Origin of the sequence: Rhizobium deserti (assembly GCF_004358025.1) — a bacterium.
Taxonomy (GTDB): Bacteria; Pseudomonadota; Alphaproteobacteria; order Rhizobiales; family Rhizobiaceae; genus Neorhizobium; species Neorhizobium deserti.
The window spans coordinates 169,930-220,106 of sequence record NZ_SMTL01000007.1 but is presented as its reverse complement, the minus strand read 5'-3'; the positions used below and the strand labels follow the sequence as shown (position 1 = coordinate 220,106).

The 50,177-nt window shown below is 59.8% G+C and carries 50 protein-coding genes (1 of these 50 running past the window's edge); 22 read left to right on the top strand and 28 right to left on the bottom strand.

What is annotated here, in order from left to right:
* The first annotated feature begins 235 nt into the window (after positions 1-235).
* On the top strand, positions 236-562 hold the full coding sequence (locus E2F50_RS20795) for a hypothetical protein (RefSeq protein ID WP_133318089.1): 327 nt from the start codon (positions 236-238) through the stop codon (positions 560-562).
* Positions 563-834: 272 nt separating this feature from the next.
* Here the strand turns inward: E2F50_RS20795 and E2F50_RS20790 are convergent, their stop codons facing one another.
* Positions 835-1,470, bottom strand: coding sequence for a 2'-5' RNA ligase family protein (locus E2F50_RS20790; RefSeq protein WP_133318088.1), 636 nt, complete (start codon positions 1,468-1,470; stop codon positions 835-837).
* Positions 1,471-1,650: 180 nt separating this feature from the next.
* Here E2F50_RS20790 and E2F50_RS20785 point away from each other — a divergent pair, with 180 nt between their 5' ends.
* The 4 genes from E2F50_RS20785 to E2F50_RS20770 all read left to right on the top strand — a co-directional run bounded on the left by E2F50_RS20785 (position 1,651) and on the right by E2F50_RS20770 (position 4,888).
* Positions 1,651-1,842, top strand: coding sequence for a hypothetical protein (locus E2F50_RS20785; RefSeq protein ID WP_133318087.1), 192 nt, complete (start codon positions 1,651-1,653; stop codon positions 1,840-1,842).
* 125 nt (positions 1,843-1,967) lie between these two features.
* A complete protein-coding gene (locus tag E2F50_RS20780; RefSeq protein ID WP_245515518.1) occupies positions 1,968-3,434 on the top strand; it encodes a DUF7125 family protein in 1,467 nt (488 codons plus the stop codon).
* A 9-nt stretch (positions 3,435-3,443) separates the two neighbouring features.
* Positions 3,444-3,803, top strand: a complete 360-nt coding sequence (locus E2F50_RS20775) for a response regulator (protein WP_133318086.1) — start codon at positions 3,444-3,446, stop codon at positions 3,801-3,803.
* A 191-nt stretch (positions 3,804-3,994) separates the two neighbouring features.
* Positions 3,995-4,888 (top strand): c-type cytochrome, encoded by an 894-nt coding sequence (locus tag E2F50_RS20770; protein ID WP_133318109.1) that lies wholly within the window; start codon positions 3,995-3,997, stop codon positions 4,886-4,888.
* A gap of 6 nt (positions 4,889-4,894) precedes the next feature.
* Here the strand turns inward: E2F50_RS20770 and E2F50_RS20765 are convergent, their stop codons facing one another.
* The 12 genes from E2F50_RS20765 to E2F50_RS20710 all read right to left on the bottom strand — a co-directional run bounded on the left by E2F50_RS20765 (position 4,895) and on the right by E2F50_RS20710 (position 17,138).
* Positions 4,895-5,308: a c-type cytochrome gene (locus E2F50_RS20765; RefSeq protein WP_133318085.1), complete on the bottom strand. Its 414-nt coding sequence runs from the start codon at positions 5,306-5,308 to the stop codon at positions 4,895-4,897.
* Positions 5,283-6,179: a cytochrome c oxidase assembly protein gene (locus E2F50_RS20760; RefSeq protein ID WP_133318084.1), complete on the bottom strand. Its 897-nt coding sequence runs from the start codon at positions 6,177-6,179 to the stop codon at positions 5,283-5,285. Before E2F50_RS20760 ends, E2F50_RS20765 begins: the two co-directional genes overlap by 26 nt.
* The gene (locus E2F50_RS20755) at positions 6,167-6,400 is read right to left on the bottom strand and encodes a hypothetical protein (RefSeq protein ID WP_245515516.1); all 234 of its coding nucleotides are present in this window, start codon (positions 6,398-6,400) and stop codon (positions 6,167-6,169) included. Before E2F50_RS20755 ends, E2F50_RS20760 begins: the two co-directional genes overlap by 13 nt.
* A 74-nt stretch (positions 6,401-6,474) precedes the next feature.
* Complete coding sequence (locus tag E2F50_RS20750) at positions 6,475-7,077, bottom strand: cytochrome c oxidase subunit 3 (RefSeq protein WP_133318083.1); 603 nt, start codon at positions 7,075-7,077, stop codon at positions 6,475-6,477.
* Positions 7,074-8,957: a cytochrome c oxidase subunit I gene (gene ctaD / locus E2F50_RS20745; protein ID WP_425375411.1), complete on the bottom strand. Its 1,884-nt coding sequence runs from the start codon at positions 8,955-8,957 to the stop codon at positions 7,074-7,076. The genes E2F50_RS20750 and ctaD overlap by 4 nt, the downstream gene beginning before the upstream one ends.
* Before the next feature lie 26 nt (positions 8,958-8,983).
* Positions 8,984-9,973, bottom strand: a complete 990-nt coding sequence (gene coxB, locus E2F50_RS20740) for a cytochrome c oxidase subunit II (protein ID WP_133318081.1) — start codon at positions 9,971-9,973, stop codon at positions 8,984-8,986.
* Positions 9,970-10,575, bottom strand: a complete 606-nt coding sequence (locus E2F50_RS20735) for a c-type cytochrome (RefSeq protein ID WP_133318080.1) — start codon at positions 10,573-10,575, stop codon at positions 9,970-9,972. Before E2F50_RS20735 ends, coxB begins: the two co-directional genes overlap by 4 nt.
* Positions 10,576-10,775: 200 nt before the next feature.
* Entirely contained in the window at positions 10,776-11,849 is a 1,074-nt protein-coding gene (locus tag E2F50_RS20730) for a lipocalin-like domain-containing protein (RefSeq protein ID WP_133318079.1), read from the bottom strand.
* A complete protein-coding gene (locus tag E2F50_RS20725) occupies positions 11,839-14,247 on the bottom strand; it encodes an ABC transporter permease (protein WP_133318078.1) in 2,409 nt (802 codons plus the stop codon). Before E2F50_RS20725 ends, E2F50_RS20730 begins: the two co-directional genes overlap by 11 nt.
* Entirely contained in the window at positions 14,247-14,903 is a 657-nt protein-coding gene (locus tag E2F50_RS20720; RefSeq protein WP_133318077.1) for an ABC transporter ATP-binding protein, read from the bottom strand. The genes E2F50_RS20725 and E2F50_RS20720 overlap by 1 nt, the downstream gene beginning before the upstream one ends.
* Before the next feature lie 89 nt (positions 14,904-14,992).
* Positions 14,993-16,111 carry a mandelate racemase/muconate lactonizing enzyme family protein gene (locus E2F50_RS20715; RefSeq protein ID WP_133318076.1) on the bottom strand — a complete coding sequence of 373 codons (1,119 nt, stop codon included), beginning with the start codon at positions 16,109-16,111 and terminating at the stop codon, positions 14,993-14,995.
* Between the two features lie 19 nt (positions 16,112-16,130).
* Entirely contained in the window at positions 16,131-17,138 is a 1,008-nt protein-coding gene (locus E2F50_RS20710) for a GntR family transcriptional regulator (RefSeq protein ID WP_133318075.1), read from the bottom strand.
* A 116-nt stretch (positions 17,139-17,254) separates the two neighbouring features.
* Between E2F50_RS20710 and E2F50_RS20705 the strand changes: the two genes are divergently transcribed.
* The 10 genes from E2F50_RS20705 to E2F50_RS20660 all read left to right on the top strand — a co-directional run bounded on the left by E2F50_RS20705 (position 17,255) and on the right by E2F50_RS20660 (position 28,554).
* Positions 17,255-18,319 carry an Ldh family oxidoreductase gene (locus tag E2F50_RS20705; RefSeq protein WP_161974288.1) on the top strand — a complete coding sequence of 355 codons (1,065 nt, stop codon included), beginning with the start codon at positions 17,255-17,257 and terminating at the stop codon, positions 18,317-18,319.
* Positions 18,320-18,444: 125 nt separating this feature from the next.
* The gene (locus E2F50_RS20700) at positions 18,445-19,158 is read left to right on the top strand and encodes a FadR/GntR family transcriptional regulator (RefSeq protein WP_133318074.1); all 714 of its coding nucleotides are present in this window, start codon (positions 18,445-18,447) and stop codon (positions 19,156-19,158) included.
* A 59-nt stretch (positions 19,159-19,217) separates the two neighbouring features.
* Positions 19,218-20,192, top strand: coding sequence for a sialic acid TRAP transporter substrate-binding protein SiaP (locus tag E2F50_RS20695; RefSeq protein WP_133318073.1), 975 nt, complete (start codon positions 19,218-19,220; stop codon positions 20,190-20,192).
* Between the two features lie 63 nt (positions 20,193-20,255).
* Positions 20,256-20,828: a TRAP transporter small permease gene (locus tag E2F50_RS20690; protein ID WP_133318072.1), complete on the top strand. Its 573-nt coding sequence runs from the start codon at positions 20,256-20,258 to the stop codon at positions 20,826-20,828.
* A gap of 4 nt (positions 20,829-20,832) precedes the next feature.
* On the top strand, positions 20,833-22,242 hold the full coding sequence (locus E2F50_RS20685) for a TRAP transporter large permease (RefSeq protein WP_133318071.1): 1,410 nt from the start codon (positions 20,833-20,835) through the stop codon (positions 22,240-22,242).
* A gap of 63 nt (positions 22,243-22,305) precedes the next feature.
* Positions 22,306-23,367 (top strand): L-idonate 5-dehydrogenase, encoded by a 1,062-nt coding sequence (locus E2F50_RS20680; protein WP_133318070.1) that lies wholly within the window; start codon positions 22,306-22,308, stop codon positions 23,365-23,367.
* 4 nt (positions 23,368-23,371) lie between these two features.
* The gene (gene uxuA, locus E2F50_RS20675) at positions 23,372-24,571 is read left to right on the top strand and encodes a mannonate dehydratase (protein WP_133318069.1); all 1,200 of its coding nucleotides are present in this window, start codon (positions 23,372-23,374) and stop codon (positions 24,569-24,571) included.
* Positions 24,568-26,016, top strand: coding sequence for a mannitol dehydrogenase family protein (locus E2F50_RS20670; RefSeq protein ID WP_133318068.1), 1,449 nt, complete (start codon positions 24,568-24,570; stop codon positions 26,014-26,016). The genes uxuA and E2F50_RS20670 overlap by 4 nt, the downstream gene beginning before the upstream one ends.
* A complete protein-coding gene (locus tag E2F50_RS20665; RefSeq protein WP_133318067.1) occupies positions 26,013-27,023 on the top strand; it encodes a zinc-binding alcohol dehydrogenase family protein in 1,011 nt (336 codons plus the stop codon). The genes E2F50_RS20670 and E2F50_RS20665 overlap by 4 nt, the downstream gene beginning before the upstream one ends.
* Before the next feature lies 1 nt (position 27,024).
* Positions 27,025-28,554, top strand: a complete 1,530-nt coding sequence (locus E2F50_RS20660; protein WP_133318066.1) for a UxaA family hydrolase — start codon at positions 27,025-27,027, stop codon at positions 28,552-28,554.
* Positions 28,555-28,598: 44 nt separating this feature from the next.
* On the opposite strand, the gene E2F50_RS20655 is transcribed toward E2F50_RS20660, so the two are convergent.
* From E2F50_RS20655 to E2F50_RS20615, 9 genes are all read right to left on the bottom strand, one after another.
* Complete coding sequence (locus tag E2F50_RS20655) at positions 28,599-29,888, bottom strand: L-fuconate dehydratase (protein ID WP_133318065.1); 1,290 nt, start codon at positions 29,886-29,888, stop codon at positions 28,599-28,601.
* Positions 29,889-29,920: 32 nt separating this feature from the next.
* Positions 29,921-30,766 carry a fumarylacetoacetate hydrolase family protein gene (locus E2F50_RS20650; protein WP_133318064.1) on the bottom strand — a complete coding sequence of 282 codons (846 nt, stop codon included), beginning with the start codon at positions 30,764-30,766 and terminating at the stop codon, positions 29,921-29,923.
* A 31-nt stretch (positions 30,767-30,797) separates the two neighbouring features.
* Positions 30,798-31,532, bottom strand: a complete 735-nt coding sequence (locus tag E2F50_RS20645) for an SDR family oxidoreductase (protein ID WP_133318063.1) — start codon at positions 31,530-31,532, stop codon at positions 30,798-30,800.
* 14 nt (positions 31,533-31,546) lie between these two features.
* Positions 31,547-31,876, bottom strand: coding sequence for an L-rhamnose mutarotase (locus E2F50_RS20640; protein ID WP_133318062.1), 330 nt, complete (start codon positions 31,874-31,876; stop codon positions 31,547-31,549).
* Between the two features lie 9 nt (positions 31,877-31,885).
* On the bottom strand, positions 31,886-32,698 hold the full coding sequence (locus E2F50_RS20635; protein WP_133318061.1) for an amidohydrolase family protein: 813 nt from the start codon (positions 32,696-32,698) through the stop codon (positions 31,886-31,888).
* A 4-nt stretch (positions 32,699-32,702) separates the two neighbouring features.
* Positions 32,703-33,710: an aldo/keto reductase gene (locus E2F50_RS20630; RefSeq protein ID WP_133318060.1), complete on the bottom strand. Its 1,008-nt coding sequence runs from the start codon at positions 33,708-33,710 to the stop codon at positions 32,703-32,705.
* A 63-nt stretch (positions 33,711-33,773) separates the two neighbouring features.
* Positions 33,774-34,718, bottom strand: a complete 945-nt coding sequence (locus tag E2F50_RS20625; protein WP_133318059.1) for an ABC transporter substrate-binding protein — start codon at positions 34,716-34,718, stop codon at positions 33,774-33,776.
* Between the two features lie 100 nt (positions 34,719-34,818).
* Positions 34,819-35,868 carry an ABC transporter permease gene (locus E2F50_RS20620; RefSeq protein ID WP_133318058.1) on the bottom strand — a complete coding sequence of 350 codons (1,050 nt, stop codon included), beginning with the start codon at positions 35,866-35,868 and terminating at the stop codon, positions 34,819-34,821.
* Positions 35,869-35,872: 4 nt separating this feature from the next.
* Positions 35,873-37,420, bottom strand: a complete 1,548-nt coding sequence (locus tag E2F50_RS20615) for a sugar ABC transporter ATP-binding protein (RefSeq protein ID WP_133318057.1) — start codon at positions 37,418-37,420, stop codon at positions 35,873-35,875.
* A gap of 167 nt (positions 37,421-37,587) precedes the next feature.
* On the opposite strand from E2F50_RS20615, the gene E2F50_RS20610 reads away from it, so the two are divergent.
* Positions 37,588-38,259, top strand: a complete 672-nt coding sequence (locus tag E2F50_RS20610; RefSeq protein ID WP_133318106.1) for a FadR/GntR family transcriptional regulator — start codon at positions 37,588-37,590, stop codon at positions 38,257-38,259.
* Positions 38,260-38,276: 17 nt separating this feature from the next.
* Here E2F50_RS20610 and E2F50_RS20605 read toward each other — a convergent pair whose 3' ends face one another.
* The 6 genes from E2F50_RS20605 to denD all read right to left on the bottom strand — a co-directional run bounded on the left by E2F50_RS20605 (position 38,277) and on the right by denD (position 43,819).
* Positions 38,277-38,459, bottom strand: coding sequence for a hypothetical protein (locus E2F50_RS20605; RefSeq protein ID WP_133318056.1), 183 nt, complete (start codon positions 38,457-38,459; stop codon positions 38,277-38,279).
* Positions 38,460-38,530: 71 nt separating this feature from the next.
* Entirely contained in the window at positions 38,531-38,812 is a 282-nt protein-coding gene (locus tag E2F50_RS20600) for a DUF2934 domain-containing protein (RefSeq protein ID WP_133318055.1), read from the bottom strand.
* A gap of 131 nt (positions 38,813-38,943) precedes the next feature.
* Complete coding sequence (locus E2F50_RS20595; protein WP_133318054.1) at positions 38,944-39,819, bottom strand: SMP-30/gluconolactonase/LRE family protein; 876 nt, start codon at positions 39,817-39,819, stop codon at positions 38,944-38,946.
* Positions 39,820-39,925: 106 nt separating this feature from the next.
* On the bottom strand, positions 39,926-41,713 hold the full coding sequence (locus tag E2F50_RS20590; RefSeq protein ID WP_133318053.1) for a glycoside hydrolase family 15 protein: 1,788 nt from the start codon (positions 41,711-41,713) through the stop codon (positions 39,926-39,928).
* Between the two features lie 223 nt (positions 41,714-41,936).
* Positions 41,937-42,839: an NAD(P)-dependent oxidoreductase gene (locus tag E2F50_RS20585; RefSeq protein WP_133318052.1), complete on the bottom strand. Its 903-nt coding sequence runs from the start codon at positions 42,837-42,839 to the stop codon at positions 41,937-41,939.
* Positions 42,836-43,819: a D-erythronate dehydrogenase gene (gene denD / locus E2F50_RS20580; protein ID WP_133318051.1), complete on the bottom strand. Its 984-nt coding sequence runs from the start codon at positions 43,817-43,819 to the stop codon at positions 42,836-42,838. The genes E2F50_RS20585 and denD overlap by 4 nt, the downstream gene beginning before the upstream one ends.
* A 171-nt stretch (positions 43,820-43,990) precedes the next feature.
* On the opposite strand from denD, the gene E2F50_RS20575 reads away from it, so the two are divergent.
* From E2F50_RS20575 to E2F50_RS20550, 6 genes are all read left to right on the top strand, one after another.
* Complete coding sequence (locus E2F50_RS20575) at positions 43,991-45,433, top strand: FAD-binding oxidoreductase (RefSeq protein ID WP_133318050.1); 1,443 nt, start codon at positions 43,991-43,993, stop codon at positions 45,431-45,433.
* 27 nt (positions 45,434-45,460) lie between these two features.
* On the top strand, positions 45,461-46,180 hold the full coding sequence (locus E2F50_RS20570) for a FadR/GntR family transcriptional regulator (RefSeq protein ID WP_133318049.1): 720 nt from the start codon (positions 45,461-45,463) through the stop codon (positions 46,178-46,180).
* A gap of 128 nt (positions 46,181-46,308) precedes the next feature.
* The gene (locus E2F50_RS20565; RefSeq protein WP_133318048.1) at positions 46,309-47,517 is read left to right on the top strand and encodes a fumarylacetoacetate hydrolase family protein; all 1,209 of its coding nucleotides are present in this window, start codon (positions 46,309-46,311) and stop codon (positions 47,515-47,517) included.
* A gap of 17 nt (positions 47,518-47,534) precedes the next feature.
* Positions 47,535-48,068, top strand: a complete 534-nt coding sequence (locus E2F50_RS20560; protein ID WP_133318047.1) for a TRAP transporter small permease — start codon at positions 47,535-47,537, stop codon at positions 48,066-48,068.
* Positions 48,068-49,345 carry a TRAP transporter large permease gene (locus E2F50_RS20555; RefSeq protein WP_133318046.1) on the top strand — a complete coding sequence of 426 codons (1,278 nt, stop codon included), beginning with the start codon at positions 48,068-48,070 and terminating at the stop codon, positions 49,343-49,345. The genes E2F50_RS20560 and E2F50_RS20555 overlap by 1 nt, the downstream gene beginning before the upstream one ends.
* A 30-nt stretch (positions 49,346-49,375) precedes the next feature.
* Positions 49,376-50,177, top strand: partial view of a TRAP transporter substrate-binding protein gene (locus tag E2F50_RS20550; protein WP_133318045.1) — the 5' portion only. The gene runs 203 nt beyond the window's last position; 802 of the gene's 1,005 nt are visible here — the first part of the coding sequence; the start codon lies at positions 49,376-49,378; its stop codon lies off the right edge, out of view.

The following is a 50,177-nucleotide window of genomic DNA, read 5'->3' as shown; positions in this document are numbered from 1 at the left end:
ACCCGCCCCGATCTGATCTTGCAACCGGGATCAGCCGCTCAGATCGGGGCTGATCCTCGAGCCGTAGAGCGCTGAAAGTGACATTTCTACTTTGCACCACGGCGGACAATTCAACCTTGCAGCCACACTGGTTGGCTTCGGGCAGTCGCAAGGATGAGATGCGCTTGTCGAGCCTGCTGCATAATGGAACTTCTCGGGCAACTAGGGATTTCTCGTAGGAACCGGAGAACAAGCCATGCCTGATAATCCTTCCATCTCACCCGCAGTTGAATCTATGAAACTCGAGCAGGCCCGCCAACGAAAAAAGGCGGACAAAGGTGATCTCGATAAGGGTTTGAAAGATACTTTCCCCGCATCCGATCCGGTCTCCATGACCATCACCAGCATTCCATCGGGCCACGCCGGTCCCAACCAGGGTGGGCAGGATCCAAGCAGAGCCGAATTTGGCGACGATACTCGATCCACGATGGACCAGATCAAAAGCGCCATTAAGGAAAGGCCGCTTGCCGCTGTGGGTCTCGCAGCGGGTCTTGGCTATCTATGGGGCCTAACGAGGTCATAAAGAAAGCACCGGAGGTCATTGCTTCATTCTGACATCCGCCTCTGACACCAACGAAGCTGGCATCCGAGGCGGAACCAATTCTAGGGCTGGCCGTTTGGTCAGCGTCGCGAGGGCCGTCCCCGTCCCCGATCAGAGTTTGTCCCCCCTGAACTCTTGCCCTCGCGACCGTCCCTTCTTGAGATATTTACGCCAGCTACGCCATGAGCTGCCTGGCGCTGGGTGTAAGGTGTCGGTGTCGACACATGGTACCCCAGCCTGCACATGAACGCCAATCAAGCAAGCACCACCTCTCCCACGATCTGATGCTGAAGCGTGGGGTAAACGCTTTCCTTGATCAACCGCATTCGGGGAACCGGCATATCGAAAGGCAAGCTGCCGGAGCTTCTGATCGCCGGAATAGGACCTTCCGCGGCATATCGAAAAAGCGTGATATGGGCGATATCCGGTGGATTTGGATGCCACCCTTTGTAGTCCACCGCGTTTGCTAACTTTTCCCTCAACATCTGCAGAACTGGTAGCTCGGGCGCAGTAACGATAATGGCCATTTCAGAGCAGATGATCCTGTCGAACGTGAGTTCGAAACTGAATGTGTCGGCGACCACGTCCAAGAAAGCCGCCGTCCATCTTTCCGCGTATTCGTTCCAGATATCGAATTTTCCCCGGTCAAACTGAGCAGTCGGATGCAGCAGTGTCAGGATGGTGCAATGAAGCGCTTCAGCCGGTATGCGGCGCAGTTCCAATTGCGCCGTCGCCTCGATCTCATCCTGGATTGCAACGAGACTGGCAAGATTGTCGGAACTCGGAAGCGCTTGAAGTTGAACAGCTTCGCAGTCCTGTCCCCATAGCGGATCGATCTTCGTGAGCACTCCTGATTTACCTGCTGTCACAGCGAGCTGAGGGATCAGCATGCCCCTCACTCTGATGCGTGGAACTAGCGCGCAGAATGCGAAAATCGAACGTACCTTTTCCTGCCAAAGCCGCGTCTTAGGCAGATTTAAGTATTGTAAAACCAAAGTTGGGAAAGTAATAGTATGGTACAAATAAAACTATCGTGGCCTAGGGTGTAAATTCTTCGGTGTCGAGAAAAAATGATGCATAAGAAGGAATTCGCCGAAAAACTTGTGCATGTGCGTCTTTCTCGGCTTTCCCAAGAACCGGATCTCGGCATCTTGATCTTGACAACAGATACTGGGGTCAGAAAATTCTCCGTTGACGCCATGCGGGCAGAACTCCTGCTGGACGAACTGCTTGCGTATTTTGATGCCCCCTGCCCTCGGTAGGTTGGTTCGGGTTGTGACGGAAAAGCCGCGCGAAGACTGTATCGCAGCAGTTAACTGTTAGGGGCAGCTTGAAAATCCATCCCCGCAGCTTACGGTGAACCCGATACAATTAACAGGGCAGATCCGTGACGCACTCACTTCCACGACTGACGACCGGGATTCCGGGACTTGATCCAATTCTCGGCGGTGGCCTTGTAGAGGGTGCGTCTTACATTGTTCAGGGCCAGCCAGGTGCTGGCAAGACGATCTTGTCCAATCAGGTTGCGTTTGCCAATGTGAGTACAGGCCGCAAGGTGCTTTACGTGACGCTGCTGGCGGAAACCCATGAACGGCTGTTCCAGGCGCTTGGGACGCTTTCCTTCTTCGACCGCACCAAGCTCGGATCCGGCATCACCTATGTCAGCGTCTTTCAGATCCTGCGAGACCAAGGACTTTCCGCGGTGGTGTCGTTGATCCGAAAGGAAATATCGAGACAGGGTGCGAGCCTGCTCGTGTTCGATGGACTCCTCAATGCGCGGGACCGGGCAGACACGGATCTCGATGCCAAAACCTTTGTTGCCGAAATACAGAGCCAGGCCGCATTCGTCGGCTGCACCGTCCTGTTCCTGGCCAGTACCCGCGCAGCCGACGATAGTCCCGAACATACCATGGTCGATGGTGTCATCGAGCTTCACGACGAGCTTTCAGGTGTACGCTCGGTTCGGCGCCTCCAGGTCAAGAAGTCGAGAGGAGCGCCGGCCTTAGGCGGGTTCCATCAGTTTGAAATCGGGTCCGACGGTGTTAGCGTGTTTCCACGGCTTGAAGCTGCCCTTGGTCGGCCTTCTACGGAAAACAAACCGTCTTCGTCACCCGTCCCGTCCGGCGTCCAAGGTTTGGATGCGGTGATCGGAGGCGGGCTCACGACAAGCTCGGTCACGCTTGTCTTCGGTCCCTCAGGCTGTGGAAAGACCTCACTTGGCTTGAGCTTCCTCAATTGCTCCACCGCCCAAGAGCCGGGATTGCATTTCGGCTTCTACGAGACGCCGGCGCGGCTTCTGCTAAAAGCACGGGATATAGGTCTAGAGCTTGATCCGCTTCTTGCATCTGGCGCGCTGGAGATGATCTGGACTCCGATGACGGAGAACCTTCTGGACAAGCTCGGTCACAACCTAATTGACGCCGTGAAGGCGCGAGGCGTCAAGCGGCTTGTCATTGATGGGTTGGGTGGTTTCGAGCGCGCTGCCGTTCATCCGCCGCGGCTGGTGGAGTTCTTTGCCAGCCTCAGCAACGAGCTGCGGGCTCTTGATGTGACGACGATCGCTACTTGGGAATTGCGCGATCTCTTCGGCCCGACGGTTTCGGCGCCGGGATCGGAAGTCTCGAGTCTCCTCGATAATCTGGTGATGCTGCGCCAGGTAGAGGTCAATTCGCGATACAAAAAGACCCTGTCTGTGCTGAAGATGAGGGATAGTGCGTTTGAACCTGTCATTCATGAAGTCAGCATCGGGAACAACGGCCTCAGGGTAGAGGTTCCGTTGCAGCCGGTAACGGGCGCAGCGACTGGAGTCGCGAAGCCTTTGGAGAGCACAGCAAGTGACAGCGTTAAAGCATGAGCCTGCGACATGGCGCTGATCGTCATAGCCGAAGATGAATTTCTGATCGCGGACGTGCTGGCCATGATGCTGGAGGATGCCGGCTATGAAGTGGCTTCGGCGCCGCATGGCCTGGGAGCACTTCAACTCGCCAAGGAAAAGCGCCCTTCGCTGGTGATCACCGATTTCATGATGCCGTTGATGACGGGGCTGGAACTGGCACAGGCCATGCGGGCCGATATGTCTCTCAAGGACATTCCCATTATCCTGATGAGCGGCGCGCAGGGGGATATCGGCCGGGCCAATCCAGGCATGTTCGATGCTGTTCTGGACAAGCCTTATCAGGAGGAGCGTCTCATCAAGGCGATCGCCGCGCTGCTTCCACAGTAGTTCCAGCACGTCTAGCTGGGTGATCTGTCGAAGAATCACGAACCGTGTGGGAACTTCATGAGGCTGCCAGGATTTGTCAGGTCGAGCATCAGCGAAGTATCCCGATGAACAGCGTGCCCTCCCCGCAATCCAGCATCGTCTCCGGTCATCGTCGCTGGAAGCCGTTGCGATCCATCAGTCTGAGCTGGATGATGGCATTTGGCTTGATCGTTCTGGTGGCGGCGGCCCTGGTCGCTTTGCGTCTGACAAATCCCGTGCCTCGTTTCGACAAGCCGGACCGGGTCTTGGAAGCAGGCGATCCGGTGAAGGGTGAACTCATCTTTACGGCAGCAGATTGTTCCTCGTGCCATACCACGCCGGGTCAGACCGACCGATTGAAGCTGGGCGGAGGGCTTGCCCTCGCATCGCCATTTGGAACATTCAGGGTTCCGAACATCTCGCCCGATCCGGTTGACGGGATCGGCTCATGGTCGGCGTTCGACCTAGGAAACGCCTTGATCAGCGGCGTATCTCCGAAAGGCCAGCACTATTATCCGGCTTTCCCGTATCCAAGCTACACGGGCATGAAGCTGGATGACGTCCGGGATCTCTACGCCTATCTGCGCACACTCCCGCCGGTGGCGGGCCGACCGCCTTCGCACGATCTGCCACTGCTGTTCCGCATCCGCCGCGGGATAGGGTTCTGGAAGCTGCTTTTCTTCGAGCAAGGTGGGTCGGAGGCGGTCATGAACGGTGAAGCGGTTCACGACCGTGGTGGTTATCTTGTGGAAACGCTGGGCCACTGCGCCGAGTGCCATTCCACCCGCAACATGCTCGGAGCGATAAAGCCGGAAAGCCGCTTTGCAGGCGGTCCTGATCCCGAAGGGACTGGCTTCGTGCCGAATATCACACCCGATCGCATCGGCCATTGGTCGGAGCAGGATATCGCCGAGATGCTGAAGACCGGCGTGACTCCCGAACATGGACGCGTCGGCTCATCCATGGCGGATGTCGTCTCCAATGCGGCGCTCCTGCCGCAGAGCGATCGCGATGCCATTGCGCGCTATATCAAATCACTCCCGGCGCGGCTGACGCCGGCACCTTGACTGCGGCTATTTAGCGTAAAGATAGGCGGCCAGATGCTTTGCTTCGGATTCCGATATGCCGGTGGCCGGCATGGCCGAATTAGCTGAGAAGCTTTGCGGTTCGACAATCCAGCGGACGAGGTTTTCCGGTGTATTGGTAGCGACCCCGCCGACATAGACGCGCTGGCGCAGATCCGTGAGCGGACCTGCTACCTTGCCGTCTGCCCCAGCGATGCCGGGGATGACATGACAGCCGCCGCATCCGTAGCGCCGAAACAAAGCGGGAGCCTGTGCGGGGTCGCCGCCGGTCATGGCAATGGCAACTGATTGCCGTTGCGCTCGATCCTTTGCCAGGTTCACGCCTATCGCAACAAGCGGAATAGCCAGCGCTGCGGCAGACCAGCCGAGATAGGTGCTAAAGTGGGTGGTAGCGGTGTTCATGCACCCCTCCCCTGCTGGCGCCATGGATCCACACGGCAAGCATCCACAGCGCCGCCGCCGCATAGATAATCCCGCCCGGAACCCACATGATGATGCCAGCCAATTGCTGGTCCTCCAGCGGTGTCAAACCCCATTCCGGTGCCATCCTCGTTTGCGCCCGATAAACAGGGTTTGGCGCAAGGGCGATCAATGCGCCGAGCACGCTTGTATGCAGCATGGTCACGAACAGGTGCCATGCCCCAAGTCCCCGGCTACAGCGCCAGATCACGGACCACCAGAAGACGATTGCCGTCAGAAAGAAGCTCAGATGTTGCAGTCGGTGAACGGCAATATTGGTCACCGTCGCGTCGAACAGGACGGGAGCATGCCATGCCCAGATCGCCAGGCCGTGCAGCCCCGTGGCGCTTGATCCGCGGCTGGCCATGTCCCAAGTGTTCCGTACTAGCCTACTTTTCAAGGCCTGCGCAAAAAGACGGCGTATTCGTCTCGGAAGCCCCCAAAGCAGCACGCCGATCGGTCGCGCGAGCACAAGAAGAGGGGCGGCCACCGCCATGACGATCTCGTGCTCGATCATATGGAAGGTGAACAGGTGCTCTCCCATGAAATGCAGGGGCGAAGCCAGGGCTAGAAAGAGGGTCAGCAAACCGATCCAAAAAAACAGGGACGAGCGAAGCATAATCTTTGCCGGTTTCTGCGATCGCTGCCAGAGCCGTAAGGAACCCATGGCATAAAGAGCTCCGGTTACGACAATGGGAAGCACGATCCAGGCGTCGAAGGTCCAGGGCAGACGGGAACCGTGCGGTTCATTGCCATGTGCGCTTGCTGCATGGACCTGTAAGAAAAGCAGTATGAAAGCGGTCAGCGTTCGCATTCGTTCAGCAGCAGGCTTGCCGCTCCCTGCAAGAGCAAAGCAAAACCGATCGCACAGCCGAAGAAAATGCCGAAGCCGCTGACGAAACGAGCGGTCCGAGACGCTGCCGCGCTATAACTCTTCCATCCCAGCAAACCGCCAGCCGCTGCCAGGAAAACAGCCGCGAAGGCGGTGAAGGCGGTCCAGTGGGTTTTTTCCAGACAATCGACATAGGGAAGCATCTGCCCCAACTGCGTCGTCATCAACCAGGCGCCGGGCGGCAGGATCAGACTGGTATATCTTGCTGTTTCGGAACTCATAGGCGCGGCACCCAATAAAGACAGCCATAGAGTGGAAGCCAGGCAATGACGACAAAGTTCCAATACAGGCAGTTGTCTTCGACGTCGCCATAGCGTCGGGTATTGTCGCCGTGTCGGGAAAACATCAGGGCCGTCAGCACGAGCGTGTCGACAAGATCGGTGAGGATATGCGTCGTGTGCAGTCCGAGGATGGTCCAGACGATCGAGCCGTAGGCATTGTCATCCCAACTCACGTTCAAAGCCGGAAACTCAAAAATGCGGAAGACCAGTGGCACGATCCCGAAGAAGGACATGATCAACAGCCCGATCTTCACCTTCTTGAGTTCCCGCCGGCGGGCCCAGCGCGACACGAGGATGTTCGGGATGATGCTGGCGACGAGAAGGACCGTGAGGCAGGCGCCGGCGAAAAGATCGGGCGGCGGTGCACCGATCGGCCATTGGGGCGCCAGGCTCATGAGGTAGAAGTAAACAGCGATCGCCAATCCGAAGCCCATGCCCTCGATCAGCATAAAAGTGCAGGTGGCCCACCAGGTCGGGCTGGCCATGCCCGTGCCATGCAAGGGCAGTTTCGAGACGTCGAGGACGACGAGATCCTTCACGATTCATCCTCCGCTTCGCCTTTGGGCCAGAACCACCCGATGAGAGCCACGGCAATTGGGATGGAACCCCACACGACCGCCCAAGGAGAGAAGATCGACCAGATCAGCATGATCGACGTGGCAATTGCCGCCCAGAAAGGCCAGACAGAATCCGTTGCAGATGACTCGCGTGCCTCCGGGAGGGCTTCGACAATGGTGGTCACCAGCACCTCGCGCCGATCAGTCCTCAATCCCGTCGCCACGGTTAGCTCATCATTGCCGGGTGAGAAGGGATCGCGGGCGGAAACCACGGGTATCCGCCGGAAATTGTAGGGCGGCGGCGGCGAGGACGTGGCCCATTCCAGCGTCGATGCATTCCAGGGATTGGCACCGGCCGGCGGGCCGCTCCGCCAGCTTTTGATCGCATCAATGAAAAAGATCAGGAAGCCCGATGCCAAGATGAGCGAGCTGAGGCTGACGAACAGGTTCAAGGACGCCCAGGGCAGTTCCGGCTGATAGGTGTAGACACGGCGCGGCATGCCCCAAAGACCAAGGATGTGCATGGGGAAGAATGTCAGGTGGAAGCCGATGAAGATCAGCCAGAATGACCATCGCCCCAGCCGCTCGCTCATCATCCGTCCGGTCATCTTCGGAAACCAATAGTAGATGGCGGCAATCAGCGGGAAGACAGCGCCGCCGATCAAGACGTAGTGGAAATGCGCGACCACGAAATAAGTGTCATGCACCTGCGTGTCGAAAGGCACCGAGGCCACCATGACGCCGGTCATTCCACCCATGACGAAGGTAAAGATGAAGCCGAGGATGAACAGCAGCGGCGTCTTGTAGACCGGCTTACCGGCCCAAAGCGTCGCCAGCCAACAGAAGATCTGGATGCCGGCCGGTACGGCGATTGCCATGCTGGAGGCGGTAAAGAAGCTTTCGCCTAAACGCGGCAGTCCAACGGTGAACATGTGATGCACCCAGAGCCCGAATGACAGGATACCCGTTGTGATCAGAGCCATAACCAGCAGCATGTAGCCGTAAAGGGGCCGACCGACGAAGGCCGGCAATATAGTGGAAACCATGCCGACCGCCGGCAGAAAGACGATGTACACTTCCGGGTGCCCGAAGAACCAGAAAAGGTGCTGCCACAGCAGCGCATCGCCGCCTTCCGCCGGATTGTAGAACTGCGTTCCCACAAGCCGATCGAGAATAAGCGTCGAGCTTCCAAACATGATCGCCGGCATGGCCAGGATCACCAGAAAGGACATGACGAGCATGGCCCAGACTAGAACAGGGATTCGATCGAGCGACATGCCCGGTGCGCGCTGCTTGAAGACGGTGACCACCACTTCCACGGCGACGGCAAGCGCCGACAGCTCGGTGAAGGTGATCATCTGCGCCCAAAGATCCGTCCGCTTGCCTGGGCTGTATTGCGGTCCGGACAAGGGAACATAGGCAAACCAGCCGACATCGGGAGCAGCGTCGAGCGCAAATGCAAGCCAGAGCAGCAGGCCGCCGATCAGGAATATCCAGTAGGAAAAGGCGTTGAGCCGCGGGAAGGCGATATTGCGGGTGCCAACCATCAGGGGAACGAGATAGGCAGCCATCGCCTCCATCACTGGCACGGCGAACAGGAACATCATGTTCGTGCCGTGCATGGTGAAGATCTGGTTATATCGATCGGGACTGATGAAACGCGCTTCGGGCTGAGACAATTGCAGGCGCATCGCCAGCGACAGCAGGCCGCCGAGCATCAGGAAGACGAAGGCGGTAAAGATATAGCGCCGCGCCACGACCTTGTGGTCGACGCAGGCGATCTTCCCCCAGAAGCCCGGACGCGTGCTCCAGGTCTTGGCCAACCGGCTTTCGAGCTCGCGGTCGTCAAGATCCGTGTCCATGGGCGGGCCGGACTGCTCCTCCTGCATCACTTCAGGCCCTCCATATAGGCGGAGATCTGCCGCAACTCGTCGCTGGTCAGCGGCACGATCGGCATGTTGTTTCCAGGTTTCAGCGTCTGCGGGTCGGCGATCCACGCTGCAAGCGAGCCGCGCGTGGTCTCGAGCAATCCGGCGGCAATCGTGCTGCGGCTTCCCACATGCGTTAAATCGGGGCCACTGGTGCCGGATGCTTGGGTGCCGCGGACCGTGTGGCAGGCGGCGCAGGGTTTGGACATGAACACGTCCCTGCCCGCGGCAGCCTCGGCGCTCACCGGCTGGACAGCGGCCTGCCGCTGTTGCGCCGCCCAGCGCTGATAATCGGCCTCTTCCTCGGCCACCACCAGGAAGGCCATATGGCTATGCTGCAGGCCGCAGAACTCCGCGCACTGGCCGCGATAGACCCCCGGTTTGTCCGCCCGCAGAGTCAGGACATTCTCGCGGCCGGGAATATTATCCTGCTTGCCGGCTAGGCTCGGGACCCAGAAGGAGTGGATGACGTCCACCGCTTCGAGCTGCAGGCGGACGTCCTTGCCGACTGGAATGTGAAACTCATTGGCCGTCTGGAAGGCGATCGACGGGTCGGCATTGTCGTAGATGAACTGCCACCACCACTGCTGCGCCCGCACCCGGATCGTCACGGTCGCGTCCGTCCCGCTGTAAAGGCTTCGGGTGGTCAGGAAACTCGCGAAGGTCAGCACGCCGACGATCAGGACGGTCATAACGATTGCGACTGAGACGGCGATCGTCATCTTTCGCTCGGCCGCCTCCCCTTCCTGCCGCTTATGGCGGCGCATCAGCGCCCAGGCCATGACGAGGACGACAGCCAGCCAGACGGCGGTACAGACCAGCACGATGAAGATGATTAGATCCTTCAGCGCAACGGCCGAATGCCCTTGAGCATTGAGCGCCGACTGAACGCCGCCGCTGCATCCCGAAAGCAATACCAGGAGCGGGAACAGGAAGCGGCTTGTCTTCAAGGTGAGGGTCCTTGGTCAGGATGAACGGGATTGGGACCTTCTTCGAACAGTGTCGCAGCCGGCGCCCGATTTTCGGCGGGACGTGTATTTCGGTCGTCGTTGCGGCTAGGGGCCGAGACGCTGGCTTTGTAGGCGCCGATCGACTTGATGTATCCGGATAGCTGCCAGATTTCGTCGATCGTCATCTTGTTCTTGAAGGCGGGCATGCCATGCGGCCGGCCGTCGCGAATGGACGAAACAATCGATACCATGGAGGGGCCGTAAAGCCACCATCCGTCCATAAAGGAAGGCCCGGATCCACCCCTGCCGTCGCCGTGACAGGAGGCGCAGCCGAACCACGTATAAAAACGCTTACCCTGGCTGAGGTCGAAGCCGCCCGTCTCGTAGGTTTGGTTGAGCGCAAAATAGACTTCCGGCGGCGCGCCACTGATCGTATTAGGCATCAGGCGGATTTGTTCCAGCGCAGCGGATATGGGCGGATCGACGCGGTATTCTCTTGGCTGCCTGACCCAGCCGATGGCTGCGGCCATACCCAGGGCTGCAAAAAGCGCCCCGATCTTGAAGAGCCACGCAGGGCCATGTCGGAAGCTCAGCGCGGCCATTTTATCTCCTCAGTTCCTCCATCCGGCAGGTCTTGCTTCAACACTGACAAGCACATCCAAGGACAATTTCCATAGGGTCATCATTGGCTCGCAGCGGGATATCTGCAAGGCTTCTGTTGCAGGTTCGGAGGCGTCTAACCGATTTTCGTCTCCGCAGTTCCACAGGTGGAGAAAACGATTTGAGGATGGAACGAGTGCGTTCAATAGCCAGTCATTTCCAGGTAGCCTCGTCCCGAAGCAGTGCCCTGAAAGCTGATCGGGCCTTCCCAATAAGGCGTCCTTGTCGGCATCCACGCCTGCTCGTTGAGCGCCGTCGTAGTAACATCGAAGCTGCGCTGCGGGATCCTCACACGCCAAGCGACGGGCACATCCCGTCCACCAACCGAAACACTACTGAGCGGCGTTAGCTCCAGGGATCCGGGAGGCAAGGCGCTGGGTTGGCCATCCGCGGAAATCCAGTTCCCGGACGTATAGCCGCCCTTCTCGTCGCGCAGCCGGAATGCCATGATTTTTTCCCCCGTATCGAGATGCAGCGAAAACCAGTCCCATCCTGTCTGATTTGCCGCCAGCGGCTGTGAGGACCATTCCCGATCAAGCCAGGCCTTTCCCTTGACGGGAACTGCCCTGCCCGCGACGTCGACAATACCGGAGACATCGTAGAAAGGCTGGGAATAATAAAAGCTCGCCTGCCCACCTGCAGACTTGACCGAAAAACCCTGATCTCCCTGCCGCACCAGCGGCCCCTTCGCCGAAAGAGAGAGTTGGTAGCCAAAGTCTTTTCCGCTGGCAGTCAAGTCAAGGTTGTTGAGAGGACCGCTGCTGCCTTGCACGCCCTTCATCTGCCAACTGTCGATCCAGGCGGAAAAGGGTTCGGGAACCACGCCTGCCTGGCCGACGCCGCCACGCGCCAGCCTTTCGGAAGAATAATGGCGGTCCTTGGTGGTCAGGGCGGCATGCCCCATCCAGATCTGCGGGTCGGCCCAGCCCGCCTCGGTCTTGGGCGCGAGCGCCGAACGGAACAGCGTCCACTGGACGCCGAACTGCGCCCCGTCAGCGGATTGGAGATTGGCCGTCACATACCACCACTCGATGCGGAAGTCCGGGTGCGGCCCATGATCGGCGGGAAAGCGAAAGGCCTGGCCCGGCCTCGGAACGGAAAAACCTTCCGCATTGGTGCCGAGCCCGGCAAAGCCCTGAGAGCGACTGCCGCCCGTCAGGGCCAGCAGAAACATGAGGGCGACCAGCCAGACAGACGAACCCGATCTAGCGTTCATTGGCGAATGTCCTCAGGAGCTCGGATGGACCGACCGCCATCAGGCGCCGGAGCGGGATCAGGATCGATAAGCCTGCTGCCGCCAAGGCCACCAGCCCGAGCTGAAGCCAGTCGGCGGGAAAGACATGCATGGGCAGGCGCCAGCCGAAGGCTTCCACATTGACGATCGACAGCAGCACCCAAGCGAGCGCTAGGCCGACCGGCAGTGCGGCAATGAATGTCGCCAGCCACAGAGCGAGCGTCCGGGCGATTTCGAAGGCAACCAGGTCGCGGCGGGTGACGCCCATCGACCATACCGGCGCAAGCTGGGGCAAACGGATGCCCGACAGGGTCAACAGGCTGGCAAACATAGCAAAGCCGGCAACCGCCAGCGTGAAAATGTTCAATGCGCCCGTTACGGCAAAGGTCTGCTCGAAGACTCCGCGCGATTGCTGTTTCAGGGAAGCTTGATCCACGACATTTTCGGAAGGCAGCCTGAACTCACCCGTCAGCTGCTCCTTAAGGGCTGGAACCGCCTTAGGCGAAGCGCGGATGCCATATCGCAGCCGTGACACGTCGGGATAATGCTCGGCCAGCTTGTCGATGCCGATGATGACCTGGCCCTTGGGATTGCCGTAATCGGAATAAATGCCGACGATCGAAACGCTCCACCCGCCGGGCAAAGGCAGCTGATCACCGATCTCTACGCCCTTCTTACGCCAGAGCTGTTCGTTCACCAGAGCGCCCCGCCCCGTTGCGATCTGATCCCAGACATCCTTTTCTCCCCGCAGGAGCGGCCAGTGATCGCGGTAGGTGGGATCGTTGGCAACGCCATAAATCTGCAGGGTTTCGCCGAGAACCTCTCCCTCCACATTCCAGATCGGCAGCACGGTCGTGGCGCGGTCCATAAGCCAAATTCGCAGCCTCGACGCTTCGTCCTCATCCCGTGCCGTCACGTAAAGCTCGGCCGCCAGCCGCTGATCAAGCCAGCCGACAAAGGTCAGCCGGAAACTCGATACCATGGTACCGACGCCGACATTGGCTGCCAACGCCAGAAGAAGCGCCATCAAGGCGAGCGACAATCCCGGAAGCTGCTGCCGAGTGTCGGCCCAAAACCAGGCTGCAAGTGGATGAGAGGATCTGCCCTGCATGATCGACAGAAACCCGGAGAGTATGGCGGGAAGCAGGAGCGCTGCTCCTAGCAGAAGGCAGGCAAGTACGCCAAAGCCTGCGGCCAGGCCCTTGCCGGTGAAGCTGAGGGTGAGAGCCACGGCAATGAGCAGCAGTCCGGCCACGAGCTGAAATCGGGCGCTTCGTGCCGATGCGCGTGCCCAGGCGCGTGGTTGTGCCGTGGCCAGCAGCGGCATATTGCGCACTCGCCACAGGCTCTGCGCGGAAGAGATCATCGTCCCGGCAATCGCCATGCCCAAGCCCGTAGCCCACCATTCGGGGCGCAGCGACAGTGTGCCGGGTACGTCTGCTCCATAAAGACCTCGAAGGGTTGCCGCGACGCCCGGCAGGAGCAGCGAGGCCATGCCATAGCCGATCACGACGCCCGTCAGCCCAGCGACAAGAGCGAGAACAAGGATCTCCACCATCAGCGTGACGGTTACGGCACTCAGCGACAGCCCGAGCGCGCGCAAGGTCCGCAGCGTGCTTCGTCTTTGCTCAAAGGCAAGGCCAATCGCGGCATAAACGATGAACAAGCCAACGGCGAAGGCGAGGAAGCCGAAGGCCGTCAGGTTGAGGTGAAAGCTGTCAGTCAATTGCGCCACATCCGGACGGTCGCCCGCCTGGCGAACCGTGAGGCCTGGTGCCAGTTGATCGAGACGGCCAAGATCCAGCGCCTGTTCCGGCGCGACCACCAGCCGGCTCAGCCCGCCGTTGCGGGCAAGCAGACGGTCGGCAATGCTGATATCGGCAAACGCCGCGCCATCCGGCATCTGCCCGGAAATCTTGAGCTTCATTGCCGTTTGGCCCTCCAGCCTTTCCGCTGTGGCAGGCGAAACGATCAGAAGGCCCGACGGCGACAGGAAGTCGAACAGATCCTGCGCCTCCGCTGTTTCGACCGATTGGCCTTCGGGCGGCATTGTCAGAGGGTCGATGCCGATCAGCCGGATCCTCTCTCGTCCAAACCGCACATCGCCCTCGATGACCGGCGAAACATTCCAGCCGTCTCTTCTCAACAGGGCGTAACGATCAGCCGAGATGAGATCACCATCCCGCTCTACCAGTTGTGCCAGCCTATTCTGGTCGAGGACTGACGCCGCGCGCCCATAGCTGGCCCTCGCCTCGGCGTTGATGGCCTGGACGCCTGACCAGAGTGCCGTGGCAAGCGCCAGGCCCAGCAGGAGCGTCGCAAGCTGAACGGGGTGGCGCCGCCAGTGAGACAGCAAAGCCGTCGCTGCGGCCCAGTACATCAGGCGATCCTTCCGCTGCGCAGCAGGACACTGCCGTCAAGCATAAGGGCAAGCCTCGGTGAATGGGTGACCATCAGCAGCGCCGCGCCGCTGCTCTTTGTCAGCGACAGCATCAGGCCGAGCACCGTGTCGCCCGTCGTCTCGTCGAGATTGCCGGTCGGTTCGTCGGCCAGGACCAGAGCCGGGCGCGCGGCCAACGTTCTGGCGATTGCGACCCTCTGCTGCTGGCCACCGGAAAGCTGCTCCGGATAGCGCCTCATGAGCGACGTGAGCCCCAGCGTTTCGATGAGTTGCGTTTCCCAGGTCGTGTCTTGCCGTCCGGCCAGCCGTGCGTGGAACGAAATATTGGCTGCGACATCCAGCGACGGGATGAGATTGAACTGCTGGAAGATCAAACCCACGTCCGATCGGCGATAAGCGGCCCGGCCACGGTCGCCAAGGCCGGCGATATCACGGCCCGCAACCAGAATCTGACCACTGTCCGGCTGATCGAGACCCGCAACAAGGTGAAGAAGCGTGCTCTTGCCGCTCCCCGATTCCCCGGTCAAAGCGACGCTTTGCGCAGCTGGCAGGTCGAAATCGATGCCTTTCAGGACCTCGATCTTTCCCTCGGGCGTGGCATAGGTCTTGCTGACGTTGCGCAGGGAAAGAAGCATTGGTGCCTGATCTGTTGTGACAACAGCCTATGTAGGCGCCGGCTGCCACTTGGTAAGGGCAGCCGTGCTTCATCACCTGTATACGACAATCAGTTCAAGCTCTTGCCGTAGCGCTCGAAGCTTTCGGCGAGGATGGTGGTGCTGGCGCCGGGCTGTTCGGGGCGCCGGAATATCCCGTCACGGACATTAGCCGGCTCGGCGAAATGATCCTTGATCCACGGAATGTATTCGAGAACGGTTGAGGCCGGATGCCAATAGCTTAGATGCACATGCACCTGGCTCATCTCACCGGCATGGGGAACGACCGGCAGCCGATGCGCCAAGGCCAGATCCGCCACCTGAATATACTCAGTCACTCCACCGAGCCGTGTAACATCCGGCTGCACATAGGCAACCGCGCCAGCGGCAATGAAGGACCGGAAGGCGTCGACGCTGTAAAGCTGTTCGCCAAGCGCGATCGGGATTGGTGTGTTGCGAGCAAGGGCCGCATGGCTGGCAATATCGTCATACCAGAGGGGCTCCTCGAACCAGTAGATGTCGAGATCACGGGCACGGGCGCAGAACCGCTGGCATGTCGGCAAGTCCCATTTGCCATTGCCGTCGATGGCGACCCGAATCGTTTCCCCCAGTCGCTTTCGAACAGCCTCGAGCCGCTTGATATCGAAGTTTGGGTCGTCATGGCCGACCTTGACCTTGATGCGTGTGAAACCGTCTTCTTCCACGGCCCGCGCTGCGCCGGCCAGCAGTTCGTCCAGCGAGAAGGAAAGCCAGCCGATATCGGTGTTATAGGCTTCCAGTCTTTCAGTACGGGCGCCGCCAAGATAGCTCCAAAGCGGCACTTGCGCTTTTTTCGCCTTGAGATCCCAGAGCGCGACATCGACGGCGGCCAGAGCCAGATGGGTGATACCGGCGCGTCCCACCCATTGCAGTGCCGGATGACGGGCAAGCCTCGTCCAGAGGCGCGTGGTGTCTGATGCGTCCTCGCCGATCAGCAAAGGAGCATAGCAATCGCGGATACAGGCGGTGATCAGCCGATCCGATGCCAGATGCGCATGCGTGCCGGTAAAGCCATAGCCCTTCAGCCCGTCCGTCGTGGTGACGACGGCGCCGACGACGCCCCAATGGGTAATGCTGTGGGTGGAATCGGATATGGAGTCGGAGGTCAGTGGAAGATGCAGGATGAATGGTTCGACGGATTGGATTTTCATGGATGGTCTCCTCCCTATCCTATGTTTGATCTGGCTTCGATGGGCTGGCTGGTTCGAGATAGGGCAGGTCGCGCGGCGACAGGGTGCTGGCCACGGAGTGGATCCGCATCATCGCTCGTTCGCGAGAAATCTTCAGGTGACGGATGAGCGCCGCCTTGGCAGCCCGGATGTTGCCTGCCGCCAGATGGTCGAGAACGTCCAAGTGCTCGGGAAGGAATGGTTCGGTTTCAAACAAGGCTGACGTTGCCTGGTAAAGAAAATGATGCGCGACAAGCAGGCCCTGCGGCAGGCTGAGTGCCTGCATAAGCGCTTCATTACCGCAATAACTGAGCAGCTCGACATGCAATTCCTGCTCTAGCGCGTCGAGCTTTTCCCCCGCTACGGTTCCGAATGCCGAATGAGCCGCCTGGACATTGGCGCTAAGCCGCGAGGCAAGTCCAGGTGGCAGCTGGGGGAATGCCTTTTCGAGAGCCAGGGGCTCCAAGACCCAGCGCAGTTCGTAAAGGTCGTCTATTCGCTTCGTCGTCAGAGCCGGAGCCTGCCAGCGGCCCTTCTCATCCTTTTGTACGATGCCGCGCTGCTGCAGCCTTGCCATCACTTCGCGCGCCACCGTGCGGCTGACATCATAAGCCTTGGCAAGCGCGACTTCGTTGATACGCCAACTGGTCAAGGACGTCCGTGACACAACCTCCAGTTCGATCTCGGGATAGATCAGCTCCCAGCTTGGAAGAAATTGAAGCCTTGCCGTGAACTGCTGATCCGCGCCGATCCGGTCAGACGTCGTGGCTTCGAAAGCGGGTCCACCAGAAAGCGCTAGGACTTCGTAGCCGCGCACCGCGGATTTGCGAACGAGGCCGCGACTTTCGAGCTCTGACAAGGCCAGGCGCGCGGGCGCACGGCTGATGCCGAAGCGGTTTGCAAGGCCGGATTCAGTTAGCCGGCTTCCAGATGTCAGATTTCCTGCGCTGATTTCCCCCGCCAAGACGTCAAAAGCTCGCCGATACAGTTTCGGAGAAATGTTCTGCACCTGTCTCTTCCTCGACTGTTTTCCGGCAGAAGTATCGGCCAAGGCATGGATTGCACCTCACGCAAATAATGTCTAGTGTGTGCATAAGACATTATTCACCTGAGGACATCGGCATAGTGCAGAACGAAACAAAATCGATTGTGCCGCTTGCCGAACTCGACCGCTTTTGCCGCGAGGTTTTCCTCGCCTGTGGAGCCGACCAGGCCACGGCCGATGCGGCGACGCGTGCGATGATGCACGGCACCCGCCACGGCGTCGACAGTCACGGCGTACGTCTGCTGGCGCATTATGTGACGGCCTTGTCGGGAGGGCGGATCAACAAAAAACCGAAGCTGACCAAAGCAGGCGGCTTTGGCGCGGTGGAAACACTGGACGCCGATAATGCGCACGGCGCTCTCGCGACCTATCACGCTATGGATCGGGCAATGGCGCTCGCACGGCAGTTCGGCATCGGCGCCGTTGCCATTCGCAACAGCTCGCATTTTGGACCGGCCGGCGCCTATGCGATGGAAGCCGCAAGGCAGGGCTTGATTGGCCTCGCCTTCTGTAATTCCGACAGCTTTGTGCGCTTGCACGGCGGTGCGTCACGGTTCCATGGCACCAATCCGATCTCCATGGCAGTTCCAGCCGCGGGACAAAACCCCTGGCTTCTTGACATGGCAACCAGTGCCGTTCCCTTCAACCGGGTCCTGCTTTACCGCAGCACCGGAACGCCGCTTCCCGAAGGAGTTGCCTCAGATGGAGTCGGTCGCGACACGCGCGATCCCGAAGCAGTCGAAATGCTGGCGCCTCTCGGCGGCGAGTTCGGGTTCAAGGGAGCGGGCTTGGCCGGTCTGGCGGAAATCTTCAGCGCCGTGCTGACAGGCATGCGGTTGAGCTTCGATATTGCTCCGATGATGGGGCCGGATTTTGCGTCCCCGCGCGGACTCGGTGCCTTTGTTTTGGCTATTTTGCCCGAAGCCTTCGGCGAGCGCCAGACATTCGAGGCGGGCATGACCCGGTATCTCGAAATTCTCAGGACTTCGCCGGCTCGAGAAGACTGCACGCTCATGGCGCCCGGTGACCGCGAATGGCAGGTGGCAGCAGAGCGAGAGGCTCATGGCGTTCACATCGATCCGGCGACCAGACAAGCCTTTGAGGTGCTTGCAGCGCAGTTCCATGTCGAATGGCCGCGGGACTAAGAAGGGTGTCTGACGTCCCTACTTTGAGTTCGGACAGAAAAATTGGGTGCGACTATTGACGAAAGGGAATTGGTAAGACAACCTGACAAGAGGCGCCTGGGAGGAACTGGCGCCGGGAGGATTTCATGTTTGTGGCTATGGAGCCGCGCCGCCTTTACAGGCAGGTCGCGGAACAGATCCGCATGCTCATCGATAGCGGCGAGCTTCCGGCAGGGGAGCGTCTGCCGGCCGAGCGTGAGTTGGCGGAACGTTTCGGGGTCTCGCGGCCGACCGTGCGCGAGGCGCTGATCGTCCTTGAGGTCGAGGGTCGTGTCCAGATACGCATGGGGTCGGGCGTCTATATCTCCGGCAAGTCCCGGCTGCCCACGGCCATTTTGCCGGACGAGGATAGCGACGGACCTTTTGAAATCCTGCAGGCGCGTTGCATTGTTGAAAGTGCCATTGCCGAAGAGGCCGCCCGCTGCGCGACGCCGGCGGGTGTGGCTCGGCTTGATGTCATTCTTGCTCAGATGGAAGCAGCCCTTACCATTCCGGCCCGGGCGCTTGCCTGCGACAGGGCCTTCCATACCGCAATCACAGACATTATCGGCAATAGCGCGCTGAACCGTTTCACCGGCCTGATCTATGACAGCCGCATCTCGCCTTATTTCGAGAAGTTGGCGAGCTATTTTGAAGGTCCGCATACATGGCGGCTGGCGCTGCAGGAGCACGAGGCAATCCGCGATGCCATCCGGGCCAAAGACCCCGCCGGCGCGCGCGAAGCCATGCGGCTGCACCTGACGCAGTCGCAAAGACGATTCTCTGAAAGCTTCGGGGAGGAGCCGGCGAGAGAAGACTGACCGCGTGTCGAGGGCTCGCGGACCTGAACACTCAATCTGACGTTATTCGGGAGGAATCAATGACATTCAGATGGAAACTACTTATCGGCGCAGCCGCCATAACAATGGCATCGGCATTGAGCGCGCAGGCACAGACCGTGCTCAAATGGGCGCATGTCTACGAGACATCGGAACCGTTCCACACGGAATCTGTGTGGGCGGCTGGCGAAATCGCCAAGCGCACCAACAACCGCTACAAGATCGACGTTTACCCGGCATCCCAGCTCGGCAAGGAAGCCGATATCAACCAGGGCCTCAAGCTCGGAACGGTTGATATGATCATCTCCGGCTCGAGTTTTGCGGCGCGCGACTACAAGCCGATCGGGGTGACCTATTTCCCGTACATCTTCCGCGACCCTGCCCATCTGCTTGCCTATACCAAGAGCGATGTCTTCAAGCGCCTGACCAAGGGCTATGAAGACAAGACAGGCAACATCATTACGGCGGTCAGCTATTACGGAACACGCCACACGACCTCCAACAAGCCGATCACCAAATGCGCCGATATGGCAGGCTTGAAGATGCGCGTGCCGGACGTGCCGGCTTATCTCGCCATGCCGCGTGCCTGTGGCGCCAATACAACGCCAATTGCCTTCGCTGAAGTCTATCTCGCGCTTCAGAACGGCACCGTCGATGCCCAGGAAAATCCTTTGACGACGATTGAGGCCAAGAAGTTCTATGAAGTTCAGAAGAACATCGTGCTGAGCGGCCATATCGTCGACCATCTCAACACTGTCGTCTCCAAGACCCGCTGGGCGAGCCTGTCGGAAGAAGATCGCAAGATCTTCAGGGAGGTCATGCTCGAAGCCGCCGCCCGCACGACGAAGATCATCGCGGATCGGGAAACCGCACTGGTCGAGGACTTCAAGAAGCGCGGCTTGAACGTGGTTGAAGTTGACAAGGCTGATTTTGAAAAGACGGTTCTGGAAAAGGTCGCCTTTGAGGATTTCGGTTATGAGAAGGCTGATTGGGAAGCCATTCGCGCCATCAAGTAAACTCGTCTCGGCGCGGTCATCCTGGCCGCGCCGCCCCAAACTTCAGATGGAATGCCAAGGCCGATGTCACAGGAAATCCATACCCCGGTCACGCCCGAAGAGCTGGCCCATACATTCGAAGAGGCCCCTGCAAAGGTGGATCTGAAGGTCTATGCGATTGAAGACTGGGTCACACTTGCGATCTTCTGGTTGATGACGGGCTGTGTCTTCCTGCAGTTCTTTACCCGCTACGTGCTCAACAATAGCTATGCCTGGACCGAAGAAATTGCCGTCAACTGCTTGATCGCCGTCGTGTTTCTGGGCGCTGCCATGTGCGTCCGCCAGTCGCGTCATATCCAGGTGGACGTACTTTATCATTATCTGCCGGCACGCGTGACGCGCATCATGGCGACTCTGGTCGATGTTATCCGCATCGCCTTCTTCGCCTACGGCTCCTGGCTGATGTGGCGCTACATGGAGATCGTCGAGGGCGAGGAGATGGTGACCGTGGCCCTGCCACGCAACATTGTCTTTTATTCGGTGCTTCTGGCCTTCGTGCTGATGTTGCTGCGCTCCATTCAAGTTTTCATCGCCAATATGCAGCGGGGGTATTCGGTGCTTGAGCGGCCCGAAGAATTCCAGAACGCCGAGGATTGATCTCATGCTGCTTCTGATCGGCTCCTTTCTGCTTTTGATGATCCTCGGCCTGCCGGTGGCAATTTCCATGGCCGTCTCTTCTGTCCTTTACATCGTCTTTTATGACGTCGCCCCTGACATCATCGCCGCGCAACGGCTGATTGCTGGCGTTGAGAGCTTTCCGCTTCTGGCGGTTCCGTTTTTCATCCTGGCTGGCAACCTGATGAACATCGCCGGTGTTACCGGTCGCATCTACTCTTTCGCCGTTGCTCTGGTCGGCTGGATGAAGGGCGGCCTGGCGCAGGTGAACATCATCGGTTCCGTCGTGTTTTCCGGCATGTCCGGTACGGCGCTTGCCGATGCGGCCGGCATAGGCACAATCGAGATCAAGGCGATGAAGGATCACGGCTATCCGGTCGAGGCGGCCGTCGGCGTCACAGCCGCTTCCGCAACGCTCGGCCCGATCTTTCCCCCTTCCCTCCCCTTTGTGATCTACGGGATGATGGCCAATGTCTCGATCGGCGCCCTGTTCATGGCAGGCGTGGTTCCCGGCGTGGTCATGACCTTGCTGATGATGGTGACGGTGACCGTATTCGCCTGGATCAAGGGCTGGGGCTCTGACACCCCCTTCAGCCTGCGCATGATTTTCGGCGCCTCGCTGGAAGTCCTGATCGTGATGATGGTGCCGCTCGGCATCTACCTCCTGACGCTTCTGGGACTGTCGCTCAACCTCGCCATCGGCATCGCCCTTGTCGTCCTCATCGCCTGCGACTGGTATTTCGACTTTTCGGCCGTCATGGCGCTGATGACGCCGGTCATCCTGATCGGCGGCATGACCATGGGCTGGTTCACGCCGACCGAAGCCGCCGTTGCCGCAGTGCTATGGTCCCTCTTTCTCGGGCTGGTACGCTATCGCACTATGACGCTTAAGGCCTTGGCAAAAGCCACGATGGACACGATCGAGACAACCGCGTCTGTCCTATTCATTGTCGCTGCCGCCTCCGTCTTCGCCTGGCTTTTGACCGTCAGTCAGACGGCGCAGCTGCTTTCGACAGCCATCCTGTCGATCACCGACAGCAAATGGGCCTTCCTTATTCTGGTCAACCTGCTGATGCTGTTCGTCGGCTGCTTCCTCGATACGATTGCCGCCATCACCATCCTCGTGCCGATCCTTTTGCCCCTGGTTCTGCAGTTCGACATCGATCCGGTGCATTTCGGTCTGATCATGACGCTGAACCTGATGATCGGGCTTCTGCATCCACCGCTTGGAATGGTGCTGTTCGTGCTTTCAAGAGTGGCAAAGCTCTCAGTCGAGCGAACGACCATGGCTATCCTGCCTTGGTTGGTGCCGCTGTTCATTGCGCTGATCCTGATCACCTTCATCCCGGCCATTACGCTTTGGCTGCCGACTGAAATGGGGCTGATCCGCCAGTAATACGGTAAGTACGTTGCGCGCGGGTCATTCCGCGCGTGCCTGAAACCAGTCTGGAACAACCTTATGCCAAACCACATCGTCCGCCTGCACGGCAAGCGCGATATCAGGATTGAAACCGAGGAGACTCCCGTGCCGGGTCCGGGCGAGGTCGTCCTGCAGATGGCGGTGGGCGGGATTTGCGGCTCCGACCTGCATTATTACCAGGATGGCGGCTTTGGCCCTGTTCGGGTTCGCGAGCCGATCGTGTCGGGCCATGAAGCCTCCGGCTTCGTTGCCGCGTGTGGCCAGGATGTAACCTTTCCACCGGTTGGCGCCCTGGTTGCAGTCAATCCATCGCAGCCTTGCGGAAAGTGCCGTTATTGCGAGATCGGTCAGCCGATTCACTGCCTGGACATGCGCTTCATGGGGAGCGCCATGCGGATGCCGCATGAGCAGGGCATGTTCCGCAACCTGCTGCTTGTTCCGGCACAGCAGTGCTTTCCTTTGGCCGAAGGAATATCCGCTGCCGAGGCGGCCTGTGCCGAGCCGCTCGCCGTCTGCCTGCATGCCGTGGCCCAGGCAGGTGAGCTCTCCGGGACCAGAGTTCTCGTCACCGGTGCGGGCCCGATCGGTCTTTTGACCATGGCAGCCGCTCGTCACGCCGGCGCCGCTGAGATTGTAGCTACCGACCTTGCCGATGCGGCGCTGAGCCGAGCGCCCGACATGGGTGCTACATCCACCGTCAACGTGGCGCGTGATGCGCAGCAGCTTGCGCGATATGAGGAAGGCAAGGGATATTTCGACGTGGTCTTCGATTGCTCGGCGGCAGCACCTGCGCTGCGTTCCGCTTTCGCGACAGTCAGGCCGCGCGGCACGATCGTGCAGGTGGGCGTGACAGGTGACGTCGCCTTCCCGCTGAACCTACTGGTTGGGAAGGAGGTCGTCTGGCGCGGATCGCAGCGCTTTGATCAGGAATTTGCTCAAGCAGTAGATCTGATTTCGAGCCGCACGATCGGCGTGCGGCCGATCATTTCCCATTCATTCCCGCTCGAAAAGGCGCTCGAAGCCTTCGAACAGGCAGGCGACCGATCATCAGCCTGCAAGGTGCAGATCGAGCTCGGCGCGCAAGCAGAATTTCTGGAGTAGTAGCATGAGACATACATGGCGATGGTTCGGACCGGTCGACAAGGTGACGGTACGCGATGCGGCCCAGGCCGGTGCCGAGGGCATCGTCAGCGCTCTGCATCATATTGCCACCGGCTCGGTCTGGCCCGTCGACGAAATCCGAAAGCGTCAGGACGAAATCAAGGCCGGCGGCCTTTTCTGGGACGTGGTGGAAAGCGTGCCGGTCTCTGAAGAGATCAAGACCAAGACAGGCGACTGGCGCCAACATATCGCCGCCTGGCAGGAGACGCTGCGCCGTCTAGCCGCTACTGGCATCCGCACCGTGTGCTATAACTTCATGCCCGTGCTCGACTGGACCCGTACTGATCTGCGTTGGGAAACACGCCACGGCGCCAGGGCCATGCGGTTCGATCTGGCTGAATTCATCGCTTTCGATATCCATATCCTGAGGCGCCCTGGCGCCGAGGCAGACTATCCCGAGAGCCTGCGGGACGACGCGGCCAGGCGTTTCGCCGAAATGTCGGACGAGAAGATTTCAAGCCTTGGACGCAATATCGGTGCGGGCCTGCCGGGATCTGCAGACGGCTATACGCTCGACCAGCTTCTGGAAAAACTGCGCTCCTACCAAGGCATCGACCGGCAAAGGCTGCAGTCCAACCTGATCGATTTCCTGTCGCAGGTCGTGCCGGTCGCGGAAGAAGTCGGCATCAATATCTGCGCCCATGGCGACGACCCGCCCTGGCCGTTGCTCGGCCTGCCGCGGATATTGTCGACGGAGGCGGACTACGTCCATATGCTGAGCCAGGTTGACGCCAAGGCCAACGGCGTGACGCTCTGCACTGGCTCGCTTGGCGCTCGAGCAGATAACGACCTGCCTAAGATCGCCGAACGTTTCGCCGATCGCATCCACTTCGTCCACCTGCGCAACGTTACCCGTGACGCCGATACGCTTCCCTGCTCCTTCGTCGAGGATGAACATCTCGAGGGCGGCACGGACATGATCGCGGTGCTTGCAACTCTTTTGCGCGAGGAAAAACGACGCCGCGACGAGGGCCGCGAGGATCACCGTATTCCGATGCGTCCAGACCATGGCCAGGAAATCCTCGACGACCTGACGCGCGGTGCTCAGCCGGGCTATCCGGCAATCGGTCGCCTGAAGGGACTTGCCGAACTGCGTGGCATAGAACGCGCCCTGCTACACCCACAATACGGGTTGAACTCATGAACAATGCCACTCTTTCATCCCGAACAACGCTGCCGGCCGCGGTGGCCGGGCCGCAATATGATCGCAGCGCGTTGACCCCGGGCATTGTCCATTTCGGGCTGGGCGCTTTCCACCGCGCTCATCAGGCCGTTTACACCCAGCGTGCATTGCAAGCGGAATTCGGTCCATGGGGTATAGTCGCCGTCAACCTGCGCTCGCCCGAGCCGGTCGAGGCTCTGGCGGCGCAGGACGGCCTTTATTCGGTCATTGTGGGGGAACCGGAGCGGGAAACCGCAGAGGTCATCGGCGCCACCATAGACCAGATTTGTGCCGCCCAGCAGCGCGACCGGGTGCTCGCCTATCTGGCAAGCGATCAAATTCAGATCGTGACACTGACTGTTTCTGAAAAGGCCTATGGTCTTGATCCCGTCACCGGCGGTCTTGACATGGCCCATCCGGCGGTCGCCGCCGATTTGCAGAACCCGCAATCCCCTGTAGGCGTGCTCGGCTTCCTCGTTGAAGGCCTCGCGTTGCGCCAGGCCCTGGGCGTGCCCCCTTTTACCGTGCTCTGCTGTGACAATCTTCCCGCCAATGGCCGGATTGTTCGCCGGCTGGTGCTGGCAATGGCTGAAAGGCGGGATCCGGAACTTGCCCGCTGGATTGCCGATAAGGGCGCCTTCCCCTGCAGCATGGTGGACCGCATCGTGCCGGCCGCGACCGAAAGGACACGGGCGCGCGCGGCAGCCCTCCTTGGGGTCGAGGATAGGCTGGCCATCGAAACCGAACCCTTCCTGCAATGGGTGATTGAGGACGACTTCGTTTCCGGTCGTCCGGCCTGGGAAGCTGTCGGCGCGATTTTCGCGCGGGAAGTCGAACCCTATGAGAAGATGAAGCTTCGGCTGCTCAACGGTTCCCACACGCTGATCGCACATCTGGGCATTCTGCACGATCTGGAATATGTCCGCGACGTCATGGCAGTGGCAGAACTTGCAGCGGCGGCCGAAAATCACATGCAGACGGCTGTCCAAACGCTCGACCCGGTGCCCGGCCTCGATTTGGCAGATTACATGCCGCAGTTGATGCTGCGGTTTGCCAATCCGCGGATTGCCCATAGAAATGTCCAGATTGCAATGGATAGCACCCAGAAGCTGCCGCAACGGATTCTGGCGCCGGCTGTGGAAACGCTTGCAGCCGGTGGTGACGCCGCCGCCTTCGCAAAGGTCGTGGCAGTGTGGTTGGCGGCACTTCATAAGCGCAGGGACTGCGACGATCCGCGGCGTGACGAGCTGCTGCATGCGGTCACGGACATCGACGGATCAGATCCGTCAGCTGCCTTTTTCCGCTTGCCCGGCCTGTTTCCGCCCGAACTGGTGGCGGCGCGGGATTGGCGTTATCTCGTCAACGCTGAACTGAGGCATTGGCTATCCAGAAGTGGCGCTTCGCCCAGCCACAGGAGACTTTCATGAAGGCGCTTGTTTGCAACGAGCCAGGCCGGCTTACTATGGTCTCGCAACCTGATCCCGTCCGTGGCGAAGGCGAGGTTCTGGTGCGGATCCGCCATGTCGGGATCTGTGGTACCGATTTTCATATCTTTGCCGGCAAACATCCCTTCCTTGAATACCCCCGCGTCATGGGCCATGAACTGTCCGGGACAGTCGACGAGGCGCCGGACGACAGCCGTCTGAAGAAGGGCGAGCCCGTCTATATAGTGCCCTATCTCTCCTGCGGAACCTGCCAAGCCTGCCGCAAGGGGCTGACCAATGCCTGTCGCAACATCCGCGTTCTTGGCGTCCATTGCGACGGTGGCATGGCCGAGTGCGTCTCGGTGCCGGAGAGCAACGTCGTGCCGACGGGCAACATTCCGCTTGAAGACGCGTCGATGATCGAGTTTCTGGCGATCGGCGCCCATGGCGTCAAGCGCGGTAACATCGCCGCTGAGGATCGCGTATTGATCACCGGCTCCGGGCCGATCGGCATGTCGGCGATCATCTTCGCCAAAGCACGCGGCGCTCATGTGACGGTGATGGACACGCGCGAGGACCGTCTGGCCTTCGCAGTCGACCGGCTCGGCGCCGACGCGACCATCTTCGCTGATGGCTCGGCCGAGACGGAAGCATCCCGGCAAACGGGAGACGAATGGTATGACGTTGTGGTGGATGCGACCGGCAATGCCGCACCTATGCAGCGCGGTTTCAACTTCCTGGCCCATGGCGCTCGCTACGTGCTCTTGTCGGTCGTGCGTCAGGATATCACCTTCTCCGACCCTGAATTCCATAAGCGCGAAGCGACGCTGATCGCCAGCCGCAACGCGCAAGCCGATGATTTCGCCGAAGTGGTGCGCCAGATCGAAGCGGGCCGCGTGCCAACCCGCGCGCTGAACACCCATCGCGGTCGCCTGGAAGATGGTGTCGAACTGTTTTCGCAATGGTCCAGACCGGATGCCGGTGTGATCAAGGCGATCCTGGAGATATGAGATGACGCCCCTCAAGAAGACGCTTCGCCTGAACGTGCAGGACAATGTCGTGGTGGCGATTGCCGATCTGCCCACCGGAACCCCTGTCGAAGGAGATATCGTCACCGTTGCCCGCGTGCCGCGCAGCCACAAGGTCGCCAGCCGGGTGATCGCCAAGGGCGAGCCGATCCGCAAGTTCGGCCAAGTGATCGGCTTTGCCTCGACCGACATCCTACCGGGCGAGTGGGTGCACGAAAAGAATGTCACCATGGGTGAGGATTTCGAGCGCGACTATGCCTTTGCTGCCGAAGCGACGCCCTTCGAAGGCCTGCGGCAAGGCGAGGTGCCGGCCTTTTTTGACGGCTTCCGCCGCGCCGACGGCCGCGCCGGCACCCGCAACTATATCGGCATCCTGTCTTCGGTGAACTGTTCCGCCACCGTCGTCGACTATGTCGCCGACGAGATCAACCGCTCCGGCATTCTCGACGACTATCCGGGCATTGATGGCGTCGTGCCGCTGCCGCATGGCCAAGGCTGCGGCATGGCCGGCAGGGGCGAGGCCTTCGACGTGCTGTCGCGCACCCAATGGGGCTATGCCAGCCATCCGAACTTTGCCGCGACTCTGTTGGTCGGCCTCGGCTGCGAAGTCTTCCAGATTCCGCGCATGAAGGACACCTACAGAATAGCCGAGGGCGACCATTTCCAGTCGCTGACGATCCAGGAGATTGGCGGCACCCGCAAGGCGGTCGAGGCCGGCGTCGCCCGCATCAAGGAAATGCTGCCTTTCGTCGCCCGCTCCATCCGCGAACCCATTCCAGCGTCCGAACTGACGCTTGCGCTGCAATGTGGCGGCTCGGACGGGTATTCGGGGCTGACGGCCAACCCGGCGCTCGGCGTCGCATCCGACATGCTGGTGCGCCATGGCGGCACTGCCATCCTCTCTGAGACGCCGGAAATCTACGGCGCCGAACACCTGCTGACCCGCCGGGCCGAAAGCGTCGAGATCGGCCAGAAGATCGTCGATCTCATTCATTGGTGGGAGGAATACACGATCCGCAACGGCGGCGAGATGAACAACAATCCCTCGCCCGGCAACAAGGCCGGTGGGCTGACGACGATCCTCGAAAAGTCGCTCGGCGCCGTCGCCAAGGGTGGCAATTCTACGCTCCGCGGCGTCTACAAGTATGCCGAGCGCATCGACCGCAAGGGCTTCGTTTATATGGATACGCCCGGTTACGACCCGGTGGCCGCCACCGGCCAGGTCGCCGGCGGAGCCAACGTGCTCTGCTTCACGACCGGCCGTGGTTCGGCCTATGGCTGCAAGCCGGTGCCGTCGATCAAGCTCGCTACCAATAGCGAACTTTATGCCCGGATGACCGACGACATGGACATCAACTGCGGCGACATCATCGATGGCGTGACGCTGGAGGAAAAGGGCCGCGAGATCTTCGAGACAGTCCTCGCCGTCGCCTCCGGCCAGCCATCGAAGTCCGAAGCACTCGGCTATGGCCGCAACGAATTCGTGCCCTGGCAGATCGGCGCGGTGATGTAGAACCAAGAGAAAGGGCGCGGATATCACGCCCATTGTTGAAGGCTTCAAGCGGCCTGCTTCTGTCCATGCGTATAGGCGGCAATGGACTCCGGCTTCATCTCGATCGAGAAGCCCGGGAGGGACGGCGGCATATACGCCGCATCTATGATCACGCAGGGTTCGATGAAGTGCTCGTGCAGATGGTCGACATATTCGATCACGCGGCCCTCCTTGGTGCCGGACACCGCAATGTAGTCGATCATCGACAGGTGCTGCACATATTCGCAGAGGCCGACGCCGCCCGCATGCGGCCAGACGGGTTTGCCGTATTTCGCGGCGATCAGCAGCACCGCCAGAACCTCGTTCAGCCCGCCCATGCGGCAGGAGTCGATCTGCACGATGTCGATCGCACCTTCGGCGATGAACTGCTTGAACATGATGCGGTTCTGGCACATCTCCCCGGTCGCGACCTTCACGGGTGCAATGGCCTCGCGGATTTTACGATGGCCGGCGACGTCGTCCGGGCTCGTCGGCTCCTCAATGAAGAACGGCTTGGCAAAGGACAGCTGCTTGACCCAGTTGATGGCCTGCCCGACTTCCCAGACCTGATTGGCATCGATCATCAGGTAACGGTCGGGGCCGATCACCTCACGGGCGATGGTCAGCCGGCGGATATCGTCCTCGAGATCGCGGCCGACCTTCATCTTGATATGGTTGAAGCCGGCATCGACCGCCTCCTGGGCCAACCGCCGCAGCTTGTCGTCGGCATAGCCGAGCCAGCCGGCCGACGTCGTATAGCATGCATATCCCTCTTTTTCGAGGATCTCGATACGCCTTGCCTTGCCGGGTTCCGCCTTTTTCAGGATTTCGACCGCTTCGTCCCGCGTCAAGGCGTCAGTGAGATAACGGTAATCGACGATATCGGCGATCTCCTCCGGCGACATAGTGGAGACCAGCTTCCAGACGGGCATGCCCGCCTCCTTGCCCATCGCGTCCCAGACTGCATTGACGACGGCGCCGGTGGCTAGATGCATGGCGCCCTTGTCTGGCCCGATCCAGCGCAGCTGGCTGTCGCCAGTCAGGTGCCGCCAGAAGCGGCCTGGTGCAGCACGGACCTCGGAAAGATCCGCGCCGACCACGAGATGCCGCATGGCTTCGATCGCTATGCAGCAGATGTCGTTTCCCCGGCCGATCGTGAAGGTCAAACCGTGGCCGGCAATCCCTTCCCGATCAGTTTCCAGGATCACATAGGCCGCCGAATAATCCGGATCGGGATTCATGGCATCCGAACCGTCAAGGCTTGCCGAAGTCGGGAAGCGCAGGTCGAAAACACGAAGATTGGTGATGCGGGTCATGGGCGGCCTTTCGGGGCAATGTGATCGATGGATCAGACGTCGGCGACGAAGGTCTGCTTTTGCGTACCGAGTCCTTCGATGCCGAGCTCGACGACATCGCCAGTCTTGAGGTAGCGTGGCGGCTTCATGCCCATGCCGACGCCGGGAGGCGTGCCGGTGGAAATCACGTCGCCCGGATGCAGGGACATGAACTGCGACAGATAGGAGACGAGGAAGGCGACGCCGTAGACCATGGTTTTCGACGAGCCGTTCTGTACCGTCTCGCCGTTGACCTTCAGCCACATGGAAAGGTTTTGCGGATCGGCGACTTCGTCCTTGGTGACCAGCCAGGGGCCGATCGGGCCGAACGTGTCGCAGGACTTGCCCTTGGTCCACTGACCCGAACGCTCCGTCTGGAAGGCGCGCTCCGAAACGTCGTGGGAGACGCAATACCCGGCTACATAATCCAAAGCATCCGCCTCGGACACGTATTTGGCCGTCTTGCCGATGACGAAGCCGAGCTCAACTTCCCAATCGGTCTTTTCCGAGCCGCGCGGAATGACGACATCGTCGTCCGGGCCGACGATGGCAGACGTCGCCTTCATGAAGATCACCGGTTCAGGCGGAACGGTGGCGCCGGTTTCGGCGGCATGGTCGGAATAGTTGAGGCCGATGCAGATGAACTTGCCGGTGCCGGCGACGCAGGCGCCAAGGCGCGGCGAGCCTTCGACAACAGGCAGCGTCGAGACATCGATGGCGGCAAGCTTCGCTAAGGCATCCGGGGCGAGTGCCGCGCCGGAAAGATCCGGGATGTGTCCGGACAGATCGCGGATCTTGCCATCCGAATCGAGAAGACCGGGCTTTTCAGCGCCGACGGCACCGTAACGGAGGAATTTCATGTCTTTGTCCTTTCAAGAGTAATGAAATGGCTCAGATCGACCAGCCGCCGTCGATACCATAGGCCTGGCCCGTGGTATAAGTCGCGCCTGCGAGGTAGACGGCAAGGTCGGCAATTTCTTGCGGCGCACCGAGCCGGCCCATGGGCTGCCGGGCGATGAAAGCGGCGCGTGCCTCGTCGTAATTGCCCTGCGCGCGCATGCGGCTCTCCAGGGACGGACTTTCGACCGTGCCGGGGCAGATGGCATTGCAGCGGATCCCCTGAGCGACATAGTCGGCGGCGACCGATTTGGTCAGTCCGATGACCGCCGCCTTGGTGACGCCGTAGGCGCAGCGGTTCGGAACGCCCTTGGCGCTGGAAGCGATCGAAGCCATATTGATGATCGCCCCATCTCCGCGCTCCAGCATGCCCGGCAGCACCGCCCGGATGGTACGCACCATGGCACGCACATTGAGATCGAAGGCGAAGTCGAGATCTGCATCGGGCATTTCGAGCACCGTGCCTCCATGCACCATGCCGGCGCAGTTGAACAAGACGTCGACGCGGCCGACCTTCTCGAAGAAGGCTGAAACGGCGGCATTGTCGAGCACGTCGAGCCGCGACGTGTCGATGCTCGCTTCGCCCGACAGCGCCTGTAGCCCCGCCTCGTTGACATCGGTCGCCCAAACCCTGGCGCCCGCCGCGGCAAAGGCGAGCGCGCTCGCCCTGCCGATCCCTTGAGCGGCTGCGGTCACTACGACCACCTTGCCCTGCAATTGTCCTGTCATGTCCCTTGATCCTTTCAATCCAGGTGGAAGACCTCTTCCATCATCGCCCACCATTCACCGTCCTTGCGTGTCTCGAAAGGCTTCTGGCAGGGAATGCAGAAGGACCACCATTCCTGATTACGTTCGTCTGCGGCCATCTTTGCCATGTCGGCGGAAAAGTCTGTGCCGTGATATTCCCAGTAGCCAAAGAGAAGGTTCTCCGGCTCCTTGAGGAAGATCGAATAATTTTGGATGTTGCAACGGGAGATCAGGTCGAGGATCTCCGGCCAGACGGCCCGGTGCAGCTCCTTGTAGGTGTCCAGCTTGTCCGGCTGCACGCCGATCACCATGCCCATTCTCTGCATGCCTTCTCCTCAAAGACGATAGAAGCGGCGGGCATTGCCGCCAAAAACGTTGGCGTGGTCGGCCTCGGGCACAATCGCTCGGCACTGGGCGATCCATCCGGCATAGTCGCCGGCGAGATCGAGGACCGGCCAATCGCTGCCCCAGACGGTTCGCTCAGGCCCGAACAGTTCGAGGATCGTCTCCGCATAGGGCCGGACAGCCTGCGGCTTCTGGTCGCCCTTTTCGGTCAGCAGGCCGGACAGCTTGCACCAGACGTTGTCGAGTGCCGCAAGGCGCTGCATGGGCGCCCGCCATTCCGAATATAGGCCTTCCGCAATCACCGGCTTGGCGCCGTGGTCGACGACGATGGACAGATCAGGATAACGGCGTGCAAAGATTTCCAACGATCCTAAATGTCGAGGAAGGACGAGTGCATCGAAGACGAGGCTGTTTGCCTGCATCGCTTCGATAGCCGGATCCAGGGCTGGATCGGTGATCCAGTCGTCATCCGAGATATCCTGAAGCATCGGCCTCAGCCCTTTGAGCTTCGGTGCGCGCGCCAGTCGGGCAATCACAGAAGGCGCATCGGCCGCTTTCAGATCGACCCAGCCGACGACGCCGAGGATGAAATCTGTGTGCTCCGCCAGATCCAGCATGAAGCGGGTATCCTCGACGCTCGGCAGCGACTGAACCAGCACCGTCCCCTCGACGCCCGCATCCTTGAACTGCGGCGCAAGATCCGGCGGCAGGAAATCGCGGTGGATAGCGGCAAGCTCCGGTGGCGGCCAGCCGCCCTGCCGGTCCTTCAGCAGCCAGAAATGCTGGTGGGCGTCGATCATCATGACCTCAAACGCTCCCGACCGGCGCATCGGCCGAGATCACGCCTTTTTCCTTCAGCCGGGTCCAGAACGAAGCGGCGATTTCCTGCTCGAACCAGGCGATATTGGCGGCCAATTGCTCACCGTTGCGTGCGCCCGAGACGACCGTTACCACGGCCGGATGCAGGAGCGGGAAGACCAGGGCTGCCGCCTGCATAGTGACACCCTCCGTCTCGCACGCCGTTTCAACCACCTCAACGCCGGCGAGTATATCGGCGGGCGCATCGGCATAGTTGAATTTGCGATTGCCGGCGAGAATACCGGAATTGAACGCCCCCGCGACGACGATGCCGACACCTTCGCGTTGGCAGCGATCGAGCAGCGCGAGGCTTTCCTGTTCCAGCAGCGTATAGCGACCGGCGAGCATGGCCACGTCGATGTCGAATACATCCATCGCATCCGACACCGCCTGCCATTCATTGACGCCGAGACCGACAGCCTTGACGAGCCCGGCATCGCGCAGCTCACCGAGGGCACGGAAACCACCGCCCGTCGTCAACTGGCTCCAATAGTGGTCGTGACGATCGCCATGCGTCATCCTGCCGATATCGTGGACATAGAGAATGTCGGGCGAGAACACGCCGATCCGCTGGCGGCTTGCGTCGAAGGAGCGCATCACCCCATCATAGCTGTAATCGTAGGCCGGGCGGAACGGCAGGGGCGCCACATAGGCGTCCTCTTCAGGGCCGACGGTATTGTCGGGGACCATGATCCGACCGACCTTGGTGCTGACGACATAGTCCTCGCGCAGCTTGTCGGTCAGCATGGTTCCAAGACGGCGCTCGGCTCTGGTATAGCCATAGAGAGGCGCGGTATCGAAATAGCGGATGCCTGCCTCCCAGGCGGTATCGAAGGCGTTGAGCGACTCCGCATAGCTGGTCAGCCGGTAAAGATTGCCCATCTGGGCGCAGCCGAGCCCCATCACCGTGAACGACACGTCGCGATTGCGAAGCCTGCGCCTGTCCGTAACTTTCATGAAACCTGCAATCCTATTTCGCGGGGGGACTGCGCGCGGAGATTTCCGCGCGCAGAGACACGATCAGTAGAGAACGTTCTTTGCTTCCGGCTTGTCGATATTGTCCTTGCTGACCACGACGACGCCGGTGTCGATGACCTTGTCGACCTTTTCCTTGTTGAGGATTTTCAGGAGCGTATCGATTCCCTTCTCGCCCATCTGGTAGGAGCCCTGGACGACGGTTGCATTGAGCGTGCCGTCTTTCACGAATTCCTGCAGGTCCTGATTGCCGTCGAAGCCAATGGCTGCGACCTTGCCCGCCTTGCCGGCCTGCTTGATGGCACGGCCCATGCCGATTGCTGTCGGCTCGTTGGCGCCAAAAATGCCGACTAGGTCGCTGTTGGCGGCCAGCACGTCGGTGGTCTGGTTCAAGGCCGTCGCCATCTGCGACTGCGAATAGAAGGGGCCGACGATCTGCAGCTTGGAATTTGCCTTGATATAGTCGTTGAAGCCGCCGACACGACCAATTTCCGAGCCAGCACCCGCAACATAGGACATGACCGCGATCTTGCCTGTCGTGCCGACCTTGTCGATCAGCGCCTTGGCGGCGAGTTCGCCGGCCTTCTTGTTGTCGGTGGCAAGGAAGGCCTGGTAATATTTCTCGGCGCTCGGTGCGAGCTGCGAGTCGATGATGACCACGGGAATGCGAGCTTCCCAAGCCTTTTTGACAGCAGGAACCAGAGCGTCCGGATCGGAGGGTGCAAGCAGGATGCCGGCGACCTTCCGGTTCACCGCGTTCTCCACCATGTTGACCTCGTCGGCGATGGCGGATTCGGCGGCCGGACCCTGGAAGGTCATGGTGTGTCCGGCTTTCGAGGTGCCGATCGCAGCCTCGGCACCCTTCTGGACATTCTGCCAAAATGTCGAGTTGACGGTCTTGACGATCACGGCAATCTCCGCCGCCGAGACACCTGTTGCTCCGGCGAGAGCAATGGCCGAAGCCATCAAGGCCAATGTTAGTTTGCGCATATCTTTCCTCCTCGATACATGCGGCCCTGCCGGGGCCGATACGGGGGAAGGCTCCTCCCCTTCCCGTGTCTTCTTGCCGATGCCGTAGTGCCGGCTCCTCTCACCGGCGGTTGCGCAGTTGATCGATCCAGACGGTGACCAGAATGACGAGCCCGATGATGATCTGCTGGGTGAAGGCCGAGACGCCGTTCATGTTCAGCCCATTGCGCAGGATGCCGATGACGAAGGCGCCGATCGCCGTTCCCGAAATCGTGCCGACGCCGCCGATCAGCGAGGTGCCGCCGATGACGGCGCTGGCGATCGCATCGAGTTCGTAGGCGACGCCTTCATTCGGCTGCGCCGTTACCAGTCGTGACATCAACACGCAGCCGGTCAGCCCGGCGAGGGTTCCGGAAACAACGTAGGTGAATATCGTGACCCGAGCGACGTTGACCCCGGAAAGCCTTGCCGCGTCCACGTTCGAGCCGATGGCATAAATATAGCGGCCGAGCACCGTGCGGTTGAGCACGAAGGCGGCAACGAGCGCGATGGCGATCATCAGCACCACAGGATAAGGAATGCCGGGGAAAGCAACCACGGGAAAGCCCTGCTCATCCAGCGATTCAAACCGAAACAAGGAGCCGTTGCCAAGCTCGCCAAAGGCTTCCCCAAGTCCTGAAACGGCGCGGGCACCAGTAATCTGCAGAGCGACACCGCGGGCAATCAGCATCATGCCCAAAGTAGCAATGAAAGGCGGAAGCCGCAGTTGCGTGACCACGAAGCCGTTGATCAGGCCACAGATCGAGCCGGTCAGAATGCCGAGCAGCATGGCGATCCAGATCGGCATGGAAAGCTCCTTGACGGCCAGAGCCGCCACCACACCCGCCAGCGCTAGGACTGAGCCGACGGAAAGGTCGATCCCGCCGGTAATAATCACATAAGTGGCACCTATGCCCAGAAGCGCGATCGAGGTCACCTGCAAGGCGATCGTCATTCCGTTATTAACCGTCAGGAAGGCGCTGCTGGTGGTGGAAAACACCGCTGCAAGTACGATCAGGCTGCCGAGCGCTGCAAATTTCTGGATGATATCCTTCTGGCGGTCACTGAGCCGGCGCCCCTGGACCGGCTGCTGAGCAGGCTGCGACGGTTTTCCGCTGGTGATCTCGGCCATATGCTTATTCCTGTTCGCCGCGTCGGCCGCTGCCAGATGCGTAATGCATGATCTCTTCCTGTGAGGTTTCGCGGGTCACCAAAGTGGCAGTGATGCGGCCGTTGTGAAACACTGCGACCCTGTCCGAAAGTCCCAGAACCTCAGGCAGTTCTGAGCTGATGAGCACGATGCCAATGCCTTGGGCGGCGAGCTCGTCCATGACCTGGTAGATCGCAAATTTGGCGCCGACATCAATGCCGCGGGTCGGCTCGTCGAAGAACATGATACGCGGCTGGCGAAACAGCCATTTGCCGATGATGATCTTCTGCTGGTTGCCGCCCGACAAGAGCCTTACCGGCTGGTTCAGGCTCGGGGTTCTGATGTTCAGAAGATCCACATAGCGCTGGCTTGCAGACCGCTGACGCTGGCGATCGATGATCCCAAGCGAACTGCTGACCGCGCCCATATTGGCCATGACCATATTGACGTCGACCGGCATTTTGACAGCCAGACCCTGCGACTTACGGTCCTCGGACAGATAAGCAATCCCCGCATCGATCGCGGCCCGGGGATTGGCGATCGAGATCGTTTCTCCGGCCAGCGTGATCGTGCCGGCGTCATAGGGATCGGCTCCAAATATCGCGCGTGCCACCTCGGTCCGCCCAGCTCCCATCAAGCCAGCGAAGCCCAAGATTTCACCACGCCGGATTTCAAAGGAAATGTCGGAAAACACGCCGCTCTTGGTGAGGCCGGAAACAGCGAAGATCACCTCACTGCCGGGTTGGCGGGTCGGCTCCGGAAACTTGTCCTCCAGCGAGCGGCCGACCATTCGGGAGACTATGTCGTCGACCGTCACATCGGCGAAATCGTTGGTGGAAATGTAGCGCCCGTCACGCAGCACAGTCACACGATCCACGATCTCTGCCAGCTCGTCCAGCCGGTGGGAAATGTAGATGATGCCGGTGCCGGCTGCCTTGAGGTCTCGAATGACCCGAAACAGTAACTGGGCTTCCTGCTCCGTCAGCGACGAGGTCGGCTCGTCCATAATGAGCACAGAGGCATCAAGCGACAAGGCCTTGGCAATCTCAACCATCTGGCACTGAGCGACGGAAAGAGTACGGACCTGGCGTGATGGATCAATAGAGACGCCCAACCTGTCCAAGCAGCGTCCGGCATCCTCCAGGAGCCTGCGGCGATCGACGAGAAAGCCCCAGCGCGGTTCGCGTGCCAGATAAATGTTTTCGGCCACCGACAGATGCGGAACGAGGTTCAGCTCCTGGTGAATGATGGCAATGCCGGCTGCTTCCGATTGCAAGGTCGAAGCAAAGCGGGCAGGCTGACCATTATGGAAGATGGTGCCGCCATCTGGCTGGTAGACGCCGCTGATAATCTTCATCAGCGTCGATTTGCCCGCGCCGTTTTCGCCGCAGACGGCATGAACCTCGCCAGCGCGCAGGTCGAAATTCACATTGGACAGCGCTTTGACCCCGGGAAACTCTTTCGAGACATCCTCAAGCTTCAGCAGTGTCCGCCCAAGATCGGCCTTGGGGACAGTCAGCGGCGTTCCTCCCATCGCGATCTCCTCCTCGCGTGAAGACCTTCCGGTCCTCATGCGCCTAACTATGACCGCTCTCGGATATTGGTCAAGCCAATTCTGAGCAAAATAACTGGAGGAGCTCTTCCTTGGCACGTTACCATGCCATAAAGATCATTTGTGCTGCAACTGGCCTGACCAACGCAATGTCCGAACCGAGACGCCTCTATCAACAGATTGCCGACCAGGTTCGATCACTGGTCTTAAGAGGCCAGTATCCGCCAGGGGCGCGATTACCGGCGGAACGTGAGCTTGCCCAGCAGCTCGGCGTTTCCAGACCCTCCTTGCGTGAGGCTCTGATTGCGCTTGAAATCGAGGGTGCGATCGAGATCCGCATGGGTTCCGGGATTTACGTGCTCTCCTCGAGCAAGCCTATTTCTTCAGGTCGGTCTCTGGGCGAAAGCCCGACCGAATTGATGCAGGCACGCGCGCTCATCGAAAGTGCGCTGATCGTCCAGGCGACAGCGGCGATGAAGGAGGATACGATAGAGCTTCTTCAGCAGATCCTTTCCACCATGCGGGCGGAAATAGCCGCTGGCCGAAAGCCGATGGAGCAGGACCGGCAATTCCATCTTGCGATTGCGCAACAGGCCGGCAATGCGGTTCTGGCAGAAATCGTTGCCAACCTTTTTGATGAAAGGCACAGCCCGATGTCGGAGCGCATTCGCGGTCGTTTCGAGACGCCGGAAAGCTGGGTCATTGCACTTCACGAACACGAAGCTGTCGTACTCGCACTCGAAGCGCGCGACCCCTTGGCTGCTCAGGCCGCGATGCATTCCCACCTGACGGCCTCGGGTCGGCGCTGGCTGGAAGGCTAACAGGCCAACTTCGCGCGTCAATTCTCTGGCTTTTCGTCCTTGCTACGGTCGGCCAAGAGTTTCTCGGCCATCGCCTTGAAAGTCTTTTCATCCACCTCAACGGGCGGTCCGCTATCGTCGGGAATACCGGCTGCGGTCTGGCCAATCGCGGCATCTTTGGCGCGATCGTTAAGACCATCTGTAAGCTTTTCACGTGACATGATTCATCTCCTGAAATAGCCAGACGCCTCGTTTCTCATAGGGCGCCGATCGATTTGGCGATGCAGCGCCTTCAGTTAGGTCCCGTTACGCCTCGGCCTGCTTTTTCAACCGAGCCTAAGCTGTCGGCACCGGCAGCCGGTTCGCCGCCTGGCGACATGCCGCCGGGCTGCAAGCTGCTGGCGATCCCGGATGCACCGCCCGGCTGGCCGCCGCCGTCGGCAAAGGTCTCTGCATCAATTTCGTTGCTGGCCTGCTGCCAATGGCGCTCGTCGTTGCCCTCTGCTCTTCCCTCATCCTCCCAGATCTGGTGAGCACGCGCACGTATGCGCTCTTCCCGGCTTCCCTGAACCATTACCCTTCCTCCAAGTCATGTGGGCTTCATCGCAAACCGCACAGGCGATGTTTCGCTAACTGGCAAGCTGGGACAGGGTTCCGCGCCCTTGCTTCAGATTTAAGGCAGCGTGTGCACTGAGGCGAGCTGTCTTAGACCAGCTTCAGACCGTCGTTCAGCTGTCCCGGGACATCCATCTCCGTCGTGAATATCTGCCCCGAAAAGGGAAACTCGTTGCGCTGTTGAGGATCAAGCCCATCATAGGCGGTGGTAATGAAGAGGGTCCGGTGGTCGTCTCCACCGAAGGTGCAACTGGTCACGTTAGGAACCGGTAGCTCGATCCTGTCGATCATCTCGCCCCGAGGGGAGAAAACCGCAACTGCCGATCCGCCGTAGAGGGCCGCGAAGACCCGACCTTGCGAATCCACGCACAGACCATCGGGACTGGCGTTATCCAGGCTGACGAAAACTCGTTTTCCGGACAGGCCGCCTGTGGGAAGGTCGTAGTCATATTGCCAGATCGTGCTGCGGCTCGTGTCGGCGTGATACATGATCTTCCCATCCGGGCTCCATCCTTTGCCGTTCGCATTCACATAGCCGCCCTCCACTTCCTGCAGGCGCCCGTTCTCCAGACGATAAAGGGCTGCGGTCGCAGAGGGATCGTCGGCCGTGCAGATCGTTCCCACCCATAGGCGTCCCCGTGGATCACACTGACCATCGTTGAGGCGATGTTCGTGCGGCAGGTCCAGCAAGGCAACCGGTTCCGCCCTGCTCTCGCCGCTTCGCTCCATCTGGTACAAGCCATCTTGCAGCCCGGCTATTACACGGTTTTCTCCGTAGGGAAATGCGAAGCTGACGCTGCTGGGGGTCGCTAGCGAGACATGTTGCCTCTGGCCAAGGTCATAGGTGTGGATGCGTTGGCCGAGGATATCGACCCAGAGAAGCGTGCCGCTGGCGCGGTCCCAGAATGCGCCTTCGCTAAGTTGCGATAACGGCAGGGTGTCATCCAGAAGATCTACTGCGCGCATGGGGGGAGGCTCCGATCAAGACGTGGGAAGGATGCAGGCGTCAGTTCGGCCGCTTGTCCAGTCCAGCTAACATTGGGATCGAGGGGGCGTTCCCGGTGTAAACAAACTACTGGTTTTCCTGGATCGAAAAGATTGCATGTAACAGCGCCAGATGGCTCAGCCCTTGAGGCAGATTGCCGAGGCCCGCGCCAGTTGCCGGATCGATCAGCTCGTTCAAGATGCCGAAATTGTTGCCGAGCTTTTCGAGAAGCGCCTCCAGCATCCTCGCTGCCCGGTCCGGCTCACCAAGAAAAGCATAGGCTTCCACTAGCCAGCATGAGCAGGCGACGAAAGCCCCTTCTTCCTTCTCAACGCCACTATAGCGATAAACAAGCGGACCTACCGCTAGCTCCTGCTCGATCGCCTTACGGGTCTTCGCCAAGCGACCTTCATGTTCGAAACCGAAGCGGGTCGTCAGCAAGAGAGCCGCATCCAGCCGATCGGTACCCGGATAGAAGGTATAGGATTGTCTGGTCTCCGACCAACAATGGGTGTCCACCCAATCCTTTACCTGCTCCGCCTCGGCGGCCCAGCGATCACGGTTCTGGCTGTCGATATGTCCGCCGTCAGCGAGCTCCACCGCCCGCGATAGCGCCACCCAACAGCCGATCTTGGAAAATGTGTAATGCTGGAGGTCTTCAAGCTCCCATATGCCGGAGTCCTTCTGGCGCCATCTGTCTGAAATTTGATCCGCCAACACCTTCAAGAAACGGGCAGTTATGGGATCGAGCACATGCCCTTTTTTGACGAACAGAACAGCCGTCTCCAATATGTCGCCATAACAGCTGAGCTGAACCTGATGTTTAGCTCGGTTTCCGATCCGGACGGGCCTCGAATTTCGGTACCCGGGAACGTCGAGATCCTTTTCGGACGGGACTTCTCTGCCATCCAGCGTGTAAACGACCCTCGGCTGCGAATCTTCGGCAGAAAGCGTTCGTATCAGCCAGCCGAACGCGGCGATTGGCTCCGGCAGCGCTCCAGCGCGTAGCAAAGCCTTGATCGTGTAGGCTGCATCCCTGATCCAGGCATAGCGGTAGTCGTAATTCTTGTCGCCGCCAAAGCGCTCAGGGAGCCCGAATGTTGCGGCAGCGGCGATAGCTCCTGTCGCGGAATACAAAAGGAATTTCAACGATAGAGCGCAGCGTATCAGGTCCTCGGCAAACGGGCCGTCATAGGTGAGTTCGCCCGACCAGCGCCGCCATTCCTGATCGCTGAGGTCAATTCGTTCATCGATCGCCTGGTTTGCCGGTATGGCCAGCGGACCTTCGCCTGCGACCAGAAGCGCAATGCAAGTGCGGCTGCCGGGACTGGTCGTATGGTGAGCGATAGTCTGGTTATCGTCGTCTTCGCTCAGCGTGACCTTGTTGTCGTGACAGAAGGTGGTGGTCATGTCCCCGACATAGCGGACAGTGGCGTTCTCATGCTCCTGTCGCCTCAAAGGACGCCCTGAGGCGGTCGGCCGCTGCACGATCTCAAATTCGACACTGCCCGAAATTCCTTCGATGCGGCGGGCGAGTTCGCACCAGGGGAGCCGACCCGAAACACCGCTGTTCAAGGATTCTGTCACACGAGCAACGCCATCCTTCGTGATGAAGGTGGTTTCGAGCACATTGCTGTTTTGCCGGTATCGGCGTTCGATCTTGAACGGGGCGAGCGGAGTTGCTGAAAATCGCCCGCCGTTGTGGGCATCATGGAGACGGTTGAACAGCGGCTGGGAATCCATGTTCGGCGCGCACCACCAGTCGATGGAGCCATCGGCTCCGACAAGCGCCACCGAGCGGCCGTCTCCCAAAGCCGCATAATGCTCCAAGGGAAGGTGGCCGTCGGTCCGTTCCGGTACGAGAGAATGAAGCACGTCAGCCGAGGATGTTGTTGTTTATGGAGGTGGCGCGGTAGCGGGCTGGAGCGCGGTCGGCTTCTTGGCTGGCTGATGTCATCTCACGGCTTTCAAAGGCTGAAGACAAGCAAAAGCGGAAGGGGGGCAATAAGTTCCCCACTCCAGTCCTCACCCTAGCCCGTTGTGCTTCTCGTTTAGACCTGAAGGTGGCGGCCCGCCAGATCTGCCCGCATCAACACTTCTACTGCGAGCGAGCGTTTAGCTTCTCGAGATGAAGCAGGAGCGCGCTATGGTCCTTATCCCCGCCGCCCTCGACCACGAAGGTGTTGAACGCTTCGCGCACACTCTCGGTCAGCGGAAGGTTAAGCGAAAGGGCTTCGGCAAGCGCTGCCACTGCATCGAGATCCTTAAGTTGGTTGCGTGACGAGCCCCCGGGTTCAAAATCGCGCCGAATCATTCGGCTGCCATGCAGGTCGAGGATGCGGCTTTCGGCAAAGCCGCCTCGGATAGCGGTCCGGAATGCTTCGCGCGATGCGCCACCGGCTTCCACCAGCACCATGGCTTCCGCGATCGCGCCAATGGTGATTGCGACGATCTGCTGATTGGCCAGCTTGCAGACCTGACCGGCACCGCTCGGGCCGACATGGGTCACGCGCCCAAGTGCGGCAAAGACATCGGCAAGGCGTTCAACCACGTCCGGTTCGCCGCCGGCCATAATCGCCAATGTTCCTGATTCGGCGCCGACTACGCCGCCAGACACTGGCGCATCCAGATGCGTGATCCCTTTCTGCCGCAAACGTGCCGCATGCTGGCGCGCCAGGTTTGGCGCTATCGAACTGGTATCGACGACTACAGTGCCTTGCTTAAGTGCTTCTGCACAACCGCTGTCGAACAAGACCTCCCCCACCGCCTCGCCATTGGTGAGCATCGTGAAGACGATCTCCGCATCAGCGATGACCTCCCTGGGGGACGCAGCAATTGCAGCCCCATCCCCCTGCAAGGGCAGTGCTTTGTTCGGATCCCGGTTCCACACGGACACGGCATAACCTGCACCGAGCAGGCGGCGCGCCATCGGCGCCCCCATCAGGCCGGTGCCCAGGAAGGCAATCTTTGTCCGTCCGGGTGCCTGCAAAGGATCGCTCATATCTGTCCTCCCAGCTCGTCTTCGATATGCACGCGGATGATCTCGTCGAAATTTTTCTCAGCCTTGAAACCAAGCTCAGTCGCGCGTTTTGCCTCAAAGCCGGGTGCCCAGCCGGCCACCATTTTCATGATCATGTCGTCGGGCTGTCGGCGGATCAACCGCACGGCCTTTTCGCCCGCCACGCGACGCAGTGCTTCAATCTGTTCGCCGACCGTGGCACTGACGCCCGGCATGGAAAGGCTGCGTCTTGATCCGACCGCGTCGAGATCCATGCTGGCCGCATGAATGAGATATCCAACGGCGGAGCGGGGTGAAGTATGCCAGTGGCGCACATCGTCGGAAACCGGGAGAATGGCCTCCTGACCGATCAATGGCTCGCGCAGGATGTTGGAAAAGAAGCCGGATGCCGCCTTGTTCGGCTTGCCCGGGCGGATGCAGACGGTGGGGAGGCGGATGCCGATGCCATCAAAAAAGCCGCGCCGGCTGTAGTCAGCGAGCAGCAGTTCCGAAATCGCCTTCTGGGTCCCGTAGCTGGTGAGCGGCGTCAGATGGAAATCGTCGGGGATCGGGAAGGGAAGCGGGGCCCCGACCACTGCGATCGAAGAGGTAAACACCACACGCGGCTTATAGCCGTCCTCCTCGTGAGCATGCCTTATCGCGTCGAACAAATATCGGGTGCCGTCGAGATTGATGCGGTAACCCTTGTCGAAATCCAATTCGGCTTCACCTGACACAATGGCCGCCAGGTGAAAGATCACATCGGGCCGCGAAGCGATGAGTTTCTCCGCTTGGCCGACTTGGGAAATATCCACGTCAAGAGCATCTACACGACCGGAAAAATCTGCCGGATGATCCGGCTTGACCACGTCCACCAGAGTCAGGCGTTCGACCGGCCGCTCCCCAAGTCCACCATCAGTGATCAAGCGTTCCGTCAGCTTGCGCCCAACCATGCCGGCGGCGCCAATTATGAGTAAATGCATGTCTTTCTCCCCTCTTGTCTTGCCTGAAGTTCAAAGACTGATCCTTCAAAAACATCTTGTAGGGTTGTCTGATAACCTTATATGCTTGGCTTGAAAACCAGGAATATGCCGAGAGACCAAGTCTTTCGAGACAACGAGGCTGCGGCAGTGATTGAGTAGAGGAGGTCGCCAATGGCTGATCAGCACAACGTCGTCGCAGAACACCGCTTGTCCTTGCAGGAGCGTCTTGGCAGCGACATGGTTCTCACGGAAGCCAGTGAGATGCTCCGCTATTGTCGCGACTGGCATGGTGATGTCACCAGCGCTGCCGTTGCAGTGCTCAGGCCCCGTTCGACCGCCGAGGTTGCGGCTGCAGTCACGGCCTGCCGCGTATTAGGCCTGTCAATTGTCCCGCAAGGCGGCAATACTGGACTGGTGCTTGGCGGCATTCCCGACGCTCCGGAGCGTCAGGTCATCCTCAGCCTTGAACGCTTGAATCGGATCCGGACGATCGACGCCGACGATTTTTCCGCGGTCGTCGAAGCGGGCTGCATTCTGTCCGAATTGAAGGATGCGATCGCCGACAAAGGCATGTTCTTTCCGCTAGCGCTTGGTGCGCAGGGAAGCTGCCGGATTGGCGGAAATGTGTCTACCAATGCCGGCGGCATCAATGTGCTGCGTTACGGGATGACCCGTGAACTGGTGCTCGGGCTCGAAGTGGTGCTGGCGGACGGAACGATCTTCGAAGGCTTGTCTACACTGCGCAAGGACAATCGCGGCATCGACCTGAAACAGCTCTTCATCGGCGCCGAGGGCACGCTTGGCATCATCACCGCCGTATCCATCAAGCTGACGCCCTATCCCGATCATGTGGCGACGGCACTGCTGGCTCTCGCTTCGCTGGATGATGCCATTACGCTTTACCGCAGGGCACGTCGCGACTGCTGCGATCTGATGTCGGCTTTCGAATTCATGCCGCCTCTCGCTTTTGATCTTGCCCGCGAGGCCATGCCGGACCTGCCGATCCCGATTGCCGGTGACTACCCCGCTTACGTCTTGATGGAGATATCCGGCAGCGGCCTGATTGATGTCAACGATCTGATGGAACGTTTCCTCGAAGGCGTGATGACCGATGGCCTTGTGGTGGACGGCACGATCGCTTCTTCCCAGGCGCAGGCGCGCAGTCTTTGGCTCATCCGCGAAGGAATGAATGAAGGGCAGGCCAAACGCGGCTCGCATATGCGCAGCGACGTATCCGTGCCGCTGTCGAAGCTCGCGTCCTTTGTCAGCGATGCGGAGGCTGCTATCTCCCAGGCCCTTCCCGATTGCATCAGCGTCTCCTATGGTCATGTCGGCGACGGCAATGTGCATCTCAATGTCCTGCCGCCGACGGATCTTCTAGGCGAGGCGCGCGACCAGGTCATCTATAAAGCCAAGACGGTGCTGAACGAGGTGGTCGACCTTTATCAGGGCAGCATCAGCGCCGAACACGGCATTGGCCGCCTGAAGCGGGCTGACTTTGAGAGCCGATTGCCGGATACCCGCCGGAAGCTGCTTGCAGCCGTGAAGCATGCGGTCGATCCCCATCTTCTGTTCAATCCGGGCTGCCAGTTGAATCTCAACGGAATCTCGTAGAAGAAGCTTTCGCAGGGGGAAGCGAACGTGGCCGTAGCGGATTTCAACCAGATCAGAAGAAGCGAGCACCTCCCGGCGCGCATTGCCGCACAGATCGCCCGCGAAATCACCGAAGGACGCATCTCGGCCGGCGAAAAGCTGCCGACGGAACATCTCCTCTCCAAGACGTTCGGCGTTAGCCGCTCCGTTGTTCGCGAGGCAATCGCCCATTTGCGCAATGAAGGTTTGGTGGAAACCAGGCAGGGCGTCGGGGCATTTGCGACCGACATTGAAAGGCGCCAGTCGATCCGCATCGAGCAGGAGAACCTGTCGGATAAGGCGAGCTTCCGCAGCCTGTTTCAACTGCGGCTGCCGCTCGAGATCGAAGCGGCGGGTCTTGCGGCAATCCACCACACGAGCGACGACCTGCTGAAGCTCGACGAGGCGCTGTCCCAGATGACGGGGGCGGCCAAGTGGACGGATGAGGGCATTCTTGCCGACTTGGCGTTCCATCGCCAGATCGCCGCTGCCACGCAGAACGAATATTTCTTGCTTTTCTTAGGCTTCGTTGCCGAGCGCATTCACCTTGCCATCAACGCAGCGCGGGCCAGCGCGGTTCTGGAGGAGATTGTCGAGGTAACGATTGCCGAGCATCTTGCGATTCGCGACGCTATCGCCAGCCGCCAGCCCAACCAGGCACGTCAGGCCATGCATGAGCATCTGGTCGGGGCGGCAAGCCGCATTGAACTGCAGCTAGAAATTTTCTAACGGTTGTGCAAGTTAAATTGGATCGATCTAGTCCTATCAAGTGAAGCTCTTACAACCATGCTGGACAGGGGAGATTTCTCTCTTTAAAAGAAATCCCGGGAGCAGTTGTCAGACATCCTGACAATAGAATGAGCGGAGGATGCGTCCTCTGTGGTGAAGAGGAGGATCGCGCGGTGAATACCGAGCATGTAGTGAACCTAGAAACAATTTTGCCGCAGGCTGCGCAAGATGCACTGTTGATCGGGCGTGTCTGGTCCAAGGCTGCAGGCGGCCCCTGCCCCGTTCTTCTTTCCTCATCGTTCCGTGTTCTCGACCTGTCGCTGCTCGCGCCCACAGTGTCGCAACTGCTGGAGAAAGAAGACCTAGTCGCTAGCCTGAAGGATCGGCCGGACTTTGCCGACCTCGGCTCGCTTGGCGAATTTCTGGATGGCTCTGCCGGTGAATTGCTGGCGCCAGCCGATCTTCAGGCGATCAAGGCGGCAGGTGTCACCTTCGCTGATAGCATGCTGGAGCGCGTCATCGAGGAGCAGGCCAAAGGTGATCCCTTACGCGCTCAGGAAATCCGCAAACAGCTCGCCCCGGTGCTCGGTGACAATCTAAAAGGCGTCGTCGCTGGCTCCGAAAAGGCCGCTCAGGTCAAGGCCCTGCTGCAGGGCATGGGGCTCTGGTCGCAATACCTGGAAGTCGGGATTGGCCCCGATGCAGAGATCTTTACCAAGGCGCAACCGATGTCGGCTGTTGGCTGTGGCGCGGTGATTGGTATACATCCTAAATCCGAATGGAATAATCCCGAACCGGAAATCGTGCTGGCGGTCAATTCCGCGGGTCGTATCGTCGGCGCGACGCTTGGAAACGACGTTAACCTGCGCGACTTCGAGGGCCGCTCCGCCCTGCTTCTCAGCAAGGCCAAGGATAACAATGCTTCCTGCGCCATTGGGCCGTTTATCCGCCTTTTCGACGGAAAATTCACAATCGACGACGTCAAGTCAGCCGAGATTTCTTTGTCCGTCAAAGGCGAGGAGGGCTTCGAAATGACCGGTGTGAGTGCCATGCAGGCGATCAGCCGTTCGCCGGAAGAGCTTGTCGCTCAGTTGGTCAATTCGAACCATCAATATCCCGATGGCGTCGTGTTTTTCCTCGGCACAATGTTTGCACCGGTGAAAGACAGGCGCGGCGCGGGCCTCGGCTTTACCCACGAGATCGGCGACGTCGTTGAGATTTCTACTGCAAAGCTTGGCCGGTTGATCAATCGGGTCGAGCACAGCGACAAATGCCCTCCCTGGAGTTTCGGGCTGTCCGCTTTGATGAGGAATCTTGCCCAACGCGGGCTTTTGTAAACGGCGGGAGGGTGAACATGCAAAGAACTACCGATCTTTTCTTCAAGTTTCTCGAGATCCTGCTGATCGTCCTGCTGTCAGGCATGGCAATCATGGTCTTCGCGAACGTCGTCCTGCGATACGCCTTCAATTCCGGCATGTCTGTTTCAGAAGAGCTATCCCGCTACTTCTTCGTCTGGCTGACTTTTATCGGCGCCGTCGTCGCGTTTCGCGAGCATGGCCATCTCGGGGTGGAAAGCGTGGTGGCCTTGTTCGGCCGCACCGGTCGCCTGATCTGCATGATCTTGTCGAACATTATTATTCTGGTCTGCTCTATGATCTTCTTCTGGGGCACATGGCAGCAGTTCGAAATCAATGCCAGCATGACGGCTCCGGTGACTGGCCTATCGATGATCTGGGTATACGGCATTGGCCTGTTCACGGGCGCCGGCATGTCGCTCATCGCACTCGAGCGCCTGTTCCGTTATGTCACTGGTCGCGCCACCGCGGAGGAGATCAGCATGTTCGCCGGAGAAAACCTCACCATCGAGCAGATGGCGGAGCGCACCTGATGACACTCATCGTTTTCATCGTATCGCTTCTCGGTGCCATGGCGATCGGTGTGCCCGTGGCCTTCTCGCTGATGTTCTGCGGCGTCGTGCTCATGTGGTACATGGACATGTTCAACACGCAGATCATTGCCCAGAACATGATCGCCGGTGTCGACACCTTTACACTGCTCGCAATCCCCTTCTTCATCCTCGCCGGTGAGCTGATGAATTCCGGCGGCCTGTCTCGCCGCATCATTGACTTCGCCATCGCCTGCGTCGGCCATATCCGCGGCGGCCTCGGCATCGTCGCCATCATGGCGGCGATCATCATGGCGAGCATCTCGGGCTCTGCCGCCGCCGATACCGCGGCACTGGCTTCAATCCTCATCCCGATGATGGCCAAGGCCGGTTATAATGTGCCCCGTTCTGGTGGCCTGATCGCCGCAGGCGGCATCATCGCACCGGTTATTCCGCCGTCGATGGCCTTCATCGTATTCGGCGTCGCCGGCAATGTCTCAATCACCCAGCTTTTCCTGGCCGGCATTTTTCCCGGCATCCTGATGGGCATCTCGCTGATCATCGCCTGGCTCATCGTTGTGCGAAAAGACAATGTCCAGGCCTTGCCGAAGGCATCGATGAGCGAGCGCTTGCGCGTCACGGGCCGCGCTGCCTGGGCGCTTGGCATGCCCGTCATCATCCTTGGCGGCATCAAGGCCGGCATCATGACGCCAACGGAAGCGGCCGTCGTCGCGGCGGCTTATGCCTTGTTCGTCGGCATGGTTATCTATCGTGAACTGACGCCAAGCCAGCTACCCCATGTCATCCTGCAGGCTGCCAAGACCACCTCGGTAATCATGTTTCTTGTAGCCGCCGCGCTTGTCTCTTCTTGGCTGATTACTGCCGCCAATATTCCGGCTGAAATCGTCGGTTATATCGAGCCGCTCATCGATCGCCCGATGCTGCTGATGTTTGCGATCATGATCCTCGTCCTGGTCGTCGGCACGGCGCTTGACCTGACGCCGACCATCCTGATCCTGACGCCGGTTCTGATGCCGATCGTCAAGCAGGCAGGCATCGATCCGGTCTATTTCGGCGTGCTGTTCATCATGAACAACTCGATCGGCCTCATCACCCCGCCAGTCGGCGTGGTGCTCAATGTGGTCAGCGGCGTTGCACGCATTCCGCTCGGGAAGGTGACGGCCGGAGTTTGGCCGTTCCTGATCGCCGAAACGATCGTGCTCTTTCTGCTGGTCCTGTTTCCAGACCTCGTCATGGTACCGTTACGCTGGCTCCAATAACCGTCTCACACACATCCTGGGAGGATAACTATGAGAAAGCTTCTACTGACAACCGCCGCCCTTGCCCTTGCTTGCTCGTCAGCGGCACCGGCATTTGCTGAATTCAAGTCGCGCAATATCCGCGTTTCCAACGGCATCAATGCCGACCATCCGGTCGGCAATGGTATCAAAGCCATGCAGACATGCCTCGACGAGAAGTCCGGCGGCAAGATGAAGCTGACGGCATTCTGGGGCGGCGCGCTTGGCGGCGACCTGCAGGCGACGCAGGCGCTTCGCTCGGGCGTTCAGGAAGCCGTGGTCACCTCGTCTTCGCCGCTCGTCGGCATCGTTCCTGCCCTCGGCGTCTTCGACCTGCCCTTCCTGTTCGGCAATGCTCAGGAAGCCTACAAGGTTCTCGACGGCAAGTTCGGCGACATGATCAACCAGAAGCTCGATGCTGCCGGCGTCATAAACCTCGCATACTGGGAAAACGGCTTCCGCAACCTGTCGAACTCCGTTCGCCCGGTTACCAAGTGGGAAGACTTCTCGGGGATGAAGGTTCGCGTTATGCAGAACAACATCTTCCTCGATACCTTCCAGAACCTCGGCGCCAACGCCACGCCGATGGCTTTCGGCGAAGTCTTCTCGGCTCTCGAAACCAAGGCGATCGACGCACAGGAAAATCCCTATGTAACGATCGACACGTCGAAGTTCTTTGAAGTGCAGAAATACGTTACTGAGACCAACCACGCCTACACACCGTTCCTCTTCCTGTTCTCCAAGGCCATCTTCAACACCTATGCGCCAGACGAGCAGGCCGCCCTTCGCGCCTGCGCGGTCGTTGGTCGTGACG

Bases quoted from the DNA above. Each gene is read 5' to 3' on its own strand.
- E2F50_RS20795 (WP_133318089.1), top strand. From the start codon at position 236: ATGCCTGATAATCCTTCCATCTCACCCGCAGTTGAATCTATGAAACTC.
- E2F50_RS20790 (WP_133318088.1), bottom strand. From the start codon at position 1,470: ATGCTGATCCCTCAGCTCGCTGTGACAGCAGGTAAATCAGGAGTGCTC.
- E2F50_RS20785 (WP_133318087.1), top strand. From the start codon at position 1,651: ATGATGCATAAGAAGGAATTCGCCGAAAAACTTGTGCATGTGCGTCTT.
- E2F50_RS20775 (WP_133318086.1), top strand. From the start codon at position 3,444: ATGGCGCTGATCGTCATAGCCGAAGATGAATTTCTGATCGCGGACGTG.
- E2F50_RS20770 (WP_133318109.1), top strand. From the start codon at position 3,995: ATGGCATTTGGCTTGATCGTTCTGGTGGCGGCGGCCCTGGTCGCTTTG.
- E2F50_RS20765 (WP_133318085.1), bottom strand. From the start codon at position 5,308: ATGAACACCGCTACCACCCACTTTAGCACCTATCTCGGCTGGTCTGCC.
- E2F50_RS20760 (WP_133318084.1), bottom strand. From the start codon at position 6,179: ATGCGAACGCTGACCGCTTTCATACTGCTTTTCTTACAGGTCCATGCA.
- E2F50_RS20755 (WP_245515516.1), bottom strand. From the start codon at position 6,400: ATGCTTCCCTATGTCGATTGTCTGGAAAAAACCCACTGGACCGCCTTC.
- ctaD (WP_425375411.1), bottom strand. From the start codon at position 8,957: ATGGACACGGATCTTGACGACCGCGAGCTCGAAAGCCGGTTGGCCAAG.
- E2F50_RS20735 (WP_133318080.1), bottom strand. From the start codon at position 10,575: ATGGCCGCGCTGAGCTTCCGACATGGCCCTGCGTGGCTCTTCAAGATC.
- E2F50_RS20730 (WP_133318079.1), bottom strand. From the start codon at position 11,849: ATGAACGCTAGATCGGGTTCGTCTGTCTGGCTGGTCGCCCTCATGTTT.
- E2F50_RS20725 (WP_133318078.1), bottom strand. From the start codon at position 14,247: ATGTACTGGGCCGCAGCGACGGCTTTGCTGTCTCACTGGCGGCGCCAC.
- E2F50_RS20720 (WP_133318077.1), bottom strand. From the start codon at position 14,903: ATGCTTCTTTCCCTGCGCAACGTCAGCAAGACCTATGCCACGCCCGAG.
- E2F50_RS20715 (WP_133318076.1), bottom strand. From the start codon at position 16,111: ATGAAAATCCAATCCGTCGAACCATTCATCCTGCATCTTCCACTGACC.
- E2F50_RS20700 (WP_133318074.1), top strand. From the start codon at position 18,445: ATGTTTGTGGCTATGGAGCCGCGCCGCCTTTACAGGCAGGTCGCGGAA.
- E2F50_RS20695 (WP_133318073.1), top strand. From the start codon at position 19,218: ATGACATTCAGATGGAAACTACTTATCGGCGCAGCCGCCATAACAATG.
- E2F50_RS20690 (WP_133318072.1), top strand. From the start codon at position 20,256: ATGTCACAGGAAATCCATACCCCGGTCACGCCCGAAGAGCTGGCCCAT.
- E2F50_RS20685 (WP_133318071.1), top strand. From the start codon at position 20,833: ATGCTGCTTCTGATCGGCTCCTTTCTGCTTTTGATGATCCTCGGCCTG.
- E2F50_RS20680 (WP_133318070.1), top strand. From the start codon at position 22,306: ATGCCAAACCACATCGTCCGCCTGCACGGCAAGCGCGATATCAGGATT.
- uxuA (WP_133318069.1), top strand. From the start codon at position 23,372: ATGAGACATACATGGCGATGGTTCGGACCGGTCGACAAGGTGACGGTA.
- E2F50_RS20670 (WP_133318068.1), top strand. From the start codon at position 24,568: ATGAACAATGCCACTCTTTCATCCCGAACAACGCTGCCGGCCGCGGTG.
- E2F50_RS20665 (WP_133318067.1), top strand. From the start codon at position 26,013: ATGAAGGCGCTTGTTTGCAACGAGCCAGGCCGGCTTACTATGGTCTCG.
- E2F50_RS20660 (WP_133318066.1), top strand. From the start codon at position 27,025: ATGACGCCCCTCAAGAAGACGCTTCGCCTGAACGTGCAGGACAATGTC.
- E2F50_RS20655 (WP_133318065.1), bottom strand. From the start codon at position 29,888: ATGACCCGCATCACCAATCTTCGTGTTTTCGACCTGCGCTTCCCGACT.
- E2F50_RS20650 (WP_133318064.1), bottom strand. From the start codon at position 30,766: ATGAAATTCCTCCGTTACGGTGCCGTCGGCGCTGAAAAGCCCGGTCTT.
- E2F50_RS20645 (WP_133318063.1), bottom strand. From the start codon at position 31,532: ATGACAGGACAATTGCAGGGCAAGGTGGTCGTAGTGACCGCAGCCGCT.
- E2F50_RS20640 (WP_133318062.1), bottom strand. From the start codon at position 31,876: ATGCAGAGAATGGGCATGGTGATCGGCGTGCAGCCGGACAAGCTGGAC.
- E2F50_RS20635 (WP_133318061.1), bottom strand. From the start codon at position 32,698: ATGATGATCGACGCCCACCAGCATTTCTGGCTGCTGAAGGACCGGCAG.
- E2F50_RS20630 (WP_133318060.1), bottom strand. From the start codon at position 33,710: ATGAAAGTTACGGACAGGCGCAGGCTTCGCAATCGCGACGTGTCGTTC.
- E2F50_RS20625 (WP_133318059.1), bottom strand. From the start codon at position 34,718: ATGCGCAAACTAACATTGGCCTTGATGGCTTCGGCCATTGCTCTCGCC.
- E2F50_RS20620 (WP_133318058.1), bottom strand. From the start codon at position 35,868: ATGGCCGAGATCACCAGCGGAAAACCGTCGCAGCCTGCTCAGCAGCCG.
- E2F50_RS20615 (WP_133318057.1), bottom strand. From the start codon at position 37,420: ATGGGAGGAACGCCGCTGACTGTCCCCAAGGCCGATCTTGGGCGGACA.
- E2F50_RS20610 (WP_133318106.1), top strand. From the start codon at position 37,588: ATGTCCGAACCGAGACGCCTCTATCAACAGATTGCCGACCAGGTTCGA.
- E2F50_RS20605 (WP_133318056.1), bottom strand. From the start codon at position 38,459: ATGTCACGTGAAAAGCTTACAGATGGTCTTAACGATCGCGCCAAAGAT.
- E2F50_RS20600 (WP_133318055.1), bottom strand. From the start codon at position 38,812: ATGGTTCAGGGAAGCCGGGAAGAGCGCATACGTGCGCGTGCTCACCAG.
- E2F50_RS20595 (WP_133318054.1), bottom strand. From the start codon at position 39,819: ATGCGCGCAGTAGATCTTCTGGATGACACCCTGCCGTTATCGCAACTT.
- E2F50_RS20585 (WP_133318052.1), bottom strand. From the start codon at position 42,839: ATGAGCGATCCTTTGCAGGCACCCGGACGGACAAAGATTGCCTTCCTG.
- denD (WP_133318051.1), bottom strand. From the start codon at position 43,819: ATGCATTTACTCATAATTGGCGCCGCCGGCATGGTTGGGCGCAAGCTG.
- E2F50_RS20575 (WP_133318050.1), top strand. From the start codon at position 43,991: ATGGCTGATCAGCACAACGTCGTCGCAGAACACCGCTTGTCCTTGCAG.
- E2F50_RS20565 (WP_133318048.1), top strand. From the start codon at position 46,309: ATGAGCGGAGGATGCGTCCTCTGTGGTGAAGAGGAGGATCGCGCGGTG.
- E2F50_RS20560 (WP_133318047.1), top strand. From the start codon at position 47,535: ATGCAAAGAACTACCGATCTTTTCTTCAAGTTTCTCGAGATCCTGCTG.
- E2F50_RS20555 (WP_133318046.1), top strand. From the start codon at position 48,068: ATGACACTCATCGTTTTCATCGTATCGCTTCTCGGTGCCATGGCGATC.